General features: G+C 64.6%; 49 protein-coding genes and 1 tRNA gene. 27 read left to right on the top strand and 23 right to left on the bottom strand.

The annotated features are described in order from the left end of the window. The 6 genes from ACEQXE_RS08070 to ACEQXE_RS08095 all read left to right on the top strand — a co-directional run. On the top strand, nucleotides 1-304 hold a 304-nt coding region (locus ACEQXE_RS08070; RefSeq protein WP_370178375.1), incomplete at its 5' end, for a heparinase II/III family protein. A 12-nt stretch (nucleotides 305-316) separates the two neighbouring features. Continuing rightward, a complete protein-coding gene (gene purH, locus ACEQXE_RS08075; protein WP_370178422.1) occupies nucleotides 317-1,897 on the top strand; it encodes a bifunctional phosphoribosylaminoimidazolecarboxamide formyltransferase/IMP cyclohydrolase in 1,581 nt (526 codons plus the stop codon). Between the two features lie 244 nt (nucleotides 1,898-2,141). Next, nucleotides 2,142-2,828 carry a peptide-methionine (S)-S-oxide reductase MsrA gene (msrA, locus tag ACEQXE_RS08080; protein WP_370178376.1) on the top strand — a complete coding sequence of 229 codons (687 nt, stop codon included), beginning with the start codon at nucleotides 2,142-2,144 and terminating at the stop codon, nucleotides 2,826-2,828. An 85-nt stretch (nucleotides 2,829-2,913) separates the two neighbouring features. Further along, the gene (locus ACEQXE_RS08085) at nucleotides 2,914-3,384 is read left to right on the top strand and encodes a Fur family transcriptional regulator (RefSeq protein WP_370178377.1); all 471 of its coding nucleotides are present in this window, start codon (nucleotides 2,914-2,916) and stop codon (nucleotides 3,382-3,384) included. Nucleotides 3,385-3,439: 55 nt separating this feature from the next. Then, nucleotides 3,440-5,362 carry a 1-deoxy-D-xylulose-5-phosphate synthase gene (gene dxs, locus ACEQXE_RS08090; RefSeq protein WP_370178378.1) on the top strand — a complete coding sequence of 641 codons (1,923 nt, stop codon included), beginning with the start codon at nucleotides 3,440-3,442 and terminating at the stop codon, nucleotides 5,360-5,362. A 53-nt stretch (nucleotides 5,363-5,415) separates the two neighbouring features. Further along, a complete protein-coding gene (locus ACEQXE_RS08095; protein ID WP_372524235.1) occupies nucleotides 5,416-5,868 on the top strand; it encodes a hypothetical protein in 453 nt (150 codons plus the stop codon). A 204-nt stretch (nucleotides 5,869-6,072) separates the two neighbouring features. Here the strand turns inward: ACEQXE_RS08095 and ACEQXE_RS08100 are convergent, their stop codons facing one another. The 5 genes from ACEQXE_RS08100 to ACEQXE_RS08120 are packed head-to-tail and all read right to left on the bottom strand — an operon-like array spanning nucleotide 6,073 to nucleotide 11,512. Beyond that, nucleotides 6,073-6,741, bottom strand: coding sequence for an NnrU family protein (locus ACEQXE_RS08100; RefSeq protein ID WP_370178380.1), 669 nt, complete (start codon nucleotides 6,739-6,741; stop codon nucleotides 6,073-6,075). Between the two features lie 25 nt (nucleotides 6,742-6,766). Beyond that, nucleotides 6,767-7,246 (bottom strand): FKBP-type peptidyl-prolyl cis-trans isomerase, encoded by a 480-nt coding sequence (locus tag ACEQXE_RS08105; RefSeq protein ID WP_370178381.1) that lies wholly within the window; start codon nucleotides 7,244-7,246, stop codon nucleotides 6,767-6,769. After that, complete coding sequence (locus ACEQXE_RS08110; protein ID WP_370178382.1) at nucleotides 7,243-8,538, bottom strand: amidohydrolase family protein; 1,296 nt, start codon at nucleotides 8,536-8,538, stop codon at nucleotides 7,243-7,245. The genes ACEQXE_RS08105 and ACEQXE_RS08110 overlap by 4 nt, the downstream gene beginning before the upstream one ends. Further along, the gene (locus ACEQXE_RS08115) at nucleotides 8,535-9,914 is read right to left on the bottom strand and encodes an amidohydrolase (protein ID WP_370178383.1); all 1,380 of its coding nucleotides are present in this window, start codon (nucleotides 9,912-9,914) and stop codon (nucleotides 8,535-8,537) included. The genes ACEQXE_RS08110 and ACEQXE_RS08115 overlap by 4 nt, the downstream gene beginning before the upstream one ends. A 23-nt stretch (nucleotides 9,915-9,937) precedes the next feature. Next, on the bottom strand, nucleotides 9,938-11,512 hold the full coding sequence (locus ACEQXE_RS08120) for a peptide MFS transporter (protein WP_370178384.1): 1,575 nt from the start codon (nucleotides 11,510-11,512) through the stop codon (nucleotides 9,938-9,940). Nucleotides 11,513-11,710: 198 nt separating this feature from the next. Here ACEQXE_RS08120 and ACEQXE_RS08125 point away from each other — a divergent pair, with 198 nt between their 5' ends. The 8 genes from ACEQXE_RS08125 (at nucleotide 11,711) to ACEQXE_RS08160 (ending at nucleotide 20,412) form a co-directional block, all read left to right on the top strand. Beyond that, nucleotides 11,711-12,091 (top strand): GntR family transcriptional regulator, encoded by a 381-nt coding sequence (locus ACEQXE_RS08125; protein WP_370178385.1) that lies wholly within the window; start codon nucleotides 11,711-11,713, stop codon nucleotides 12,089-12,091. 136 nt (nucleotides 12,092-12,227) lie between these two features. Continuing rightward, complete coding sequence (locus ACEQXE_RS08130) at nucleotides 12,228-12,509, top strand: integration host factor subunit beta (protein WP_370178386.1); 282 nt, start codon at nucleotides 12,228-12,230, stop codon at nucleotides 12,507-12,509. Nucleotides 12,510-12,590: 81 nt separating this feature from the next. Next, nucleotides 12,591-12,675 (top strand) — tRNA-Leu (locus tag ACEQXE_RS08135). 160 nt (nucleotides 12,676-12,835) lie between these two features. Further along, complete coding sequence (locus ACEQXE_RS08140; protein ID WP_370178387.1) at nucleotides 12,836-14,854, top strand: hypothetical protein; 2,019 nt, start codon at nucleotides 12,836-12,838, stop codon at nucleotides 14,852-14,854. Between the two features lie 247 nt (nucleotides 14,855-15,101). Then, entirely contained in the window at nucleotides 15,102-16,409 is a 1,308-nt protein-coding gene (locus ACEQXE_RS08145; protein ID WP_370178388.1) for a hypothetical protein, read from the top strand. Between the two features lie 167 nt (nucleotides 16,410-16,576). Continuing rightward, nucleotides 16,577-18,193, top strand: a complete 1,617-nt coding sequence (locus ACEQXE_RS08150; protein WP_370178389.1) for an NAD(P)/FAD-dependent oxidoreductase — start codon at nucleotides 16,577-16,579, stop codon at nucleotides 18,191-18,193. A gap of 22 nt (nucleotides 18,194-18,215) precedes the next feature. Next, complete coding sequence (locus tag ACEQXE_RS08155) at nucleotides 18,216-18,626, top strand: GtrA family protein (protein WP_370178390.1); 411 nt, start codon at nucleotides 18,216-18,218, stop codon at nucleotides 18,624-18,626. A gap of 61 nt (nucleotides 18,627-18,687) precedes the next feature. Continuing rightward, a complete protein-coding gene (locus tag ACEQXE_RS08160; RefSeq protein ID WP_370184255.1) occupies nucleotides 18,688-20,412 on the top strand; it encodes a hypothetical protein in 1,725 nt (574 codons plus the stop codon). Here ACEQXE_RS08160 and msrB read toward each other — a convergent pair. The 4 genes from msrB to ACEQXE_RS08180 form a co-directional block, all read right to left on the bottom strand. Then, entirely contained in the window at nucleotides 20,409-20,903 is a 495-nt protein-coding gene (gene msrB, locus ACEQXE_RS08165) for a peptide-methionine (R)-S-oxide reductase MsrB (RefSeq protein ID WP_370178392.1), read from the bottom strand. The two genes, ACEQXE_RS08160 and msrB, sit on opposite strands and share 4 nt — an antisense overlap. A 182-nt stretch (nucleotides 20,904-21,085) precedes the next feature. Next, nucleotides 21,086-22,438 (bottom strand): cytochrome P450, encoded by a 1,353-nt coding sequence (locus ACEQXE_RS08170; protein ID WP_370178393.1) that lies wholly within the window; start codon nucleotides 22,436-22,438, stop codon nucleotides 21,086-21,088. A gap of 97 nt (nucleotides 22,439-22,535) precedes the next feature. Further along, nucleotides 22,536-23,783, bottom strand: coding sequence for an ABC transporter permease (locus ACEQXE_RS08175; protein ID WP_370178394.1), 1,248 nt, complete (start codon nucleotides 23,781-23,783; stop codon nucleotides 22,536-22,538). Next, on the bottom strand, nucleotides 23,783-24,778 hold the full coding sequence (locus ACEQXE_RS08180) for an ABC transporter ATP-binding protein (RefSeq protein ID WP_370178395.1): 996 nt from the start codon (nucleotides 24,776-24,778) through the stop codon (nucleotides 23,783-23,785). The genes ACEQXE_RS08175 and ACEQXE_RS08180 overlap by 1 nt, the downstream gene beginning before the upstream one ends. Before the next feature lie 46 nt (nucleotides 24,779-24,824). Here ACEQXE_RS08180 and queG point away from each other — a divergent pair, with 46 nt between their 5' ends. After that, on the top strand, nucleotides 24,825-25,892 hold the full coding sequence (gene queG, locus ACEQXE_RS08185) for a tRNA epoxyqueuosine(34) reductase QueG (protein ID WP_370178396.1): 1,068 nt from the start codon (nucleotides 24,825-24,827) through the stop codon (nucleotides 25,890-25,892). A gap of 76 nt (nucleotides 25,893-25,968) precedes the next feature. Here queG and ACEQXE_RS08190 read toward each other — a convergent pair whose 3' ends face one another. The 3 genes from ACEQXE_RS08190 to ACEQXE_RS08200 all read right to left on the bottom strand — a co-directional run bounded on the left by ACEQXE_RS08190 (nucleotide 25,969) and on the right by ACEQXE_RS08200 (nucleotide 32,754). Continuing rightward, on the bottom strand, nucleotides 25,969-27,198 hold the full coding sequence (locus ACEQXE_RS08190; protein WP_370178397.1) for an NAD(P)/FAD-dependent oxidoreductase: 1,230 nt from the start codon (nucleotides 27,196-27,198) through the stop codon (nucleotides 25,969-25,971). A gap of 24 nt (nucleotides 27,199-27,222) precedes the next feature. Then, nucleotides 27,223-31,917, bottom strand: a complete 4,695-nt coding sequence (locus tag ACEQXE_RS08195; RefSeq protein ID WP_370178398.1) for an NAD-glutamate dehydrogenase — start codon at nucleotides 31,915-31,917, stop codon at nucleotides 27,223-27,225. A 96-nt stretch (nucleotides 31,918-32,013) separates the two neighbouring features. Beyond that, nucleotides 32,014-32,754: an alpha/beta hydrolase gene (locus ACEQXE_RS08200; RefSeq protein WP_370178399.1), complete on the bottom strand. Its 741-nt coding sequence runs from the start codon at nucleotides 32,752-32,754 to the stop codon at nucleotides 32,014-32,016. 244 nt (nucleotides 32,755-32,998) lie between these two features. On the opposite strand from ACEQXE_RS08200, the gene ACEQXE_RS08205 reads away from it, so the two are divergent. Beyond that, nucleotides 32,999-34,678, top strand: a complete 1,680-nt coding sequence (locus ACEQXE_RS08205) for an alkaline phosphatase (protein WP_370178400.1) — start codon at nucleotides 32,999-33,001, stop codon at nucleotides 34,676-34,678. A 3-nt stretch (nucleotides 34,679-34,681) separates the two neighbouring features. Here ACEQXE_RS08205 and ACEQXE_RS08210 read toward each other — a convergent pair whose 3' ends face one another. The 4 genes from ACEQXE_RS08210 to ACEQXE_RS08225 are packed head-to-tail and all read right to left on the bottom strand — an operon-like array spanning nucleotide 34,682 to nucleotide 36,566. Further along, nucleotides 34,682-35,602 carry an alpha/beta fold hydrolase gene (locus tag ACEQXE_RS08210; RefSeq protein WP_370178401.1) on the bottom strand — a complete coding sequence of 307 codons (921 nt, stop codon included), beginning with the start codon at nucleotides 35,600-35,602 and terminating at the stop codon, nucleotides 34,682-34,684. 4 nt (nucleotides 35,603-35,606) lie between these two features. Beyond that, nucleotides 35,607-35,804 (bottom strand): helix-turn-helix transcriptional regulator, encoded by a 198-nt coding sequence (locus tag ACEQXE_RS08215; protein ID WP_370178402.1) that lies wholly within the window; start codon nucleotides 35,802-35,804, stop codon nucleotides 35,607-35,609. Further along, complete coding sequence (locus tag ACEQXE_RS08220) at nucleotides 35,794-36,408, bottom strand: hypothetical protein (RefSeq protein WP_370178403.1); 615 nt, start codon at nucleotides 36,406-36,408, stop codon at nucleotides 35,794-35,796. The genes ACEQXE_RS08215 and ACEQXE_RS08220 overlap by 11 nt, the downstream gene beginning before the upstream one ends. Beyond that, nucleotides 36,405-36,566 carry a hypothetical protein gene (locus ACEQXE_RS08225; protein ID WP_370178404.1) on the bottom strand — a complete coding sequence of 54 codons (162 nt, stop codon included), beginning with the start codon at nucleotides 36,564-36,566 and terminating at the stop codon, nucleotides 36,405-36,407. The genes ACEQXE_RS08220 and ACEQXE_RS08225 overlap by 4 nt, the downstream gene beginning before the upstream one ends. Before the next feature lie 297 nt (nucleotides 36,567-36,863). Here ACEQXE_RS08225 and ACEQXE_RS08230 point away from each other — a divergent pair, with 297 nt between their 5' ends. The 4 genes from ACEQXE_RS08230 to ACEQXE_RS08245 are packed head-to-tail and all read left to right on the top strand — an operon-like array spanning nucleotide 36,864 to nucleotide 40,621. Then, the gene (locus tag ACEQXE_RS08230) at nucleotides 36,864-37,370 is read left to right on the top strand and encodes a hypothetical protein (protein ID WP_370178405.1); all 507 of its coding nucleotides are present in this window, start codon (nucleotides 36,864-36,866) and stop codon (nucleotides 37,368-37,370) included. 57 nt (nucleotides 37,371-37,427) lie between these two features. Continuing rightward, nucleotides 37,428-39,437: a threonine--tRNA ligase gene (thrS, locus tag ACEQXE_RS08235; RefSeq protein ID WP_370178406.1), complete on the top strand. Its 2,010-nt coding sequence runs from the start codon at nucleotides 37,428-37,430 to the stop codon at nucleotides 39,435-39,437. Then, nucleotides 39,434-39,871 (top strand): acetyltransferase, encoded by a 438-nt coding sequence (locus ACEQXE_RS08240; RefSeq protein ID WP_370178407.1) that lies wholly within the window; start codon nucleotides 39,434-39,436, stop codon nucleotides 39,869-39,871. Before thrS ends, ACEQXE_RS08240 begins: the two co-directional genes overlap by 4 nt. A gap of 6 nt (nucleotides 39,872-39,877) precedes the next feature. Further along, the gene (locus ACEQXE_RS08245) at nucleotides 39,878-40,621 is read left to right on the top strand and encodes a sulfite exporter TauE/SafE family protein (RefSeq protein ID WP_370178408.1); all 744 of its coding nucleotides are present in this window, start codon (nucleotides 39,878-39,880) and stop codon (nucleotides 40,619-40,621) included. Between the two features lie 160 nt (nucleotides 40,622-40,781). Here ACEQXE_RS08245 and ACEQXE_RS08250 read toward each other — a convergent pair whose 3' ends face one another. Together ACEQXE_RS08250 and ACEQXE_RS08255 are read right to left on the bottom strand one after the other, a co-directional pair. Next, nucleotides 40,782-41,771 (bottom strand): agmatine deiminase family protein, encoded by a 990-nt coding sequence (locus ACEQXE_RS08250; protein WP_370178409.1) that lies wholly within the window; start codon nucleotides 41,769-41,771, stop codon nucleotides 40,782-40,784. A gap of 23 nt (nucleotides 41,772-41,794) precedes the next feature. Further along, nucleotides 41,795-43,492 (bottom strand): M28 family metallopeptidase, encoded by a 1,698-nt coding sequence (locus ACEQXE_RS08255; protein ID WP_370178410.1) that lies wholly within the window; start codon nucleotides 43,490-43,492, stop codon nucleotides 41,795-41,797. 107 nt (nucleotides 43,493-43,599) lie between these two features. Here ACEQXE_RS08255 and ACEQXE_RS08260 point away from each other — a divergent pair, with 107 nt between their 5' ends. The 5 genes from ACEQXE_RS08260 to ACEQXE_RS08280 all read left to right on the top strand — a co-directional run bounded on the left by ACEQXE_RS08260 (nucleotide 43,600) and on the right by ACEQXE_RS08280 (nucleotide 50,049). Continuing rightward, entirely contained in the window at nucleotides 43,600-46,284 is a 2,685-nt protein-coding gene (locus ACEQXE_RS08260) for a bifunctional [glutamine synthetase] adenylyltransferase/[glutamine synthetase]-adenylyl-L-tyrosine phosphorylase (protein ID WP_370178411.1), read from the top strand. Continuing rightward, nucleotides 46,281-46,748, top strand: coding sequence for a peroxiredoxin (locus ACEQXE_RS08265; RefSeq protein WP_370178412.1), 468 nt, complete (start codon nucleotides 46,281-46,283; stop codon nucleotides 46,746-46,748). The genes ACEQXE_RS08260 and ACEQXE_RS08265 overlap by 4 nt, the downstream gene beginning before the upstream one ends. Then, entirely contained in the window at nucleotides 46,745-47,557 is an 813-nt protein-coding gene (locus tag ACEQXE_RS08270; RefSeq protein ID WP_370178413.1) for a ferritin-like domain-containing protein, read from the top strand. Before ACEQXE_RS08265 ends, ACEQXE_RS08270 begins: the two co-directional genes overlap by 4 nt. Before the next feature lie 142 nt (nucleotides 47,558-47,699). Further along, entirely contained in the window at nucleotides 47,700-48,410 is a 711-nt protein-coding gene (locus ACEQXE_RS08275; protein ID WP_370178414.1) for a M23 family metallopeptidase, read from the top strand. A 106-nt stretch (nucleotides 48,411-48,516) separates the two neighbouring features. Then, nucleotides 48,517-50,049, top strand: a complete 1,533-nt coding sequence (locus ACEQXE_RS08280) for an acyl-CoA synthetase (RefSeq protein ID WP_370178415.1) — start codon at nucleotides 48,517-48,519, stop codon at nucleotides 50,047-50,049. A gap of 5 nt (nucleotides 50,050-50,054) precedes the next feature. Here the strand turns inward: ACEQXE_RS08280 and galU are convergent, their stop codons facing one another. After that, the gene (gene galU, locus ACEQXE_RS08285) at nucleotides 50,055-50,951 is read right to left on the bottom strand and encodes a UTP--glucose-1-phosphate uridylyltransferase GalU (RefSeq protein WP_370178416.1); all 897 of its coding nucleotides are present in this window, start codon (nucleotides 50,949-50,951) and stop codon (nucleotides 50,055-50,057) included. A 109-nt stretch (nucleotides 50,952-51,060) separates the two neighbouring features. Here galU and murA point away from each other — a divergent pair, with 109 nt between their 5' ends. Together murA and ACEQXE_RS08295 are read left to right on the top strand one after the other, a co-directional pair. Next, nucleotides 51,061-52,344 (top strand): UDP-N-acetylglucosamine 1-carboxyvinyltransferase, encoded by a 1,284-nt coding sequence (gene murA, locus ACEQXE_RS08290; protein ID WP_370178417.1) that lies wholly within the window; start codon nucleotides 51,061-51,063, stop codon nucleotides 52,342-52,344. Between the two features lie 86 nt (nucleotides 52,345-52,430). After that, entirely contained in the window at nucleotides 52,431-52,658 is a 228-nt protein-coding gene (locus tag ACEQXE_RS08295; RefSeq protein WP_370178418.1) for a hypothetical protein, read from the top strand. A gap of 3 nt (nucleotides 52,659-52,661) precedes the next feature. On the opposite strand, the gene ACEQXE_RS08300 is transcribed toward ACEQXE_RS08295, so the two are convergent. The 4 genes from ACEQXE_RS08300 to ACEQXE_RS08315 all read right to left on the bottom strand — a co-directional run. Further along, nucleotides 52,662-52,928 carry a ribbon-helix-helix domain-containing protein gene (locus tag ACEQXE_RS08300; RefSeq protein ID WP_370178419.1) on the bottom strand — a complete coding sequence of 89 codons (267 nt, stop codon included), beginning with the start codon at nucleotides 52,926-52,928 and terminating at the stop codon, nucleotides 52,662-52,664. Between the two features lie 12 nt (nucleotides 52,929-52,940). After that, a complete protein-coding gene (locus tag ACEQXE_RS08305) occupies nucleotides 52,941-53,762 on the bottom strand; it encodes an alpha/beta hydrolase (RefSeq protein ID WP_370178420.1) in 822 nt (273 codons plus the stop codon). A gap of 158 nt (nucleotides 53,763-53,920) precedes the next feature. Further along, on the bottom strand, nucleotides 53,921-54,643 hold the full coding sequence (gene phbB, locus ACEQXE_RS08310) for an acetoacetyl-CoA reductase (RefSeq protein WP_370178423.1): 723 nt from the start codon (nucleotides 54,641-54,643) through the stop codon (nucleotides 53,921-53,923). 143 nt (nucleotides 54,644-54,786) lie between these two features. Then, nucleotides 54,787-55,500, bottom strand: a 714-nt coding sequence (locus ACEQXE_RS08315) for a hypothetical protein (RefSeq protein ID WP_370178421.1), incomplete at its 5' end; no start/stop codon positions are given.

The following is a 55,500-nucleotide window of genomic DNA, read 5'->3' on the forward strand; positions in this document are numbered from 1 at the left end:
CGTACTGCTGCCTGCCAGCAAGCGCGGCAAACGCGGCAAGGTGGGCTATGCGATCCGTTTCCACCTCGGGCAGGGGATCTCGGCGCGTCTGTCCGAAGACCGGAAGGGCGCAGGGCTGGCACTGCCCGACGGTTCGCACTGGCAATTCCGCGTCGCCGGTGAATATACGGGCACGCTCTCGATCGAAGACAGCCTCTTCGTCGATGGGCAGGGGCGGCCGCAGCCGATCCAGCAGCTCGTATTGCAGGGCATGGCACCGCGCAGTGGCGGCAGCTTTGCCTGGCTATTCAAGAAGATGGGATAGATTTTGACTGACATGCCGATCCGCAGGGCCCTCCTTTCGGTTTCCGACAAGGAGGGATTGGCGCAGCTTGGCCAGGCGCTGGCGAATCGCGGCGTGGAACTGGTATCGACCGGGGGGACCGCGAAGGCGCTGCGCGAAGCGGGGCTGGAAGTGCGCGACGTTTCCGACCTGACAGGTTTCCCGGAAATGATGGACGGGCGGGTCAAGACGCTCCATCCCAAGGTCCATGGCGGGCTGCTCGCGCTGCGTGACAAGGACGATCACGTCGCCTCGATGGAAGAGCACGGGATCGGTGCAATCGATCTGGTTGTGGTCAACCTCTACCCCTTCGAAGCGACCGTAGCGAAGGGGGCAGACCGGCCCGAGATCATCGAGAATATCGATATTGGCGGGCCGTCGATGGTCCGCTCGGCTGCGAAGAACCACCAGTTCGTGACCATCGTGACCGATCCGGCCGACTACCCCGCGCTGATCGAGCAGCTGGAGCAGGGCGAGGGCGGCACCAGCCTGGATTTCCGGCGCAAATGCGCGGCCAAGGCTTTCGCCGCCACCGCCGCCTACGACGCGATGATCAGCCAGTGGTTCGCCTTTGCCGACCAGCAGCAGCAATTCCCCGAATACCTCTCCGTCGGGGGCAAGGCACCCACCGTACTGCGTTATGGCGAGAACCCGCACCAGCAGGCCGCGCTCTATACTCCGGCGGGCCCGCACGCGCGCGGCATTGCGCAGGCCGAGCAGCTGCAGGGCAAGGAACTGAGCTACAACAACTACAACGATGCCGACGCCGCGCTCGAATTGTGCGCCGAATTTGCAGGGGGCGACCCGGCGGTCGTGATCGTCAAGCACGCGAACCCTTGCGGGGTGGCGCAGGCATCTTCGCTGGGTGACGCGTGGGAGGAAGCGCTGGCATGCGACAGCGTGTCCGCATTCGGTGGGATCGTGGCGGTCAATCGCGAGCTGGACGGGGAAACCGCGCGCGCCATCTGCGAGATTTTCACTGAGGTCGTGATCGCGCCGAGCGTGAGCGACGAAGCGCGCGAGGCTTTTGCGAAGAAGAAGAACCTGCGCCTGCTCACCGTAGGCGACCTGCCCGATCCGCGTCGCGGCGGGCTTAGCGTCAAGCCGATCACCGGCGGGCTGCTGGTGCAGGGCCGCGACAGCGCAACGATTTCTGCCGATGACCTGAAGCTTGTTACGAAACGCGAGCCGAGCGAGCAGGAACTGAAGGATTGCCTATTCGCATGGACCGTGGCGCGGCACGTCAAATCCAACGCTATCGTTTATGCAAAGGATGGCGCAACCGCCGGGATCGGCGCGGGCCAGATGAACCGGCGCGACTCCAGCCGCATTGCTGCGATGAAAGCTGCCGAGGCTGCCGAGAAGTACGGCTGGCAAGCGCCGCGTACTGTGGGCAGCGCCGTTGCCTCCGACGCATTCTTCCCCTTCGCCGACGGGCTGATGGCCGCAGCGGAGGCGGGCGCGACAGCGATTATCCAGCCGGGCGGTTCGATGCGCGACCAGGAAGTGATCGACGCTGCGGACGAGGCGGGGCTGGCGATGGTGTTCACCGGGATGCGCCATTTCCGTCACTGAACGGGCCGGGTCGATGTAGCCGGTCGATGACCATGCACGGGTCGTCGTGCTGCAGCAAGAAATTCACTCAACCGAAAGCGCGGCGCCCCCATGTAGGGGCAACACACAAGTATCCCCCGGACTCCCCAATGAAACTCCTCCGTTCAGATCTCTTTCGCAGTTTCGGTATCGGCTTCGGCATTGTCGCCGTCACGCTGGTGATGACCCGCTTCGACGGCGCAGAAGGCCTCGTCGCGATCCTTTCGTGACCCGGCGCCTCGCACCAGCCGTCTTCAGCCTGCTTGCTGCGGGCTCGCTGGCGCTTGCAGGCTGTGGTCAGGCAATTGCAGCAGAGAAACATGTCCGCGCGCCTGTCGCCCAGGTGAAATCGAAGGAAAGCGGGCTCAAGACTGCAGTCTTCGCGGGCGGCTGCTTCTGGGGCGTCGAAGCGGTTTTCAGCCATGTAAAGGGCGTGAAAAGCGCGGTATCCGGCTATCACGGCGGCACTAAGCGGCAGGCCGATTACAAGCTCGTCTCCAGCGGGGTGACCGACCATGTCGAGGCGGTGAAGATCACTTACGACCCCTCGCAGATTCGTTACGATCAATTGCTGCGCATCTTCTTCTCGGTCGTTGCCGACCCGACCTTGCGCAACCGCCAGGGCCCGGACAGGGGTGCGCACTATAATGCGGAGCTGGTCCCGCTCTCGGCGGACCAGCGCAAGGTTGCGCGTGCCTACCTGGCGCAGATGAAGCGATCTGGCGTGTGGGACAGGCCGATCGTGACCGGGATTAGCGCCGCAAAGACCTTCTACCCGGCGGAAGCCTATCACCAGAACTTCGCGCTCAAGAACCCGCGCCACAGCTATATCATGCGGTGGGACGCGCCCAAGGTTGCCGCGCTCAAGGAATTCTACCCCGGCGTCTACCGCGCCAGCTTCCTGCGCGATTAGACTTTCCGGGTTCGGACCTGCCGCCCCGCGACCAGGCAAAACACATAATCTGGCATCGAGGGCGCAAGGGCGCTATCTTGGCGCCATGGCTACTGCACAAAAGCACTCCCATGTCGAACATCGCGGCGAGGCCCTGATCGATGCGGCCCAGCGCTCGCTCGAATCGCAGGGTGACCGATGGACCGGAATGCGGAGCGAGGTCTTTGAAGAACTGGCGAGGCATTCGCGCCCCGTTTCGGCCTACGACATCGCCGAAAACCTTAGCAAGCAGCGCGGCAGCCGGGTCGCGCCCAACAGCGTGTATCGCATCCTCGACATTTTCGTGCGCAGCAATCTCGCGAACCGGATCGAGAGTGCCAATGCGTTTCTCGTCAATTCGCACCCCGGCTGCCGCCACGATTGCATTTTCCTGATCTGCGACGATTGCGGTGCGGCCGACCATATCGACGACGACAGCCTGACCGGGGCGCTGCGCGAAGCGGGGCGTGACGCAGGATATAGCGATGTCCGCCCGGTGATCGAACTGCGCGGCCTGTGCACCAATTGCAGCAAGTAACAGCAGCGATACACTTTATCGACAGGTCCGATCCGACGCTGTAGGACTATCCGCCATGGATCAACGCCCCGATACGCCGCTGCTCGACACGGTCACCTTGCCGTCGGACCTTCGCAAGCTCGAACGCGAAAAGCTGAGGCAGCTGGCAGACGAGCTACGCGCCGAAATGATCGATGCGGTGGGCACCACCGGCGGGCATCTGGGTTCGGGCCTCGGCGTGGTCGAGCTGACCGTGGCGATCCACTACATCTTCAACACGCCCAACGACCGGCTGATCTGGGACGTCGGGCACCAGTGCTACCCGCACAAGATCCTCACCGGTCGGCGCGACCGCATCCGCACCCTGCGGCAGGGCGGCGGCCTTTCGGGCTTCACCAAGCGCGCCGAGAGCGAATACGACCCCTTCGGCGCGGCGCACAGCTCGACTTCGATCAGCGCGGGTATCGGCTTTGCCATGGCCAACAAGCTGCAGGGCAAGCCGGGCCGCGCGATTGCCGTGATCGGCGATGGCGCGATGAGCGCAGGCATGGCCTACGAGGCGATGAACAATGCCGAGCAGGCGGGCAATCGCCTCGTGGTGATCCTGAATGACAACGACATGTCGATCGCACCGCCGGTGGGCGGGCTTTCCGCCTATCTCGCCCGCGTCGTGTCGAGCGGCGAATATCTCGGCCTGCGCAGCCTTGCCTCCAAGGTCGCCAAGAAGATGCACCGCCGCCTGCATTCCTCGCTCGGCAAGGCGGAGGAATTTACGCGCGGCATGGTGACCGGCGGGACTTTGTTCGAAGAGCTGGGCTTCTACTATGTCGGCCCCATCGACGGGCACAATCTCGATCACCTGATCCCTGTGCTGGAGAATGTGCGCGATTCCGAACAGGGCCCGGTCCTGATCCATGTCGTGACCGAGAAGGGTAAAGGGTACAAGTTCGCGGAGGAAAGCGCGGACAAGTATCACGGCGTTTCCAAGTTCAACGTCGTCACGGGTGAGCAGAAGAAGAGCAAGGGCGGGCCGCCCAACTACCAAAACGTATTCGGCGAAACGCTCGCCAAGCTGGCCGAGACCGACAAGCGGATCGTCGCGATAACCGCCGCCATGCCGAGCGGCACGGGGGTCGACAAGTTTGCCAAGGCGCATCCCGAACGCAGCTTCGATGTCGGCATTGCCGAACAGCACGGGGTAACCTTTGCTGCCGGGTTGGCTGCGCAGGGGATGCGGCCCTTCGCCGCGATTTATTCGACCTTCCTCCAGCGCGCCTACGACCAGGTGGTGCACGATGTTGCGATCCAGAACCTGCCGGTGCGCTTTGCGATCGACCGCGCGGGGCTGGTCGGTGCGGATGGCTGCACCCATGCAGGATCGTTCGATGTGACGTATCTGGCGACGCTCCCCAACATGGTCGTGATGGCCGCTGCCGACGAGGCGGAGCTGGCGCACATGACCTACACCGCCGCCGAGTACGACGACGGACCCATTGCCTTCCGTTACCCCCGTGGTGCGGGCACGGGTGTTGAGATCCCCGAAAAGCTCGAAAAGCTGGAGATCGGCAAGGGCCGCATCGTCAAACAGGGCAGCAAGGTCGCGATCCTTTCGCTCGGCACGCGGCTGGGCGAGGCGCTGGAGGCGGCCGAGCAGTTGGAGGCGCGCGGGCTATCGACCACGGTGGCCGACATGCGCTTCGCCAAGCCGCTCGACACCGCACTGATCGAGAAGGCCATGCGCGAGCACGAGGTCGTGCTGACGATAGAGGAAGCCGCCATCGGCGGGCTCGGCGCGCATGTGCTGACCTTCGCCAGCGACAGCGGGTTGCTGGACGAAGGACTGAAGGTGCGCACGATGCGCCTGCCCGACACCTTCCAGGATCAGGACGATCCCAAGAAGCAGTACGACGAGGCGGGGCTCAACGCGCCGCATATCCTCGACACGGTGCTCGCCGCGCTGCGCCACAACTCGGCGGGGGTCGAAGAGGCGCGGGCGTGACCTGCACAAACTGAAAGGGCAAAGGCATGCACCCCCTAATCAAGCTCGCTGCAATGGCATCGCTTGGGGGGAGTGCGTTGCTAGTGGCCGGGGAGCTCTATCCATCGATCACCGCCTACAACGGCAAATATGCGTATGAGGAGGTCAACGGATGGCGCTTCTTCGACGATCCAAGCCGGGTGGCCCTGATCGAAGCCGCATCATCCGACAGGGGGCTCGTTGCACTGGTCCAGTCAGACGATGTGGTAACGGCACCGATCGAGGTCGATGAATCGCAATTGCGGGCCATCTACTGGGCGTGCGAACCTCATAATTGCGGTTCGCACAACTGGGCGCTCGTAATCGACCGTATGGCCCAGAAAGCTGCGATCTGCCAGTTCGATGAAAACGCGGGCAAGTTTGCCGTATGGCATGTCGGAGGGCAGCCCGTTCTGGAGAGTGACCTTCAGTGTCCGTTCGAGCTTTCCCAGATGCCAGAGGAAATCGACCAGGCGCTGGATCCTTAGATTCAGGGGCCATAGCCGCCGCCCGCGCTGCGTTCCACCGCGCTGGCGAAGGGAATTTCCGCTCATGCCTAGGCTGTTTGGTCCAACTACGCAGCACATTGCCGACCACGCGGCATGCGTCGCCGCACTGATTGAGAAGCGCGCGCCTGGCATCAAAGGAGAATAGAGCCTTTTCTGCCCTCCCGCGTTGCTGCTTGAGGGCGGTCAGACCCACCGCCATACGCCGGCATCCATTGCGTGGAGCCAGCTTGCGCCCAACCAGACCGCAAGGCCGCCGACCCACGCAATAGGGCCTGCGGAGACCACCTTGCCGAACCGTGGCCAGTAGCTCGTCTTCGCTTCCCACCGCTGCCACGCATCGCCCATCAGCGCTTCCTTCTTGCGATCCTGCAGATGCGCGCCGACTAGGGCGAGCAATCCGATCGCCAGCGCGATCACCACAGTTCGCGCAGTGGGTGCCGCGATGAGGTGCGCGAGCGCCCACAGGGCAAAGCCCCACATCATCGGGTGTCGCGTCACCCTGAACACGCCCGATGGTTCACGCAGCGCTGCCTTTTCCGCGCCCGGTGCCGGGAGGGCCGGGTTGCCGACAAATGATCCGGCGAACAGAACCATCGCCACCAGTGTAATGATGCTCGCCACCATCCACACGGCATCGCCGTAATCGCCCCAAAGCGGCGCGCCCGCAGGAGTGGCGACGAAGGCGAAGTACATCCACGCCACGCATGCAGCGCTGACCAGCGAATAAGCGATCATGAAACCGCCCGCGCCCAGCACTTTTACCAGCGGCGCCCTGAGCGGATGCGACATGGCGAAATGCGTGCCGACAAAGGCAACACTTGCTGCGATCAATGAGGCCAGCGAATCCACCATCTTCGAATACCCCCTTCAAAGTCGCCTATTCGATGCCGAGCAGCTCCACCTTGAAAATCAGCGTGGCATTGCCCGGGATCGGGCCGCGCCCGATCGGGCCGTAGGCGAGGTCGGCAGGCGCGTAGAGTTCGATCGTGTCACCCACGCCCATCTCGGGAATGGCGAGCTGCCACGCCTTCACCAGCCGACCGAGAGGGAAGGTTGCAGGCTCGCCGCGATCATAGGAACTGTCGAACTGCGTCCCGTCGATCAGGCGTCCGGCGTAATGCACAGTGACTGTGTCCTCGACAGTCGGCTGTGCGCCCGAGCCGTCACCCGCGATGCGGCGATACTTCAACCCGCCCGGCAGGACCTGCCAGCCGTCCTCGTACCGTAGTTCCGCAACTGCCAGCTGCTGGTTGTTATGCCACGCTAGGTCGTAGACAGGCTGTTCCGCTTCGGCTGGAGCCTGCGCGGCCAGCGCGACCGGAGTGGCGAGAGCCATCAAGCCGACAAGCGCCCTCACCAGTCGTACGCCTTGGGCAGGTCGCTTTCGTCGAGATCGCGATACCGATCGCGCAGGCGGCTCTGGTGGTTATCAACCGGCTGGCGAACACCGTCGATAAAGACCGCCTCAGCAGCCGAACCGACTTCCAGCGGATCGCTGTCCCAGATCACGATGTCCGCTCGCGCGCCAGCGCTGAGCGTGCCGAGCTGGCCGCCAAACCCGGCAATCTGCGCAGGAACGGAGGTGATCGTGGCGAGGGCCTGTCCCCAACTCAAACCGTTTGCGCCCGGGATGCGGGTCAGCGCCACGAGGTTGCCCGCATATTGCCGCGCATTGCGTGGCTGTTCGCCGGTGCCGCCTGCCATCCGGCCGATCGCCACGGTCACTCCGGCATCGCGCATCCGACCGATATTGCTTTGCGTCGAGGCAAGCTGGTCGAAACCGGAGGGCAAGTCGTCGAGCGGATCGGCAATCACTGGCACACCAGCCGCGGCAATGTCGCTAGCGACCAGCCAGCCTTCGCTGACGCCCAGCAGCACCAGATCAAGGCGCGGGAAGTCGCGCGTGAGCTTGAGTACCTGCAGGATGTCGGAAGCACGCTCGACCTCCACGTAAAGCGCCTGCTCGCCGCTCACCACCGGGCCCAGCGCCTTGGCATCGGCGCGGGTCAGCATGGCGTCTTCGCCCTGCCAGCGCCCGGCGGCATAGGCGATCGCTTCGCGCAGCGCATTGTCGAGCCACGCATAGGTCCCTGTGCGGCCGCCCCCGGCCAGACGCGCACCATATTCGCCCAGTGCGACCACCTGGAAGGCGCGTGCGCGGGTGATCGGCTCGGGATCTGCGCCCAGGTCGATCACTGCGCCTTGTCCGCCGAAAATGCCGGAGGCCGGACGCGGCGCAATGCTCGCCCGGGTGATGCCATCGGCGCGCGCGACGATCAGCGGCTGCGAGGTAGGGTTGATTGCGGGTGCGACATCCAGCGCGGCGCTGAACGGCGATCCGCTGGCCGCCTCGTCATTGCTGTCGCTGACAGCGGCCACATCCGACAGGCCGAGATTGGTGACCGCGGAGAAGATGCCCGGGGTGACCCATTTTCCGGCCCCGTCGATAACCTGCATGCCCGCAGGGGCGCTCGCCCCGGCACTCGCCGCGACGATCCTGCCATTGCGGACGACGACGGTCGCGTTCTCCATCGGTTCGGACCCGTCACCGGTCGCTACGGTTGCGTTGGTAATGGCGAAGTCCTGCGCCGCAGCAGGAGCGGCAAGGGCGAGTGCGGTCGCCGCACAGAGAAGGAATTGCCTGATCATTTGACGTCTCCCTCGCCGGGCTGGCCGAGCTCGAAATCGCTCACCGGGCGACGCTTGGGATCGAGCGCGTCGAACATCAGGGCCCCGTCGATCCAGACCTTCTCGGGTCGCGAATAAACGCTCAGCGGGTCGCCGTTCCATAGCACGACGTCGGCCATCTTGCCCGGTTCCAGGCTGCCGGTCATTGCGTCGATGCCCATCGCCTTGGCCGCATTAAGCGTGAACCAGCCGACGACTTCGGCATCGGGAATCTCCAGGCCCATGCGCAGGCCCGCAGCCTGGGCCTGGGCAGCTTCCTGGTTGAGCCGCTGGATCCCGTTTGCATCGTCGGAATGGATGATGACGCAGGCACCGGCCTTCCACAGCAGCGCGGCATTTTCGTTGATGCCGTCGTAGCTTTCCATCTTGAAGCCGAACCAGTCCGCCCAGATCGCGCTGCATACGTCGTTTTCGCGCAGCAGGTCGCCGATCTTGTAGGCTTCCACGGCGTGATGGAATGCCGTGACCCGGTATCCCATCTCCTTGGCCATATCCATCACCAGCGCCATCTCGTCGGCGCGATAGCAGTGGTTGTGGACGAGGATGTCGCCGTCGAGCACGCCCGCGAGCGTTTCCTTGCCGAGGTCGCGGCGGCTACGATCGCCTTCGGCATAGGCCTTCGCGTCGAGCCACATCTGCCGGTTGACCGCGAAATTGCCCATCCGCGTGGACGGCATCCGGCCCCGATTGCCATAGACACGCTTGGGGTTCTCGCCGCAGGCCATCTTCATGCCGTAGGGCGCGCCAGGGAACTTCATTCCCTGCACGGTCCGCGCAGCCACGTTCTTGAGAGTGACCGAACGACCGCCGGTAAGGTTGGCCGAACCGGGCAGGATCTGCAGTGCGGTAACGCCGCCGTTGGCGAGCGCGCGGGTAAAGCCGGGGTCCTGCGGCCAGACCGAATGTTCGGCCCAGACCTCGGGTGTCATCGGGCTGGTTGCCTCGTTCCCGTCCGAATGCGCATCGACCGATGGGGTCGGGTAGTCGCCGAGGTGAGAGTGGATGTCGATCACGCCCGGCGTCACGAATTTGCCGGTGCCATCTATGATATCATAGCCCTCGGTGCCGAGGCCGCTGCCTACTTCCACCACCTCGCCATCGCGGAACAGCACGGTGCCGTTGTCGATCCGGTTCCCCGCGCCATCATAAACCGTGGCACCGACAAGTGCGGTCGGGTGCCCCGGATAGCGCTGGTACGTCGAAGCGAATGGCTCCGCGCTTTCGGAGGCCTGGGGGGAAGAGGCTGACGCGGATGGCGACTGCCCGCCGCCATCCATTGTGGAACAGGCTGCCAGCGCGCTTGCGCAGGCGAAGGCTGCCAGTGTTCGTGCCAGCATTGTTCTTCCCCCCTGTGTGGCCCCTAGTTGGATGGCTTGGTGGTCGGATGGACGCCCGCACCCTGCGGCTCGCCCGGACCTTCGGCCTGGCCTTCCAGATCGTCGTCGTCACGCAGCGTGTCGAGATGCATCAGCTTCTTCACGAAGGGGCTGATGACCATCACCACCACACCGATGCCGATGGCATACCAGCCGACGGTGGAATAGACCGACAGGACCAGTTCCTTGCCTGCTTCCTCTCCTTCGAGCCCAGCGCCGCCTGCGGCAGCGGAGATCAGGCCCGCGGCGAAGTTGCCGGTTGCCGAAGCGAAGAACCACGTGCCCATGATCAGCGATGCCATGTGCGCCGGTGCCAGCCGGTTCATGGCCGAAAGGCCGACCGGCGACAGGCACAGCTCGCCGGTAGTGTGCAGCAGGTAGATCAGGAAGATGAAGATCACCGGCACGGCGGCCTCCATCCCGACGCTCTGCGCGCCCCACACCAGTACCAAGAAGCCGAGACCGACCTGGATCACGCCCAGCCCGAACTTGAACGGGGCGGAGGGTTCGGCATTCTTCTTGCCCAAAGTCGTCCACAGCCATGCGAACAGCGGTGCAAGCAGGAAGATATAGGCCGCGTTGAGCGACTGGAAGACCGAGGCCGGGACGCCCGAGCGGTCAACGTGACGGTCGGTGAACAGGTTGAGCGAGTTGCCCGCCTGTTCGAACAGTGCCCAGAACACGATCGAGACGAAAATCAGGAACATTGCCGCGAAGATCCGGTCGCGGTCCTCGGCAGGCAGTTTGATGACCGAATAGCCGATCACGTAGATCACGAGGATCGCGCCGAAGACGCCCAGCAGGGTCCCGACAATGCTCTGGTTCTGGACCATCCACCAGCAGGCGACGACAGCCAGCAGCCCGACCACATAGAGGCCCCATTCCAGCGCCTTGCTCAATGCGATCGGCGGCTCGCCACGGCCCAGCAGCAGCGGCTTGCCAAAGCCGAACACGATCAGGCCGAGAAGCATGCCGAAGCCGGCGAGACCGAAGCCGTAGGACCAGCCATAGGTTTCCCCGATATAGCCGCACAGCAGCGAGCCGAGGAATGCGCCCAGGTTAATCCCCATGTAGAAGATCGTGTAGGCCGGGTCGCGGCGCGCATCGGTGCGCGGATAGAGCTGCCCGACGATCACGGAGATGTTCGCTTTCAGGAAGCCCGAGCCGACGATGATGAAGGCCAGCGCCAGCCAGAAGACATTGAGCGACGCCGCATCCTGCCCGCCGGTTCCTTCGAAGCCCATCAGGAAGTGCCCGAAGGTCAGCAGCACGGCCCCGTACAAGACCGCCTTTCTCTGCCCGAGATATTTGTCGGCAAGGTAGCCGCCCAGCACCGGCGTAATGTAGACCAGCGCGGTATAGGCCCCGTAGATGAGCCCCGCCTCGCCATCGGAAAACAGCCAGTGCTTGGTCAGGTACAGGATGAGAAGTGCGCGCATCCCGTAATAGGAAAAGCGCTCCCACATCTCGGCGAAGAACAGGATATACAGGCCCTTGGGATGACCGAGGAAAGTCCCCTTCGAATCCCCGTGAGGCAATGCTGCGGTATCGTTTGCCATGATCGGCTACTTCCTCTCCAAAACCGTGTGCGGCTGGCCACTCCCTGGCGCGCGCCGCAAAGCGCGCACACTAGCGGCGAAATGGCTCATGTGAAGCCCATGTGACACGCATCATGCTGATTCTCCGACGGAGTAACGCTTCGTGCCGCCTATCCCGGAACCTTGACCCGCCCCGGTGTATTATGACACTGACGCACCATGACCGATCCTTCATCTTCCTCCGGCGCGCGCCCTGTCTATCTGCGTCTGCGCGACCTGATCGCCGCCGCGATCCTCGACGGGGAGTTCGCCGAAGGGGAAATGCTGCCCTCGGTGCGGGCATTTGCCGCGCAGCAGGGGGCCAATCCGCTCACCGTAGCGAAGGCATTCCAGCAATTTCAGGACGATCGCCTGATCGCGGTGCGCCGCGGCGTGGGCATGTATGTTCTTGAAGGCGCGGCAGAGCGCCTTCGCAATGCCGAGCGGGCGAGTTTCCTCGAGCATGAATGGCCGGAGGTCCGGGCGAAACTGGCCCGCCTCGGTCTTTCGGCGGAAGACTTGCTAGCACGCGAAGAGGGGAGCGGCGTTCCCGCGACTTAACATTTCTTGCATGTCCGCATTGCGCGGATTGGCGGATTCTGGCACGCAGGATTCCATATCGGGTCGCACCGATGGTAAGAGCCGGGATCCAACCGAGGTTAACCGGTCCAAAGCGCTTGAACGGGAGGCGCAAGACATGATCAGGTCCGAACTGCTGCAAAAGCTGGCACACGACAATCCAGAGTTGCGCGCACAGGAAATCGAGCAGGTGGTGGATATCTTCTTCGAAGAGATCGCGCAGCGCCTCGCCGAGGGCGGACGTGTCGAGCTGCGCGGGTTCGGGGCCTTCTCTACCCGCGAGCGCGAGGCGCGCACCGGGCGCAACCCCCGGACGGGCGAACCGGTCGATGTGCCCGCCAAGCGGGTGCCCTATTTCAAGCCGGGCAAGGAAATGCGCAACGCGCTCAATCCGGACTGAGCGCACCCGCGCTCCCAAGGCCTCGCCAAAACCAGTCAGGACAGCTATTCGCCCCGGCCTTGGCGCATCGCTGCGGTGTGCGCGGGTGTGGCGGAATGGTAGACGCCGGGGACTTAAAATCCCCTGTCCTTTGGACGTGTGGGTTCGAGTCCCACCACCCGCACCAATTGCGTGCAAAGGCTCGCAGTCTGCTATCCCGCTCTAGCGGCGCCTTCCCCTTGTTGCGGGGCATCCAAATTGTCTTCTGCCCGGATCGGCATATGATCCTCGATTGCGACTGCGCGTGGAGGGTTGGCATGCGCGGCGACCATACAGGGGGAAGAACTATGCGCGTACTTCGCTACTATGCTGCGGGGCTTTTGGCCGCGACCGCCACGATTGCACTCACCGAACCTGCACAGGCCGACGGGACCGCGCCATGCAATGCGACCGATGGACCGGACGTTACCGCCGATACAGAGGACGATGGTCTCGAATGCGGGGTCGATGCGTCGGCCACCGGAAGCGAGGCGACAGCGGTGGGCAATGATTCCTCCGCGACCGGGGAGGATTCGACTGCTGTCGGCGATCGGGCCAGCGCGACCGCCGCCGATGCCACTGCGCTCGGCACCGATGCGGCAGCGTCCGGCACCGACGCGACAGCGGTTGGAAGCGGGGCACAGGCCGCCGGGTTCGGTGTTGCACTTGGCCGACTGGCGATTGCCAGCGCCAGCGAAGCCGTGGCTCTGGGCCAGAACAGCGACGCGACGGGCCAGGCAGCGATTGCCATCGGCACCGATGCCCAGGCGAGCTCCACGGCGGCAATATCGCTGGGGCGCCAGGCCAATGCGTCGGGCGGCGATGCGCTGGCAGTGGGGCGTTCAACGTCCGCATCGGCGTCTAGCGCGCTCGGCATCGGAGCTTTTGCCAATGCGCAGGGGGTGAGCAGCATTTCATTCGGTGTGCGCAGCGAAGCTTCGGCCGCGGGTGGCGTGGCGATTGGCGGAGACGGCGAAGACGGGGATAGCAATGGCGCGCTAGCTGGAGGCGCCTACTCGATCGCTCTGGGGCCCGATGCCACGACCAACGGGATTGCCGCCATCGCCCAGGGGCATGGAGCCTTGGCCGACGATGATGGCGCCATTGCCGTCGGTTACAATGCCAGCGCCAGCGAGTGGGATACGATTGCCATTGGCACCGACGCCAGCGCCTCCACCGTAGACAGCATTGCTATCGGTTATGGCACCATCGCGGATTCGGGTGACTTCGCGGTTGCTGTCGGCAGCGAGGCCTGGGCGCAGGGCGAAGATGCAATCGCTATTGGTACCGACGCCTGGGCGAACGCCGACGATGCGATTGCGATTGGCGAAAGCGCCAGCGTATCCGGCGACAACGGCATCGCCATTGGCGACGATGCAGAAGTCCTCGCCAGTGATGGGTTTGCGGTGGGCGAGAGCGCCACTGTGTCCGGTGTAGAGGGCATCGCTTTCGGCAAGCGGGCCTCGGTCTCGGGCCAGCAGGGCGTGGCGCTTGGCACGGATGCTATGGCCGCAGGCATAAGAAGCACTGCGGTGGGCTTTGGCGCCAATGCAAACGTGGTCCAGGCCACGGCCTTTGGCACGGGTGCGGAGGCCAGCGGACTCGGTTCGCTCGCCTTCGGGTCGTTCTCTGCCGCCCGCGGCGCCTATGCCACCGCGCTCGGCTATAATGCTTTCGCGCCGGCCGATCGCGCGACAGCGGTCGGCTATCAGGCGCAGGCCCGCGCGACCAATGCGACTGCGCTCGGCTATCTGGCCAATGCATCCTACGCCAACTCGACCGCCATCGGGACGGGCGCGACCACGACGGCTGCAAACCAGGTTGCCATCGGCACATCGTCGGACACGGTCGAAGTCGCCAGCCTCGCCAATGGCACCACGCAGCAGAGTGGCACGATCTACCTCGTCACTGCGGATGAGAGCGGCACGCTCGGGCGCACGGCCTATACTGCGAGCGCCAGTGCGGGCGGTTTCCAGAGCGGTTTCGCATTGCCGGTTGCTGCGGTGACCGATGCGCAGTTCGCAGCGCTCTCGGGCAGGGTGGACGCACTGGAAGGCAGCATCGATGTGCTGTTCGACCTCAACGACACGCTGGAGAAGGATGTTCGCCAGAGCATTGCGGCGACCACAGCGCTCGCCCAGCCGCATTTCCCGAGCGAGGATGGCGCGACCAGCTACGCCAGTAACGTGGCCTACTTCCGCGGCGAAATCGGCTTTTCCGCCGGGTTCGCGCACCGGGTGAACCGCAGCTTCGCGCTGACCAGCGGGGTCAGCTACGGCGGCGGCGACAATGTTGCCTTGAAGGCCGGTGTCGCCGGCGAGTTCTAGCCCCAAGGATCGGTCTCATGGGGCCCGGTGCAGATCGTATTGCACCGCGGCCCCATCGGGCGATCGCAAGGCATTGCTCCCTCAACACGGGCCATTTCGGACGTAACTCTCTCCAAAACCGAAGTTTTTTCCGGTCGGCTAGGTATCTATCCGAGTTCCTCGGCAAGCGGACTCCCCCGTAGCTTGCTGCAAGGGAGGCAGCCGTGTTGTAGAGGTTTTGCTGTCTCCCGCATGGGAGATAGAAAAAATGCACTACCGGATACTTCTGGCCAGCTCGGCTACCGCTATTGCACTGGTTATGGGCGGGCAGCATGCCCCCGCACAGGCCGACGACTGCCTGCTCGATACGAACAACAATACCATCGCCGACATTATCGTGGATACGGACGGGGGCGCAATTTCGCAGGGCGCCGACGATCGGCTTGTCTGCGGAGTCGATGCCGAAGCGACAGGCGACGGTTCGACTGCCGTGGGATCGGACAGTCAGGCCACCCAGGATGGTGCCAGTGCGTTCGGCAATGGCGCTCAGGCGACGGGCGTCGATGCGACAGCGCTCGGTAATGGTGCGGTGGCCGGGTTCGCCCGCGGTGTGGCTGTCGGGTCGTCGTCCGTTGTTACCGGCGATTCGGGAACCGCGGTCGGCATCAATTCCAGTGCGGGCCAGCTCGGCACGGTTGTCGGTGCGAATGCCGTGGCAACGGGCCTGAACACCACGGCCCTGGGTTCCGGGGCAAGCGCCGCCGGCGTGCAATCGACAGCAGTGGGCGCGGGAAGCGGGGCGAGCGGTGTGGGGGCGCTGAGTTTCGGCGCGTTCAGTCAGGCGCAGGGCAACGGGACGATCGCGTTGGGATATTCAAGCGGAGCAACGGCACAGCGCGCTACGGCCATCGGGAATGACACCGAAGCAACCGGTATCAATGCAACTGCCATCGGGTATGCAGCTCTGGCCCGCGCCAGCAACAGCACGGCCATCGGTGCGAACGCTGTTGCGGATTTCGCCAACTCTACCGCAATCGGTACCGGGGCGGCGACCACCGCTGCAAACCAGATTGCCATCGGCACGTCGACCAACACGGTCGAGATTGCGAGCCTGCAAAACGGTACCGCGCAGCAGAGTGGCACAATCTATCTCGTCACCGCCGACGACAGCGGCACGCTGGGCCGCACGGCGTTTAATCCGAGTTCGATCAGCGGGGGATTCCAGGGTGCTTTCGCACTGCCGATCTCCGCGGTGACCGATGCGCAATTCGCGGCCCTTTCGACCAGGGTCGATGGCTTGGAGGGGAGCATCGACGTGCTGTTCGATCTCAACGACACGCTCGAAAAGGACGTTCGCCAAGGGATCGCGGCAACCACTGCGCTCGCCCAGCCGCACTTCCCGAGCGAGGATGGCGCGACCAGCTACGCCAGCAATGTCGCCTATTTCCGCGGTGAGATCGGCTTTTCCGCCGGGTTCGCGCACCGGGTCAGTCGCAGTTTCGCGCTGACCAGCGGGGTCAGCTATGGCGGCGGCGACAATGTTGCCGTGAAGGCAGGCGTGGCAGGCGAGTTCTGACCGGCAACTGTCGAACCGGACCGGGCTCGCCTCGCATCTCGTGGGGCGGGCCCGGCAAGGTTGTGGCTGGCAAAGGCGCGTACGAGCGCCGATTTGCCGTCCGCATTTACCTCTCCCTAACCAAATTCCTTCATTCCCCGGTCAAGCGATCAAAACCGGGGGGTCTGATGACCGAAACGAAGCGAGAAGCACTGGACGTCGATGTTGCGATCATCGGCGCGGGGCCTGCGGGCCTGACTGCGGGCTACCTCCTTACGAAGGCTGGCAAGTCTGTCGCAATCATCGAAAAGGACGAGACCTACGTCGGCGGCATCAGCCGCACGGTCGAGCACGAAGGCTATCGCTTCGACATTGGCGGCCACCGCTTTTTCTCGAAAAGCCAGCAGGTGGTGGACCTCTGGAACGAGATCCTGCCGGATGACTTCATCCAGCGCCCGCGGATGAGCCGCATCTATTACGAGGGCAAGTTCTACTCCTACCCGCTGCGCGCGTTCGAGGCGCTGCGCAATCTCGGCATCCTGCGCTCGACCGTGTGCATGGCGAGCTACCTGTGGGCGCGCGCCTTCCCGGTGCGCGAGGTGAAGAGCTTCGAGGACTGGACGAGCAACCAGTTCGGCAAGAAGCTCTATTCGATCTTCTTCAAGACCTACACCGAGAAGGTGTGGGGCATGCCCTGCGACGAGATGAGCGCCGACTGGGCGGCGCAGCGGATCAAGGGCCTCTCGCTGATGGGCGCGGTGGTCGACGGGCTCAAGCGCAGCCTCGGCCTCAACAAGAAACCCAATGACGGGATGCAGGCCAAGACGCTGCTCGAGAGTTTCCGCTATCCCCGCCAGGGCCCCGGCATGATGTGGGAGGCCGCACGCGACAAGATCGTCGCCAGCGGCAAGGGCCAGGTCATCATGGGCCATGCGCTCGACCAGCTCGCCAGTGACGGGCGCGGTGGCTGGCGGATGACCGCCAAGGGCACGTCGGGCGTGGTGACGATAGAGGCACGGCACGCGATAAGTTCTGCGCCGATGCGCGAACTCGCGAAGCGGATGCACCCGCTGCCGCAGTCGACCTTCCATGCGAACGAGCTGAAATATCGCGACTTCCTCACCGTCGCGCTGATGGTGGAGGGCGAGGATCTGTTCCCCGACAACTGGATCTACATCCACGACAGCAAGGTGAAGGTCGGCCGCGTGCAGAACTTCCGCAGCTGGTCGCCCGAAATGATCCCCGACGAGAAGATGGCCTGCGTCGGCCTCGAATATTTCTGTTTCGAGGGCGATGGATTGTGGTCGATGGACGACGACGATCTGATCGATCTCGCCACGCGCGAGATGGAAATGCTCGGCCTGCTGGACCCTGCCAAGGTAAAGGGCGGCGCGGTCGTGCGGCAGGAAAAGGCCTATCCTGTCTATGACGAGGATTACGCCGCCAATGTCGCCGCGATGCGCGGGGAGCTGGAAGAGCAATATCCCACGCTGCACATGGTCGGGCGTAACGGCATGCACCGCTACAACAACCAGGATCACGCGATGATGACCGCCATGCTGACGGTGGAGAACATCGTTGCAGGCAAGCGGGTCTACGATATCTGGTGCGTCAACGAGGATGCCGAATACCACGAGGCGGGCGACGAGGGGGCCGAGAAGGCAATCCCGGCCAGAGAGAACGGGCGCGAAGTCTCGGAGGACCAGGCCGCAGCACTCAATTCCATGCGTAATGTGCCGACCCGGATCGCCGAACCGGCGGACGACGACAGCGAAGGCACCGGCGACACCCGCCGCGCTGCCTGACCTGCAAGAAGGATAGAGCTCCATGCAGTTGGTGCTGCAACGCCTGATCGATCTCGTGTTCCTGCGCTACCTGCTGGCGAGCGTGGGTGCACTGGCGGTCGATGTCGGCTGCTTCCTTGGCCTGATGGCTGTGGGGATCGCCGCCGCACCGGCCTCGGCGCTCGGTTACACCATGGGCATACTCGCACACTGGCTGCTTTCGAGCCGGGCGGTCTTTACCGGGCGCGTTGCGGGCAAGGGGCTTGCGCGCACACGCCAGAAGGCGTTGTTTGTGGTCTCTGCGCTGGCCGGTTTGGCCCTCACCACAGCAATCGTCGCCGGGAGCGATATCGCGGGTGCCGATCCGCGCATCGGCAAGCTGGCCGCCATCGCGCTGAGCTTCGCGCTGACCTGGTGGCTGCGGAACATGGTGGTGTTTCGTGTCACTGGCTGATCCGTCTGCATCCCGGGCCGATCATTTCCGGTCGGCACATGCACTGCCCCATATCCTGCGGATGTGGGGCCTGCTCGTCATGCTGGTGCTGCTCGCGTCTGCGAGCCGCCTGATCGAATGGCGTTTTCCCGATCCCGATGACATTCTCCGGCTGGTGCAGGTACGCGATCTGCTGGCCGGGCAAGGCTGGTTCGATCTCGACCAGCATCGGATAGACCCCTTGCGCGACGTGCCGATGCACTGGTCGCGGCTGGTCGACCTGCCGCTGGCACTGGTTATCGGCGGGCTGACCCCGATCGCCGGGCAGGGCGCTGCAGAAGCCTTTGCGGTGGTCGCCGTGCCGCTGCTGACCCTGCTGGTCGCGATGACCTTTACCGGGCTGGTCGCGATGCGAATTTTCGGCCGCGAAACGGGCGGCTGGGCCGTGCTCGTCGCGGGAATGATGCCGCTGCTGATGCACCAGTTCCAACCGCTGCGGATCGACCATCACGGGTGGCAGATCGCGTGCTTTGCTGCTGCGCTGTGGGGCCTCTCGCAAGGCGCGGCGCGGCGCGGACCGATTATCGCCGGGATCGCGATGGCGTGGGGCATGATGATCTCGATCGAGATGCTGCCTCTGGCTGGACTGGTCGCCGCCATCCTTGCGCTGCGCTGGCTGCGCGACACGCATGCGCGCTTTGCACTGACCAATTACATGCAGGCGCTCGCCGGGGGGCTGATCGTGCTCTACCTCGCAACACGCGGCTGGCCGGGGGTGTCCGCCTTCTGCGATGCGATCACACCCGCGCATCTCGGCTTCTTCCTGGTCACCGCGCTCGGCGTGACGAGCCTGCGCTACACGCGCCCATTGCCCGCTCTGGCGATGGTCGGCGCTTTCGCGGTGATTGGAGCGGGCGGCATCGCCATGTTCGCTTTTGCCTCGCCCGGCTGTGTCGGGACCCCGTTTGGCGCACTAGACCCGGTGGTGCGGGACTTCTGGTACGTCAATGTCAGCGAGGGGCGCCCGATCTGGGAGCAGGACCTGACGCTGCTGATCCCCTTTGCCCAGATCGTCTTCGGATTCGGCGTTACCGTGCTGTTGTGGGCGCGCACGCCACGCGTGACGCGCGGCTGGTGGCTGGAATTTGCTCTGTTGTTCGCAGGCACACTCGCGCTCGGCATCATGGTGACACGCTCGCTCGCCTTCGCTTCGCTGCTCGCGACGATACCCTTTGCATGGTTGCTGGCGGTTGCCTTGCACCGGCTGCGCACGAGCGGTGCAATGCTGACGAGGGTCGCGGTGGTCGTGGCGACGCTGGCCATCATGCTGCCGACTGCGCCGGTCGCCATCGCGCAGAATATTGCACCCGCGCTGGAGAATAGCGGCGGCGACGCGCGCGAGCCGGGCGGGATCGGGATCAGCTCGTGCGATCTCGAGGCGAGCGCGCGGCGGATCGCGATGCTCCCGCGCGGCACCGTGTTCGCCCCGCTCGATATCGGGCCGAGCATCCTGCTGCAGACCGATCACGATGTCATCGCCACCGGGCACCACCGGGCGGACAAGGCCATGCGCGATGTGATCGCGACTTTCGTGTCTCCGCCCGAGGTCTCGCGGCAGGTCGTCGATGCCTATGGAGCGACCTATGTGGTGCTGTGCACGGACCTGGTCGAACCGTCGATCTATGCGAGCCGTGGAGGCGAGCGCAGCCTCGCAGCCCGGCTGAGCGCAGGCGACGCGCCTGCATGGCTCGACCCTGTCACGACCGGCGGGCCCGAGACATTCAAGGTCTGGCGCGTCATCCGCTAGGCGGGTTTGAAATCCATCGCGACGCCGTTGATGCAGTGGCGCTTGCCCGTCGGACGCGGGCCATCATTGAAGATATGGCCCAGGTGCCCGCCGCAACGCGCGCAATGCACTTCCTTGCGTGGATAGCCGAGCTTGTAATCGGTGGAGGTGCCGACCGCGCCTGACCTGATCGGCTGCCAGAAGCTGGGCCAGCCCGTGCCGCTGTCGAACTTGTGCCGCGAGGAATAGACGGGGTTGGCGCAGCCCGCGCACACGAAGGTGCCGGCACGCTTTTCCTTGTCGAGCGGAGAGCTGTAGGCTCGCTCGGTTGCTTCCTCGCGCAGCACGCGAAATTCGGCGTTGGTCAGCCGCGCGCGCCATTGCGCTTCGGTGCGGCTGACGGGGAAATTCTTGGCCTCCACGCTGCGCCCGCAGGAAATGAGGGCGAGGCTGGCGGCCCCGCCGCCGAGTAGCGCAAGTGTGGAGCGGCGATTGGTTATTGGTGGGGGCATGGCTCGTCCTCTTGCATGCCTCCCATGTCGGGAAGCTGAAGAAGAGTTCGATCAGTTGCGCCCGCTATTTATATGGTGGCCATTTGTGTCGAGCGTGTCGAGACACGCGGGCGCGTATGCCTCCGGTATCTCGACTACGCGCTCCGCTCGATACGAACGGAAGCCCAACATATCGCACGTCACTAAAACTGCGTGATTTCGACCTCGAGCTTGCGGAAGCCTTCGACGAAGTTCGCGCGCACGCGTTGCACATCGCCCGCGACATGCACGCGCAACCGGCGCTTGTGCATCTCTTCCATCAGCACGCGCAGCTGCAACTCGGCGAGGCGTGCGCCCACGCAGCGGTGGATGCCGTAGCCGAAGGCGAGGTGACGCCGTGCGTTCTCGCGCGTGATGTCGAGCTTCTCGGCATTCTCGAACACGCTCTCGTCGCGGTTCGCCGAGTTGTACCACAGGATGACCTTGTCGCCTTCCGCGATCTGCTGTCCGAACAGTTCGGTATCCTGCGTGCAGGTGCGGCGCATGTGCTTGAGCGGGGTCTGGTACCGGATGCATTCCTGCACCGCGTTGGGGATGAGCGAGGCATCCTCCTCGAACAGCTTACGCTGGTCGGGGAAGCGATCGAGCGCGTGGACAATCCCGCTCATGGTGTTACGCGTGGTGTCGTTGCCGCCGACGATCAGCAGCACCAGGTTGCCCATGAATTCCTGCGGTTCCATCTGGTTCATCGCAGGCGAGTGGATCATCCGGCTGATGAGGTCGGGCGCCTCGCCCCTTTGCGCGCGCTCCGCCCACAACAGCTGGAAATAGGCCGCCATCTCGTGGAGCATCCCGCGCCGTACATCGTCCAGTCCGCGCACCGTGGCCAGTTCGGTATCACCCGACCAGTCCGACCAGTGGGTCAGCAGGTCGCGATCTTCCCACGGGAAATCGAACAGGATCGCGAGCATGCCCGTGGTCAGCGGGATCGAAACGGTATTCACCCAGTCGAAGGTTTCGCCGCGCGGCAGCGCATCGAGCGTTTCGCCTGTACGCTGGCGGATATCGCCTTCCAGCCGGTTCATCTCGGCAGGCGTGAACGCGGGTGCCACCGTCTTTCGCTGGCCGGTATGCTTGGGCCGGTCCATCGCGATGAACATCGGCAGTTCGAGACGCTCTTCGGGCGGGATATCGTCCAGCCGGTCGAGGATCGTGATGCCACCATATTCCCAGCTTGAGGAGAAAATCTCCGGCAGGGCTTCGGTATGCTGGATGGCCTTGTGCCCGACGACCGACCAGTAAGGGCCGAAAGGGCTTTCGGGAATGTGGTGGACCGGCCCTGCGGCGCGCATCTCCTTGAAGATCGGCTCCCAGGTGTTGGGGTAATAGATATCGCTGCGGCTGGTATCCCATTTGTGCGGATGGTGGGGGCGGGTGTCCGGGTTGGCGGAATAATGCGCTTCCAGCGCCTCGTGCGCGCTGGGGGAACGCTTCCACGGGTGGGCGCGCGCGGCCTCGGGCGGGAGCGTTTGCGTGTGGGCGGCGGCAGTGGCCATGGCGGTTCTCTCCTTACCGGGCGCGCCTGTGTTCGGCACATCTCCGATTGGGTGCCATCCTGCCGGTTGGGCCCATCAAGTCAAGATAGGTTCGCAATCAGGACCGATTGGACAGTATGCCGAGCTTTGCCAGACCGAGCATGGCAAGCAGGCCCTTGCGCTCCGTATCTCTCACCCGACCCGCACCACCCGATTTGAGCACCGTGCGGCGGAACAGCGTTGCGCCGACCTTCACGAAGATCGCCACCCACAGCACCTGCCATGCCAGCGCGGCGAGATGCCACCAGAGCACCCCGTCCTGCGCTGCACGCGCCAGCATCATATAGGGGCTCGACAGCGGGAAGATGGCCGCTGCCACTTCCAGCGGCGAACCGGGTTTGGACAGCGCGTACATCGCCAGGAAAAAGATGCCCAGGTTCAGGATGGTGGCGGGCAGGCTGATCGTCTGCACTTCGCGCACGGTGGGGGCCATGGACCCGATGGTGATGAACACCGATCCGATCAACAGGTAGGACATCGAGAAATAGGTCACGAACAGCGCGAAGAACATCGGCCAGCCGACCGCAGGTGGCGGGATCGGTGGCAGCGCGCTCGCGCCAAAGTACAGGATCGCGCCTGCGGCCGTGCCCCACACGGTCAGCCCGACCAGGCTGACGCCGAGCATCGCGAACAGCTTGCCTACGAACACCGCATCCATCGGGATCGCGGCGGCGAGGATTTCGATGATCTTGTTGCCCTTCTCCTCCACGAGGTTGGAGAGGATCATGCCTGCGAGAAACATGGTCAGCATGAACAATACGAGGATGCCGGCACGCGCCGTCGCATCGCGGGCGGTCTGCCGGTTGATGATGCCACCGTCTGTGATGCTCGTCCGAATGCCAGCCTGCGGGATCGCTTCGCCCCGGGCGGCGCCGACCATCATGGCGATCTCGCCTTCCCACCGCTCGACATCCTCTTTCGGGCCGGTCAGCAACGGATTGTCGAGCGTGCCGGTGAGGACGGCGAACAGGTTGCGGTCTTCGTCGTCGAGCAGGGCAGCCGGATCGTCGCGGGAGGCTTCTTCGATCAGCAGAATATCGGGCATGCCGACCAAGGGATCCAGCGCTTCGTTCGCCTGCTTCACGGCGGCATTGTCCTGCGCGGACATGGCAATGCCCAGCGCGGGGTTGTTGATGCCGCTGGCAGCCATTCCCCCGATCATCCCTCCCCCGGCCGAGATCGCGAGGAAGAACAGCGGGCCGATCAGGAACAGCAGGAAGACCTTGCTGAACACGATGGCGGTGAAATCGCGCCGCGCGATGACGAAGGCGGCATTCCAGAGCGAAAGACGTGCGGACCGGCTCATTAGGCGATCTCCCCTTCATCGCTTTCCATCGCTTTGGCTGCTGCCTCGCCCGCGATCTGGACGAAGGCATCGTGCAGCCCCGCGCGCTCGATCGAGAGCGAGCGGATGCCGGCATGGCCTTCGATCAGAGAGCGCAGAAGCGGCTCGATTCCCGTATCGGGCACTTCGAACACCCACGCCGCGCCATCCCGGTGCGCGCTAACGGGCAGCGCATCGCGCCACGGGCCGTCCTCGTTCTCCGTCTCCAGCCGCACCTGCGGCGGCAGCCGGTCGCGTGCGACCTCCACCGATCCGGCATAGGGCACCTGCCCGCCCGCAATGATCGCGACATCGCTGCACAGGCGTTCTGCATGGTGGATCACGTGGGTGGAGAAGATCACTGTCGTGCCCTCCGCCGCCAGCTGCCGGATAAGGCCTTCCAACTTGCCCTGGTTGATCGCGTCGAGGCCCGAAAAGGGCTCGTCCAGGATCACCAGGTCGGGCTTGTGCACCAGCGTGCCGAGCAGCTGCACGGTCTGCGCCATGCCCTTGGAGAGTTCCTTGATCTTCTTGTCGACCGCGTGGCCCAGCCCGTATTCTTCCATCAGCTGTGCGCCGCGCATGCGCCCTTCCGCCTGCGACAATCCGCGCAAGCTGCCCATGAAGGCAATCGCGTCGGTCGCCTTCATCGCCGGGTACAGCCCGCGCTCTTCGGGCAGGTAGCCGATCCGCCGCGCGATCCGTTGCGGGCGATCTTCGCCGAAGATGCGGCGCACGCCCTCGTCCGGGTCGATAATGCCCAGAATCATGCGCAAGGTCGTGGTCTTGCCCGCGCCATTGGGGCCTAGGATACCGTAGATCGCGCCGCGCGGAACGGAGAGGTCGACCCCGTTCACCGCCAGCGTATCGCCGAAGCGTTTCACGAGGCCGCGCGCCTCGATTGCCAGTTCGGTGGAAGCGACTGAAGTGTCGCCCGATTTGTCGCCATGCGGCGCTTGGTCTAGCAGGTCGGTCATCGGTGCACGAGGGTGCCGTGGCCCGCGCGAAGGAGCAAGCCCGAGCATGAGCGTTGCGGGTGAAATCGACCAACTGCAAAGCGATCTCGTCGAGCGGGCACGCGAACTCGGTTTTGCCAGCGTGGGCTTTGCCGATGCTGCCGACGATCCGCGCATGGCCGAGCGGCTGACCGCATGGCTGGAGGCGGGATACCATGGCACGATGGGGTGGATAGAGCGCGATCCTGCGGTGCGCAGCGGCCCACAGTCCATGTGGCCCGAGGCGCGCAGCGTGATCGCGCTGGGGGCGAGTTATGCTCCCGCGCACGATCCGCTGGACGCGGCCGAGCCTGCCGATCGCGCGCGCATATCGGTTTACGCGCAGGGCGAGGATTATCACGACAAGCTGAAAAAGGCGCTCAAGGCTCTCGCCCGCTGGTTGGTGGCTGAGGCGGAAAAGCGCGGGCTGGGCGAGACGCGGTTGAAGCTGTTCGTCGACACTGCGCCGGTCATGGAAAAGCCTCTGGCGGAGCGCGCAGGCCTCGGCTGGCAGGGCAAGCACACCAACCTCGTGAGCATGGAGCATGGCAGCTGGCTGTTCCTCGGCGCGGTGTACACCACGTTGCCCTTCGTGCCCGACGGCCCGCACGAAGACCGCTGCGGATCGTGCCGCGCGTGCCAGGATGCGTGCCCCACCAATGCCTTCCCGCAGGCCTACCGCCTCGATGCGCGGCGCTGCATCTCCTATCTCACGATCGAGCATGACGGGCCGATCCCGGAAGAATTCCGCGAGGCCATCGGCAACCGGATTTACGGGTGCGACGATTGCCTTGCCGTGTGCCCGTGGAACAAGTTTGCCGCCAGTGCAGCGGCAAACCGCGCCTTCCTGCCACGTGCCGAGCTGGCGCGGCCGCGGCTGGCCGATTTCCTGCAGCTCGACGATGCGAGCTTTCGTGCATTGTTCAGCAAGTCCCCGATCAAGCGGATCGGACGCAACAGGTTCGTCCGCAATTGCCTGATCGCGGCGGGCAATAGCGGCGAGGCGGGGTTGCTGGCGCGGGTCGAGCCCTTGCTTGCCGACCCCGATCCGGTGGTAGCCGAGGCTGCTGCATGGGCGCGCTCAAGACTTATCTAGGACCGTTCGCATCGAGCGAAGTCGAGATGCGTCGCGCCAACGTGTCTCGACTTCGCTCGACACGAACGGAGCGGGGTCACAGCAAACTCTTCAGCGCCACTTCCGGATCGGCAAGCGCGTCGCGGTCGGGCTCGCTGCGCGCCTCGATCAGCCGCCGTCCCTGCGCATAGTCGCGGGTCATGTTGACGCAGTCGAGCGCCGCCACGCGTCCTTCGCGCAGGTATACGATGGAGAAGCTGCGGCTGTCCGGATCGCCTCTAACGACAACCTCGTCATCCTCGGTCGAGAAGCCGACCGTTTGCAGGCGCAGGTCGTACTGGTTCGACCAGAACCAGGGGATCGTATTGTAGGGCTCGCGCTCACCGGTGATGTGCTTGGCGACCGTGTTGGCCATGTCGGTTGCGTTCTGCACCGATTCCAGCCGAATCACGGCATTGTCGGCATAAGGGTTGGCATGCGCCGCGCAGTCGCCGATCGCATAGGTATCGTCGAGGCTGGTGCGGCACAGCTCGTCCACGTCGACCCCGTTGGTGCCCGCCGCGCCTGCTGCCAGCAGCGGGCCGACCGCCGGCACGATGCCGATGCCCACGATCACCAGATCGGCCTCGATCTCGCCGCCATCGGCGAGCGATACGGCGCGAACCTGCCCGTCTTCATCGCCCAGCAGCGCGTCGACCTCATGGCCCAGCAACAGATCGACACCCTGCCTGCGATGTTCCGCTTCGTAAAAGCCGGACAGGGCCTCTCCTGTGACCCTGCTCAAGACCCGGTCGAGCCGTTCGATGACGGTAACCGGCAGGCCGAGTGAGCGGAACACGGCCGCGGCCTCCAGCCCGATATATCCGCCGCCGATCACCGCGACCCGCTTCACCCCGCCGTCCAGCTGCGCGCGTATGCGGTCGACATCGCCCAGCGTGCGGATCGAGTGGACACCGTTCAGGTCCGCCCCGGAACAGGGGAGCCTGCGCGGGTCGCCGCCTGCCGCCCAGATCAGCGAGTGGTAATCGATCCGGCTGCCATCGCTCAGCTCGGCGCTGCGCAGTTGCGGCGCGATCGCCACCACCGGGGTGCGGGTGCGAATTTCGACCTTGCGATCCGACCAGAAGCTTTCGGGCCGGATGTACATTTTCTCCAGCGGCCGCGCTCCGGCGAGGTAATCCTTGGAAAGCGGCGGGCGCTCGTAAGGCTGGTATCCCTCGCGCGTGGCGATCACGATCCGGCCTTCGAAGCCGCGTTGCCTCAGCGCCAGCGCAGCCTGCGCGCCGCCGTGGCCACCCCCCACGATCAGGACATCAGCAAAACTCATTGGCCAGGCCTCATCGCGATTTCCCTATCGCGCAAGCAGGTTGCGCGCCTGGCTGGCGATCTGCGCCAGCGTGGCGGGTGAGACGGGGTTCTGCGCCTGCGCCCGGCGGACCATTGCGCGGAACTGCTTCACAGCCGGTTCGTGCGCCGCAACCCACTCGCCGACCTTGGCGCAAGGCTCGCACGATCCGCCGCCCTGCTCGCATACACGGCGCAGGAATACGAGCCGCATCTGCTGGAAATCGCGGGCGAGCCCGGCGACCAGCAGGCGATCCCAGACATCGGAGGGGGACATCAGCGCTGCCGTGCCCTGCGCCCAGTCGAGCCCCAGCTTGCTGCCCAAGTCGGTGAATGCCTTTGCCATGCTGCGCGGTTCGATCGCGAGATCGCTGGAGAGGCTGGCAATGCCGATCCCGCCATCCAGATCGAACAGGTGCGCGACCTGTGCGGCGATGTCTGCCGGGGCGCCTGCCTTGGCGAACTCGGCACGCATGCGGGCGGAACGCTGCCGCGTTTCGGAGCCCAGCAGATCGACCGTGCTCTCTTTCAGGGCGTCGAGCGCGGGACGCAGTTCGGCGACGATTTCGCTCGGCGGCGTGCTGCCGCAAACGCGGATCGCATCGGCCATCTGGATGCGCATCGCGGTGGCCACCCGGTCGAACAGTTTCAGCCTGATCTTCTCGGGCATCTCGCTGGCATCCAGCTCGTTCCAGATATTCTGGATGTCGAGCAGGCGGTCTGCCGCGACAAAGGCACTGGCCACTTCGTGTAGGCCCACGCCTTCCTCTTCGGCCAGTTCGAACGGGTGGACCATGCCCATCCGGTTGACGATCCGGTTGGCCAGATCGGTCGCGATGATCTCGTTGCGAAGGCGGTGCTGCTCGATCTGTTCGGCATATTTCTCGCGCAGCGGAGCCGGGAAATAGTGGAACAGCGTGCTTTCCAGCGTCGGGTCGCGCGTCAGCCCGCTTGCCTCGATGGCATCCTGCAAGGTCAGCTTGCTGCTCGAAAGCAGCACGGCCAGTTCGGGCCGGGTCAGCCCGATGCCTTCGCCCGCGCGGCGCGTGAAGGTCTCGTTGTCGCCGATCCCTTCGGTTCGCCGATCGAGCATGCCTGCTTCTTCCAGCGTCTCGATCAGGCGGACGGTCGATGCGGTGGCCGCATCGCCGCCCTGCTCGGCAATGGAGATGGCGAGCGCCTGCAGCCGGTTATCTTCCAGCACGATCTCGGCGACTTCGTCCGTCATCGAGGCGAGGAGCGTGTTGCGCTCTTCCTCGGTCAGCAGGTCGCCTCGCCGGGCTGCGGCCAGCGCGATCTTGATATTGACCTCGTTGTCCGAGCAGTCGACACCTGCCGAGTTGTCGATGAAATCGGTGTTGAGCCGCCCGCCATTAAGGGCGAACTCGATCCGTCCGGCCTGTGTCAGGCCCAGATTGGCGCCTTCGCCGATTACCTTGACGCGCAAGTCCTCGCCATTGACGCGCAGCGCGTCGTTAGCGGGATCGCCGACCTGGATATTATTCTCCCGCTCGGCCTTCACATAGGTGCCGATACCGCCGAACCACAGCAGGTCGGCCGGGGCCTTGAGCACGGCCGAGATGAGCGTTTCGGGATCGACGGTGTCCTGGTCAAAGCCCAGCGCATTGCGCGCTTCCTTGGACAGCGAGATGGATTTTTCGGTGCGCGGGAAAACCCCGCCACCCTTCGAAATGAGCTTCTTGTCGTAATCGTCCCAGCTCGAACGCGGCAGGTCGAACAGGCGCTTGCGCTCCTCCCAGCTTTTCGCCGGATCGGGATCGGGATCGATGAAGATGTGCCGGTGGTCGAACGCGGCGACCAGCCTGATCGCCTTGGACAGCAGCATGCCGTTGCCGAACACGTCGCCCGACATGTCGCCGCAGCCCACCACCTTGGTCGGCTGGGTCTGCACGTCCACGCCCATTTCGCGGAAGTGCCGCTGGACGGACACCCACGCGCCGCGCGCGGTGATGCCCATGGCCTTGTGGTCGTAGCCATTGCTGCCGCCGCTGGCGAAGGCATCGTCGAGCCAGAAGTCCTCGCTCTCGGCAATGGCGTTGGCCACGTCGGAGAAGCTGGCCGTGCCCTTGTCCGCGGCAACCACGAAATAGGGATCCGGGTTGTCGAGGATGCGCACGCCTTCGGGGTGGACCACGTTGTCGTCCACGATGTTGTCGGTGATCGACAGCAGGCTGCGGATGAAGACCTGGTAGCTCGCCTTGCCTTCGGCAAACCATGCATCGCGGTCCAGCGCGGGATCGGGCAACTGCTTGGGATAGAAGCCGCCCTTGGCGCCGGTCGGCACGATGACGGCGTTCTTGACGCGCTGCGCCTTCATCAGGCCGAGCACTTCGGTGCGAAAGTCGTCGCGCCGGTCGGACCAGCGCAGGCCGCCGCGCGCGACCGGGCCGGAGCGCAGGTGGATGCCTTCCACCCGCCGCGAATAGACGAAGATCTCGCGGAACGGGATCGGCTTGGGCAGGCCGGGAACCAGCGAGGACTCGAACTTGTACGACAGCGCAATGTCGGGATTCAGGGCGAAGGCGTTGGTGCGCAACATCGCCTCGATGACGCTGCGATAGAGCCGCAGCAGCCGGTCGTCGTTGATCGCGGCGACCTGCTGCAGCCCGTTCTTGATCGCATCCTGCGCGTCTTGCTCTGCCCGGTCCCGGTCGCCCTCGAAGGCGGGATCGTGCCGCGCCACGAACAGGTCGATCAACCCGCGGGTCACCTGCGGCGCGCGGGCCAGCGCATCGACCACGGTGTAGATGGTGAAGCCCATCCCGGTCTGGCGCAGGTAGCGATAGATCGAGCGCAGCCACTCCGCCTCGCGCGCGTCGAGCCCCACCTGCAGCACCAGCCGGTTGAAACTGTCATCCTCGGCATGCCCGTTCAGCACGCCTGCAATCGCGCTCTCGATCTCGGGCGCGCGTTCCAGCAGGTCCTCCGGTTCCACCCCTGGGCCAAGGTCGCAATGGAAATCGTGGATCGTGCCGAGCGTGCCCTCGGCCAGCGGCGCGGGGATTTCACTGATCGTCTTGAGACCGAAATTCTCCAGCGCGGGCACCGCTTCGGACAGTGCGAGGTTGCCCTCGTGCTGGTAGATCTTCAGCCGCAGGTTGCCGCCATGCTCGGACTCGGTATGCCGCAGGCGTACATCCCGCTGAGCGCGCTCCGCATCCCCGTCGTGCGAATGGCTGGCGAGTTCGCGCATCCGCAGGATGTCGAGCGATGCCTCGCCCGCACCGTTCGATGCGCGGTAAAAGGCCGGGAAATTGTCGGCATAGCGACGCGCCAGCGTGGAGGCGAGGTCCGCATCGACCTGCTTGCCAAGCTCTGTCTCGACCGCCTCGTGCCACACGCGCAGCATTTCCTGCACGCGGGTTTCCAGGTCTTCCTCGCTATAGCGGGTGCGGCTTTCGCGAAAATCCAGCACGAAGCGCAGCAGGGCGAGCGCCCCGCCTTCGATCTCGAGGCTCCAGTCGAGCAGGGTCGAGCCGGTGCTTTCTTCCAGCAGCCCCTGGATCTGGCGGCGCACTTCGGTCGACATGGTATCGCGCGGCAGCCAGACGAAGGCGAACAGGTGCCGCGCTAGCGGCGCTTCGACCAGCGCAAGGCGCGGGCGCGGCCGGTCGGTCAGGCTCATCGTTGTGGTCGCGACCCGACGCACGTCTTCGTCGCGGAAACCGATCACCAGATCGTGCGGCAGCGCGGTGAGCGCGTGGACCAGCGCCTTGCCCGCGTGCCCGTTGGGATCGAAATCCAGTTCGTCCATCAGTTCGGTCAGCTGGCGCCGCAGGCGCGGCACGGCATAAGGATCGGTGGCGAGCGCGGCACTGGTCCAGATGCCTGCGTGGACCGAGATGGCCACGGTGTTCCCCGCCTCGTCCTTGCGGGGGACGAGGAACAGGTCGAGCGGGACGCGCCGGTGGACGTTGGAAACGCGGTTGGCCTTGACGATCAGGGGCATGCGCGCGTGCGCGTTTTCGGGATTGTCGAACCACGCAAAGGCGCGATCGTAGGATTGCTCGGCCAGAATCTGGCGCGCGCTCGACCGGCAGATGCCCAGCGCGTTCTCTTCGGTGCCATCGCGGTGACGCACGAGATGGCCCAGCTGCGTCAGCATGCCGCCGCTCAGCCATTCGAGCAGGGCTGCCCCTTCCTTGTCGGCCAGCGCATGGCCATCGGCCTGCATCGCCCTGCGCATCGCAGGCCAGTCGGTCACCGCCATGCGCACGTCGGCCAAGGTCGTGCGCAGTTCCTGCTCCAGCTCATCGCGAGCAGCGGGTTCTGCATGCTCGGTTTCGAGATAGATCATCGACTCGCGGGCCGCGTCGCTGTCTTTCCCCGGCAGGCCCTTCAACTGGCCCTCGTCGTCGCGCACGACGCGCACGACCGGGTGGACGAGGCGATCGATAGCAAGTCCGAAATCGGCGATCTGGGCCGACACCGAATCGACCAGGAACGGCATGTCCTCGTTGATCAGTGCGATCCGCAGCTTGCGGCGGCCAGTATCGCTTTCCCGGATCGCGATCCTCGGCTCGCCATCGGGCCGGTGACTGGCGGTATCGAGGACCAGCGAGGCAGCGTCTTCCAGTTCGCCCTTGTCGAAGGGCTGGTCGACCGGAAGCAGCGACTCGCGGATGCGCGTGGTCAGCTGTGCGAGCAATTCGGCTTCGGACTGATTTTGGCCGCCTGCCATATAGATCCTGTCTCCCTTCGGCGCCGTTACGGCAACGCCTCGTTACCCCGCGCCGTTAGAAGGTCGCGCAGGCCGCTGCAAGGATGACGGCACCGATCATGAGACGGGTTGCAGCGCCACCACGGCGGCGAGCAGCCGTTCGATGTCTTCCGGGCGCGAAAGACGGTGATCGCCGTCTTTCGTCAACTGGATCAGCACGTTCGGCGAGACGAGGCTTTCGCCCAGCCGCATGCTGATGTTCCACGGCACGTCCGCATCCGCCTGCCCGTGCAGCAGGGTGACCGGGCAGCCTATGGCGATGGGGGAGCCGAGCAGCCGGTTTTCCTGCGCATCGGCCCAGAAAGCGGCGTGCGTCGGCGTGGGCTCCGGCCCGTAGGGATTGTCTTCGAACAGCGTTTCCCCGCGCCCGAGCACGGCCTTTTGCTCAGGCGTATAGCCCCAGTCCGTAAAATCGGGAGCGCTGGCGATGCCGATCATCCCGGCCAGCCTGCTCCCCAGCTCCAGCGCGACCAGCAGCATCAGCCAGCCGCCCATCGACGATCCGATCAGAAGCACGGGACCATCGACCTTCGCTTCGATCAGCGCGAGCACTTCGTCCCGCCAGCGCGACAGCGTGCCATCGGCGAACTCGCCATCGGATTCTCCGCAGCCCGAATAGTCGAGTAGCAGGCAGGCGCGCCCGTTATCCTGCGCCCAGTCGAACAGCGCGGTCGCTTTCGATCCGGCCATGTCGGACATGTAACCGGGCAGGAACACGATTGTCGTCGCTCCGTCGGCCTTCGCAGCGTGGCGAAAGGCGATCCGGCGTCCGTCGGGCATTGCGAAATAATCGGTCATCGCGAGAAGGGTTAGGTTGCGCGGCAAGCCAAGTCCACGGGCGTGCGATTTTCCTACTTCTCGCCCACACGCTATGCCATGCGGGATGATCGCCATGACCTCTTCGCGCGCCTGCACTTCTGCCGTTTTCGGTGGGTTTTGCGGGAGGTCGCTTTTTCGCTCCATAATACTGTGTCAGGTGTGTCAGGGATCGTGTGATTTGCAGCGTCGCAGTTCTTTCACGGACACGGTATAGGCATTGGCTATGTCGAACCTCCTCGCGCCGCCGCCCGCCACCGAAACCCGCAACCGCTCTGCGCTCAGTCTCGATCGGCGAACGCTGCTGGCCGGGGGCGCATTGGGGGCAGGGCTTGCGGCCATGCCCCTGTCGGCGCAAATCGGCGCGAAGGGCTTCACCCACGGCGTCGCGAGCGGCGAACCGAGCCATGACGGCATTTTGCTGTGGACGCGCTATGTCGCCGCCAGCGAGGCGAAGCTGGCTTGGCAGATGAGCGACAGCGCCGAATTCACCCGCGTGGTGGCAGAAGGCGAGACGATCGCCTCGCCCGAACGGGACTGGTGCGTGAAGGCCGAGGTCGCCGGGCTCGAACCCCATACCTGGTACTATTACCGGTTCATGGCTCCCGATGGCACGAACTCCGTCATTGGCCGTACGCGCACGCTGCCGCAGGGGCCGACCAGCCGGTTTCGGATGGGCGTGTTCTCATGCTCGAACTACAATTGGGGCTATTTCAACGCCTATGCGCACGCGGCGGAGGCGAACGATCTCGACCTGTTGCTGCACTTGGGCGACTATTACTACGAGCATGGTGTCGGTACCTATCCCGATATCGACGGCATCGCACCGGGCCGGGTGCTGCATCCGCAAAGCGAAATCGTGCAATTGGCCGATTATCGGGCGCGCCATGCCACCTACCGGTCGGACCCGGACCTGCAGCGCCTGACCCAGCTCTATCCCATGATCCTCATTCCCGACGATCACGAGACTGCGAATGACAGCTGGCAGGGCGGCGCGGAGAACCACCAGCCCGAAACAGAAGGCACGTGGGATGCACGCACACGGGCCTCGCTGCGCGCTTACCGCGAATGGCTGCCGGTGTCGGACGACCCGTGGAAGGCGTACCAGGTGGGTGACCTCGCCACGCTGTTCCGGCTCGAAACACGGCTGACCGCGCGATCGGAGCAGCTCGATATTGCGACAGTGCTGGCGGGCAAATCCACTCCGGACGAGATGATGGCCGCGCTCGCTGCCTTCCGTGATGGCGCTTGGGCCGATCCCTCGCGCCAGCTGATGGGCGCGGCGCAGGAAGCATGGCTTGCCGATGGGCTCAAGGCTTCGACGCGCGGCGGAACGCGCTGGCAGGTGCTGGTCCAGCAGGTGCTGATGGGTAACCTCAACACGCCCACCGCGCTGGCGGGTGCCTTGCCCGCGAACACGCCGGAGGCACTGCGCCAGCGACTGACGGCAAGCGCCATGGCCTCGTCGGTCGGCATTCCGTTCAACATGGATGCGTGGGACGGCTATCCTGCCGCGCGTAAGCGGGTGTTCGATGCCGCGCTTGCCGCCAATGCCAACCTGATCGCGCTCGCAGGCGATACGCATAATGGCTGGGCATTCGACCTTGCGCAGGATGGCGCAAATGTGGGTGTCGAGTTCGGCGTGTGCTCGGTCACCTCGCCGGGTTTCGAAAGCTACCTCTCGCAGGTGCCGCCAGCCCTGCTGGAGCGCGCACTGGTCGATGCCAATCCGCAGCTGCAATGGGCGGATACCTCGCAGCGAGGCTACATGGCGCTCGAACTCACGCCCTCGGCCGCAAGCTGCGAGTGGCGTTTCGTTTCGGGGATTCGTCAGCGCAGCCCAGCGCTGGCCGGGACTCACACGATGGCGAGCGCGCTGGGTTCGGGCGCGCTCGCCACGGGGTAGGTCCTAGTCGGTCAGGAAGGCGCCAAGCGCGGCGTTCATCGCGTCCGGCTGGTCGAGCATGATGAAGTGCCGCGCGCCCTGGACGGGCACGAAGGTGACATCGGGCGCGTCGGCATACTGGACCGGGTAGATGCCCTTCGCCATCTGTGCGGTAACGGCAGGCGGATCGACCGGGTAAAGCATCGTCACCGGCACCTTGAGATCGCCCAGGCGCGGGCGCAGGTCGGTCGTCATGATGTCGTACATCAGGTTGCCGCCCACTCTCAGGTCGGCACTGGCGCTGTACTGGTCGACCTTGCACTGCGCTTCCGGGGTCTTGGCCATGCCCTGCGCCTGCATGGAGGGCGCGTCGCAATCGGGCGGCGGCAGGTCCATCGCGGCCTGCGCAACCATCATGGAGCGCATCTGGGCCGCCTGGGGCCTGGCCGCTTCGATCGTCTCCATTCCCATCAGGACGGAGAAGAAGGGCAGCGAATCGACGATCATGATCTCGTCGACGAGTTCGGGCCGGTCGAGCGCGAGGTTGAGTGCGGTGAACCCGCCCATCGAGTGGCCGATCACCTTTGCATCGGTCAGCCCGTTGGCCTCGATATAGGCTGCGATCCCGTGCACGAGGTGGGGCAGCACCGGGCCTTCGCTGTTCGCGCCAGCGTCAGTGCCGCCGAAGCCGTTCACCTGCACCAGGTGGACCCGGTAGCCTGCCCTGGTCAGCGTCTCGATCTGACCGTCCCACACGCTGCGCGGAGAGAGCAGGCCGGGGATCAGGATCGCATCGTGCGAGCCCTCGCCCACCATCTCGACGCTGAAGCGTGCAGGTGCCTGGGTATGGGCAACGGCAGCAGGTTGGGCTTCGTTGAGGGCGAGAGCGGCAATGGGAGTGGTTATGGCGGCGAGCGCTGCGGCAGTGACAAGCAGGGTTTTCATGGGATCAATCCTGTTCGCGAGAGAAGATGTCCTCGATCGCGAGGCCGAAGACCTCGGCGATCTGGAAGGCGAGGGGGAGCGAGGGGTCGTAGCGGCCGGTCTCGATCGCATTGACGCTCTGGCGGCTGACGCCCAGTTCGTCGGCAAGGGCCTGCTGGCTCCAGTTGCGCTCGGCGCGCAGGACCTTGAGCCTATTCTTCATCGGACTGTCCGCCGCGCAGACCCATGCTCTGCATGGCCTGCCCCACGCCCATGCCAACCGCCCAGATGGGCACCGACCACCAGCCAGGGACATGCGGCACCAGTTCGAAAGTCTCCAGGAATCCCCAGAAGCTGCCGATGGCGAGCACGAAGCCCAGCCCGACCAGCGATGCCATGATCGCACGGTGGCGCTGGTACTCGTCCTGCTCTTCGACGATGTAGCGGCCCATGACGTAGATCATTCCGAAGATCGGGACGATCGGCAGCATCGCGAGGAACCACGTCAGGCCGACCGACGGATCGAGATTGCGCCACGTCCAGATCGCGATCCCAAGGCCCAGCATGTAGGCGATCGAGGTCGCCAGGATGCCGAGCGTGTAGCGTTTTGCCGCCCGGCTTGCGTTGGACGAACACGTACCGGAGCGCGCGCGCATGGAAGAGCGCACGAAGACGAACATCAGCGCGAGCGGGACCAGTGCCAGCAGCAGCGAGGTGGTCGAGTTGATCGCCCCGGCCGATTTCAGGCCAAGGATCGCCGCCGCCGTACCGATCATCAGACCGCCCCACAGGCCGGGGCGGCCGGATTGCGTAGCCGCGCGGTTCACGACTTGGCCCTCCGGCAGCGTGCGCCATTGCTGGCCGCCATGAAGGGCAGGGTGAGGATCGCGGCGAATGTCGCCCAGTCGGGCAGCATATCGACGATGTTGAGCAGGGCGACCGAGATGACCACCGAGCCCCAGATGTAGGGAGAGATTTTGGGCATGTGACAAGCTTCCTTTCTTCTATGGAAAGCACACTTGTCACATCCTTGGGACGTTGTCAACTACCCTTTCCATAAGTGAAAGCGCCCTTGTCACATATCTCACTGGACCTTGCGGGTTTGGGGCCTATATTCGCCGCATGGCTCACAGCATCGCCACGACTACGTCCACCACGACCTCGGGAAACCGGGGGCGGATGGTCGTGTCCTGACACGCGATCGTCGCCACCCGGGTTCGGGTGGCGATGCGCCGGCTTCCCCGAACCTGCACCAGTCTGGCGGCGCAACGGGAAAGCAGGAATGCGCTACTACATAGACACCGAATTCAACGGCACCGGCGGGCAGCTGCTCAGCATGGCGCTGGTGCGCGAGGATGGAGCGTCCTTCTACGAGGTGCTCCACGCGCACGAGTTGATCGTGCCATGGGTGAGCGAGCACGTTGTGCCGCACTTCGATCAGGAGCCGGTCGACCGCATGCGCGCGGTCAAGAAGCTGCAGAAGTTCCTGCGCAAGGATTCCGGTCCGCATGTCCTCATTGCCGACTGGCCCGAGGATCTGGTGCATTTCAACACCATGCTGCTGCGCGGACACGGCAAGCGGAACGACCCTTTCCAGTATGCCTGCCTGCTGTTGCACCTGCCCGGCTTCGACACTGCGAGCGCCAGCGAGGTACCTCACAACGCCCTTGCCGATGCCCGCGCGCTGGCCGAATTTGTCGAAGCCAACCTGGCCGGGAAGGCAGATAGCATGGTCGAAGAAGACCTCGCGCTGGTCAGAAACGCTTGCGGCCTCGGCCCACTTGCCTAGGGAAGCGCCCCGAAGGCATAGCCCCTGTCAGATTTACGCTTACGGAATTTCGAGCCCATGACCGAATTGCTCAAGATCAGCCTGCCCGATGGATCGGTGCGCGAGATGGAACCGGGATCGAGCCCGGCCGATGTCGCCGCCGCGATCGGCCCCGGCCTCGCCAAGGCCGCGCTCGCCGCGCGCGTGAACGGAGAGCTGCGCGATATAAACCGCCCCTTCGAATGCGACAGCGAACTGGCGCTGGTCACCTCGCGCGACGAGGAAGATGCGCTGGAACTCGCGCGCCACGATTTCGCGCATGTGCTGGCGGAAGCGGTGCAGAGCCTGTGGCCCGGCACGCAGATCACCTTCGGTCCGGCGACCGACGACGGCTTTTACTACGATGTGAAGGCGCCCGACAGCCGCGACCCCTTCAGCATGGACGACCTGCCCGCAATCGAGGAAGAGATGCGGCGGATAATCAGGGCGGACAAACCGCTCAAGCGCGAGGTCTGGAGCCGCCAGCAGCTGATCGACAAGTGGGAAGCCGAGGGCGAGACCTTCAAGGCCGAATGGGCGCGCGAACTGCCCGAGAATGAAGAGCTGACGGTCTACTGGAGCGGTGAGGACTGGCTCGACATGTGTCGCGGACCGCACCTTGCCTCCACCGGCAAGCTCGACCCGCAGGCGTTCAAGCTCATGCGCGTGGCGGGTGCTTACTGGCGCGGCGACCAGAAGAATGCGCAGCTGACGCGTATCTACGGCACCGGCTGGCTCAACAAGAAGCAGCTCAACGCGCACCTGTTGCGGCTGGAAGAGGCGGCCAAGCGCGATCACCGCAAGCTGGGCCGCGAGATGGACCTGTTCCACTTGCAGGAAGAGGCGCACGGTTCGGTCTTCTGGCACCCCAAGGGCTATCGCATCTGGCGCGAGTTGGAAGCCTATATGCGCCGCAAGATGGACGGTGCGGGTTATCGCGAGATCAAGACACCGCAGCTGATGGACGTGCGCCAGTGGGCGCAGTCCGGCCACTGGGGCAAGTACGCGGAGAACATGTTCGCGGTGCCCGACATCGTGCCAGATGTCGAAGCGGAAGAAGGCGTGGCGGCACCCAAGGTCGCCCCCGATGCCGACTGGATGGCAATGAAGCCGATGAACTGCCCGGCGCACGTGCTCGTCTTCAAGCAGGGCATCACCTCCTATCGCGACCTGCCAATCCGGCTGGGCGAGATGGGTTGCTGCCACCGCAACGAGCCGCACGGCGCGCTCCACGGGCTGATGCGCGTGCGCCAGTTCACGCAGGACGATGCGCACATCTTCTGCACCGAGGCGCAGGTGGTCGAGGAGGTCCGCGCCTTCTGCAAGCTGGCGGACAGCGTCTACAAGGACTTCGGCTTTACCTACGAGATCAAGCTGGCGCTGCGGCCAGAAAAGCGGCTCGGCTCGGATGCCGACTGGGATCGCGCCGAGCAGGAACTGCGCGATGCGGTCGACGAAGCCGGCATGATGAACGAGGAGTTCGGCTGGGAGGAACTGCCCGGCGAAGGCGCGTTCTACGCGCCCAAGCTGGAATGGCATCTGACCGATGCCATCGGACGCACCTGGCAGGTCGGTACGATCCAGGGCGACCGCGTGCTGCCCGAGCGGCTCGATGCGAGTTATATCGGCGAAGATGGCGAGAAGCACCGCCCGGTGATGCTCCACCGCGCGATCTTCGGTTCCTATGAGCGCTTCATCGGTATCCTGATCGAACATTTCGCGGGCCGCTTGCCCGTATGGCTCGCTCCGGTGCAGGCCGTCGTCGCCACAATCGTTTCCGAAGCGGACGATTATGCGAAGGAAGCAGTCGCGAAGCTGGAGGCAGCGGGCATCCGCGTGACCAGCGATCTGCGGAACGAGAAGATCAACTACAAGGTGCGCGAGCACTCGCTGGCCAAGGTCCCGCACCTGCTTGTGGTGGGCAAGCGCGAGGCCGAGGAAGGCACGGTCGCAGTGCGAACGCTGGGCGAGAAGGACCAGCGCGTGATGAGCCTCGATGAGGCGATTATGATGCTCACCGGCGCCGCCACCCCGCCTGATCTGCGATGATCGTTCGCAAAGGTCGCCCTGAGGATGGCTCACGTGTGGTTGCCATCTGGCGTGCCGCCGTTGACGCGACGCATGGCTTCCTTGCGCCGGAAGATCGATCAGCAATCGACGCGCAAGTAAGGGAGTTCCTGCCGCAATCTCCCATGTGGATTGCCGAGTGCGAAGGAACGGCTACCGGCTTCATGGTGATGGATGGCGAGATGATCGAAGCGCTGTTCGTCGATCCTGATCGCCATGGGGAAGGCATCGGCACGATGCTTGTACGGCACGCCCTTGCGATCGAGCTCAATGCGCGCGCCGACGCCAACGAGCAGGCAGACAATGCTGCACCATTCTATCGTGCTCTCGGCTTCGAACAGATAGGACGCTCGCCTTTGGATCGGGAAGGTCGTCCATACCCATTGTTACACTTCCGCCATCCAGGTTCGAACTGAGATAAAATGGAACTGTTCGCCGGTTTCACCCTTCTCCAGCTAGCCGTCGCGCTGGCGACGGGGCTGGTTGCCAGCTTCGTGCGCGGGCTGGCGGGGTTCGGCTTGGCCATCATCCTCGTCCCCGTGCTCGCGCTCGCGCTCAGCCCGGTGGAAGCGGTGCTGACCACCAACGTCGTCGCGCTGCTGATCGGCGGAACCGAGTTGCCGCGCCTGCTGCGCGAGGCAGAGAAAAGCGCGTGGACGATCATCGGCCTGGTGTTCCTGACTACCTTGCCCGGCCTGATGCTGCTCGCGGCAACACCGCCCGACCTCGCCCGCCTGCTGATCGCGCTGGTGGCACTCTCCGCCTTTGCGGCCATGCTGTTTCCCGTACGCGAGCCAGAGCAGCCCGGCCTGGTGACAACAGGCCTCACCGGCGCTGCCAGCGGCCTCCTGACCGGCTTTGCGGGCATGCCCGGGCCACCGGTCGTGCCCTACTATGTCGGGCGGGCGATCCCGCGGCAGATGGCCAAGAGCTCGATGATCCTGATCTTCACCTTCGCCGCGATGATCGGGATCGGTTCGGGGATTGCGATAGGCGAAATGCACTGGCGGCTTGCGCTGCTCGGCGCGATGCTGCTGCCGGTGGTCATCTTCGGGACATGGCTAGGGCGCAAGGCGGACGGTCGCGTATCCGACCGCACGTGGCGGATCTTCGTCGGGCTGGTGCTGGGTGCGGCCGCGTTGGCGGCGCTGGTCAAGCTGCTCTGAGCGGGCTCACGCGAAGGGCAGGAAGCGCTCGGCCACGATCAGGGCGATAGCGCAGCTGCTCACGATGATCGTGCGCGCAACGGTGAGCGAATCGGTCTGGCGGGCACGGGCTAGCGCTTTGGACATGGCGGCAGTTTCCGCCGCGCAGGTAAAGAAATCCCTACCGGAAGACTGGCATCTGCATGCTGGCGCAGTGGAAACCGCCGCCGCCCGCCAGCACGCTCATCATCGGCAGGCCCACTGCGCTGCGCGTAGGGAACAGCGCATCGATAGCAGCCACCGCGTCCGCGTCCTGCGGCACGCCGAAGGTCGGCACCGCGACAATGGAGTTGGCGATCAGGAAATTGGCGTAGCTCGCGGGCTCCACCCAGTCGCGGCGCGTAACGAGGCCGGGTGAGGGGATCGGCGCGACGGAGAGGCCTGCGGCTTCCAGTCGTGCCCTCGCATCGACATAGACCGCCGCGTTGGGATCGCTTGCTCCGGCTGGCTCAGCCAGCGCGACAGTATCCTTCGAAACGAACCGCGCAAGATTGTCGATATGACCATCGGTATGATCGTTGAGCAATCCGTCACCCAGCCAAACCACACGGGTCAGGCCGAGATCACCGGCAAGCCGTGCTTCTATGTCCGCCCGGCTCAAGCCGGGATTGCGGTTAGGGTTTAGCAGGCATTGCTCGGTCGTGAGCACCATGCCTTGGCCATTGGTGTCGATGGCGCCGCCTTCGAGCACCCAGTCGGGCCGGTCGAGTGGGACTCCCGCCTCGCGCGCCAGTTGGGGGCCGATAGTCTTGTCCCCCGGCATGACATACTTGCCGCCCCAACCGTTGAAGCCGGGACGACAGGCGGCTCGCGCGCCATTGCGTTCGACCATGATCGGGCCGGTGTCGCGCAGCCAGATATCGCCGTATGCGCGCCGTTCGAGGGTGACTGCGGCTGAAACCAGCGCCTTCGCCCGCTTCTCGTTTGCCGCATCGCGTACCAGCAGCCGCACTTCCTGCCCGCTTTCCGCGACAGCATTCGCAAACCCGGCGATTTCCTCTTGGGCTTGCGGCAATGCCGCGCCCCACTCGGCGGGATCGTGCGGAAAGCCGATCCACAGCCACTCCTGCGGCGCCCATTCGGGCGGCAGCCGCACCATTGCCTCGCTCATAGCGCGCCTGCCTTACCTTGCGATCAGCAACCCTTGTTGGTTGCCGCGCAGCTTTCGTCGCGAATGCCGCGGAATTCGTCGCCATCGACCCAGTTGGGCCAGCTGGAGGACATCGCCATCATCCGCCCGAGACGGTAGTAGAGCTGCAGGTCGGCCATCACGCCGGACCAGTCCCACTCCTCGTCGAATTCGTCCTTCGGCCCGTGATAGCGGTTCTCGCGATAATCGGCGGACACGGCCTCGCCCGCTTCGCGGCCGCCCTCGATCAGGTCTTCGCCGCCATCGATATAGAGCATCGGCACGCCCTGCTTGGCGAAGGCAAAGTGATCCGAACGGTAGTAATAGCCTGCTTCGGGTGTGGGGTTAGGGGTAGCAACCCGACCATCGGCATCCAGCGCCGCAGCAAGGAATTCGTCGAGCTGCGATTTGCCGGGCCCTACAACCGTCACATCGCGCGCGGGCCCTGCGATCAGGAAAGCATCCATGTTCACCCCGCCAACCGTCTGCGCGAGCGGGAAGACGGGGTTGGAGGCATAATAGTAAGAGCCGAGCAGACCCTGCTCTTCGGCAGTGACCGCCAGGAAGACCAGGCTGCGATCCGCCGCGCCCGCCTTTGCGTGGGCTTCGGCCAGCGCGACCAGCGCGGCAGTGCCCGTCGCGTTGTCGACCGCGCCGTTGCAGATGTCGTCGCCATCATCGGCGGGGGTGCAACGGCCAAGGTGGTCCCAGTGCGCGGTGTGGATCACGTATTCGTCGGGCCGCTTGGCACCCGGCAGGATACCGATGACGTTCTGCGAAACGTACTCGCGGCTTTCATTGGTGAAGCTGGTGGAGGTCTTCAGGCCCAGCGAGACGGGTTTGAACCCTTCCTTCTTCGCCGCGTCCTTCAGCTCTGCAAGATCCTGCCCCGCAGCTTCGAAAATCTGCTCGGCCACCGAATCCTGGATCCAGCCGTTCATCTTCGTCGGTGTGGGCGCGTCATCGCCGCGCTGGGCATAGGCTTGCGGGCCCGACCAGCTGCTCTCGACCACATTCCACCCATAGGAAGCAGGCTCGGTCTCGTGGATGATGAGCGCGGCGGCGGCGCCCTGTCGGGCCGCTTCCTCATATTTGTAGGTCCACCGGCCATAATATGTCATCGCCTTGCCGCCGAACGGCCCTTCGAGCGATTCCGTACCGAAATCGGGATCATTGACGAGGATGACCGCGGTCTTCCCCTTCATGTCCACGCCTTCGTAGTCGTTCCAGTCCTTCTCCGGCGCATTGATACCGTAGCCCACGAAAACGAGTTCGCTGTTGGTGAGTTTAGTCTGCGCATCTTCGCGATAGCTCACGCCAACCCAGTCGTCGCCGTAATCGAACGCCATTCCGTTGGACTTGCCGCCGGTGATCGACAGCGGGGCGAAATCGCTCCCGGTGATCTCGACCAGCGGGACATCCTGCGTCCACGAACCGTTATTGCCCGGTTCGAGCCCGGCTTCTTCGAACCGCTTCTTGAGCAGCTCGACCGTCATCTCGCCGCCTTCGGTGCCCGGCATGCGACCGTCGTATTCGTCGCTCGACAATTCGCGCGTCAGGTCGACCATCGTGTCTTGCGAGATATCGCCATCGGCGACCTCGGGTATATCGAGCTCTGCTTCGTCACCACTGCCCGAAAGCACGGCGGCGTCGCAGGCGGCAAGGCTGAAGGCAAGGGCGGCCACGGCAAGAATGCGTTTCATGGCTTGGAAATCTCCCGGATTTTCGATTGGTTCCGCTTCTTGCAAACCAGAAACAGGAGAGCAAGCGAGCGCTTGCCCGCAGGCTGCCGGACGGGCAGGGCGCTGTCATGGCAGGCGATTGGCACAATGCAATGGTGCGCGCGCGAGAGAACGCGCCGTTCCTGGCGCGCGGGCTCGATCGGCTGCCCGAACTCGCCGAATTGCTGGCTGCGGGCGATGCCGAGGCTGCTTTCGCCTATTGTGCTGCGGCGGGCGAGGGTGCGGGCCCGGCGGTTGCCATGCGGCGGGAGCGTTTGGCGCTGGCGCTGACGCTGGCGATCGGCGATCTGGCCGACGTATTCACGCTCGACGAGGTCATGGAGCGGCTGTCTGCCTTTGCCGATCGCTCGCTGGATCGCGCAATCCACGAGGCTGCCCGTGCGCGTACCGATGCCGACACGGTCGATGGGTTCTTCGCGCTCGCATTGGGGAAGCACGGAGCGAGTGAGCTCAACTACAGTTCGGATATCGACCCGATCCTGCTGTTCGACCCGCAGGTTCTCGCGTCGACGGAACGTCACAGTGCGGCGGAGACCGCGCAGCGAATGGCACGTGATATCCTGCGCCTGCTGGCGGACCATACGGAGGAAGGATACGTCTTCCGCGTCGACCTGCGCCTGCGTCCGGCGGCAGAGGTCGCTCCGCTGGCCGTATCGATAAATGCTGCGGCATCGCATTACGAAAGCGCCGCCCTGGCGTGGGAGCGGGCAGCCTTCATCCGGGCGCGATCGGCTGCGGGCGATGTCGAACGCGGAGAGCGCTTCCTCGCCAGCATTCGCCCATTCGTGTGGCGCCGGAGCGTCGATTTCGGGGCGATCGACGAGATCGCCCAGCTGCGCGTGCGGATTCGCGAGGCCTATAGCGGCACTCCGCAACTCGGCCCCGGATTCGACCTGAAGCGTGGTCGTGGCGGCATTCGCGAGATCGAGTTCTTCGCACAGACGCACCAGCTGATTCATGGGGGGCGCGATTTGCGCCTGCGCACAAGCGATACGCGCGCGGCGTTGATGGCGCTTGCCCGCGCGGGGCTGGTGGAAGAGGAAACCGCGACACAGCTTGCAACCGCTTATACCCGGCTGCGCACGGTCGAACACCGTATCCAGATGCTGGAAGACCGGCAAACGCACGCCATCCCCGATGGCGACGCGCTGGAACGGCTGGCGCGGCTGGACGGCATCGAAGACGGCACCTCATTGCTGGCCGATCTGGAGCCGCACCTCTCAGTAGTAGCCGAAGCGTTCGATCGCTTGCTCCAATCGACTGAAACCGGCGCGGCGGATGCGCGTCCGGTGGGCGAGCTGGTCGCTGCGAGTGCTCTGGCGGATGAAGCCGATCTGGCGGAACGATTCGCGGGGTGGTTCGACGGTCGCTACCGGTCGCTCCGCAGCACCGATGCGCAAGGTGCGTTCCGCCGCATCCTGCCCGCGCTGCTCGATGCACTTTCTCAGTCTGCGGAACCTTCGCGGGCGGTCGTTCGCCTGGAACGACTGCTGGAAGCCCTGCCGAGCGGGATTAACCTGTTCCGCTTGCTGGAGGCGCGGCCCGGCCTACTGGAGCAGTTGCTTGCGATCATCACGCTTGCCCCGCCGCTGGCTGCCGATCTTGCCCGCCGTCCAGCGCTGTTCGATGCCCTGATCGACCGTTCGGCCCACGACCTCCCCGAAGGCGTGCCCGAATTGCAGCGCGCCATGATGCGCGCAGAACCGCTGGGCAATTACGAGGCGCTGCTCGATCGCATCCGGGTGGTGACGGGCGAGCAGCGCTTTGCCCTTGGCGTGCAGCTGATCAGCGGAACGCACGATCCGCTCGATATTGCCCGCGGGTTCGCGACCGTGGCCGAAGCCGCCTTGCAAGCGGCATTGGCGGGGACGGTGGCCGAGTTCGAGAAGGCGCATGGCCGGATCGAGGGCAGCGAGATGGTCATCCTTGGCCTCGGGCGGCTGGGCGGGGAGGCGCTGACCCATGCGTCCGACCTCGATATCATCTACCTCTTCACCGGCGATCACGGGGCGGAGAGCGACGGGGAGCGGCCGCTGAGCGCTACCCGATACTATAATCGCCTCGCCCAGCGGGTGGGCGCGGCGCTCAGCGTGCCGACCGCCGAAGGGCCGCTCTACGATGTCGACACGAGGCTGCGGCCGCAGGGCGCGCAGGGCCCGCTCGCGGTGAGCGTGGAGAGTTTCGCGCGCTACCAGCGCGAATCGGCATGGACGTGGGAACATATGGCGTTGGCGCGCGCACGTGTGGTCGCGGGTTCCTATGCGGCGCGCGCCGATGTGGACGACATCATCCGCGAGGTGCTGTGCATTGCGCGCGATCCTGCCACCCTGCGCGAAGACGTGCTGAAGATGCGCGCCGAGATGGCGAGCCATAAACCCGCCAAGGGCCCGCTGGACGTGAAGCTGATGCGTGGCGGGCTGGTGGATATCGAGTTCATCCTCCACTTCATCCAGCTGCGCGACAATGTCGCGCTCGATCCGCGCCTCTCAAGAGTGTGCGAGACGCTCGTGCATACCGGTACGCTGCCGGAGGAATTCGCCCGGGCGCATGATTTCCTGACGCGGCTGATCGTCGGCGCGCGGTTATTGGCACCCGATCTCACAGTGCCTTCGGGCGCTGCGGGTGAAGCGCTGGCACGGGCGTGCGGCTGCGAGGATATGGACGCACTCTTGCGACATGTCATGAAGGCACGCCAAGAGGTCGCGCGAGTATGGCGGGAATTGTTCGAACAGGAACTGGAGTTGGAAGAATGAGCGTGAGCGAAGGGGACACGATGCCCGATATCGCGATGGTGCGGCACGATTGCGAAGAGGTGAAGCCATCCGACTACCGCGGGCAAAAGCTGGTGCTGTTCTTCTATCCGAAGGACAATACACCGGGCTGCACCACCGAAGCGAAGGACTTTTCGGCGCTCAAACCGGAATTCGAGAAGGCCGGTTGCGCGCTGCTCGGCATCAGCAAGGATTCTTCCAAGAAGCACCAGAACTTCATCGCCAAGCACGATCTGACCGTCGATCTGGCCACCGACGCGGAAGAGGGCGGCTTATCCGATACGCTCGGCGTGTGGGCCGAGAAGACGATGTACGGCAAGACCTTCATGGGGATGGTGCGCTCCACCTACTTGCTGGACGCCGAAGGCAAGATCGCGCGTATCTGGCCCAAGGTGAAGGTGAACGGTCACGCTGAAGAGGTGCTCGCAGCCGCCAGGGACCTGTGAGCACTTCCCACCAGCAAACGCTTGGGCGGGCGATTCGCGATGCCCTGCTGATCGGGCCCGCGCGGGCGAAGGTTTTCGCGGCGCGCCAGGTCGCCCGCGACTGGAGGCTCGGCCGGCTGGCGCATGAATTCGACGTAGCCATGCCCGATGCACCGGCCCGCCCTGCGCGGCCCGAACTGTTGCCCCCGGCCAAGATGCCCAAGCGCGGCAAGGGTGGCACGCTGAAGGGACGGATCGCGCTATGGCATTCGCTGGCCCATATCGAATTCGTCGCGATCGACCTGGCGCTCGACATGGTTGGCCGCTTCGGGGCGCAGATGCCGCGTACCTTCGCCGACGATTTCCTGAGCGTCGCAGCGGACGAGGCGATGCATTTCGCGCTGCTGGAGCGGAAACTGGCCGCCTACGGCATGCGCTACGGGTCGCTTCCCGCGCACGCGGGCCTGTGGCAGTCGGCCCATGCTACACGTCACGACGTCGCTGCGCGGCTGGCCGTCGTGCCGATGGTGCTGGAGGCACGCGGTCTCGATGTGACGCCTGCCATGCTGGAGAGGGTGCGCGCACAGGGGGATGAAACGGGCGCGCGCATCCTGTCGCGTATCCTGGAGGACGAGATTCGCCATGTCGCGCTGGGCACGAAGCACTTCGTCGCATGCTGTGAATCGGACGGAATCGACCCGCCAGAACGCTGGCAGACCCTTGTTAACCAACATTTTCGAGGAACAATTAAGCCGCCATTCAACGACTCAGCGCGTTACGCAGCCGGTTTATCGCGAGACTACTACGGCGCTCTTGCCGGATTAACCTGAGCCCGGATAACCCCACAACACACGAAGACGGGAAGGGTTCCCGTCGTGATCGAGGGGTCTCGGCGTTTCATTCGGATCGATGAAGCGCGAGGGATCGGAACAGCGGAGCAGGACGCTCCGCCGCCGACAGAGGACGGACACTTTGCTGACCACTGATCGACTTTTCAGCCGTGCAGCCATCCTTGTGGGTGCGGCCATTTCTATCGCCGCAGTACCCGCACATGCCAATACGACCGCCGCCGCAGCTGTCGACGTGTCGGACGCTGTCGAAGAGGTCCAGAGCCCGCTTGGCAATGGCGATGCGCAATTCCGGCAGCTTTTCGCCAGCTGGCAAACCATCGAGATCGAGCGTGAACCCGCGGTGGCACTGCCGACCGTTGCAGTTCCTTCGCGCATGCCGGTGGACAATGCCACGTTGACCAGCGGCTACGGCATGCGCAGGCACCCGGTTCTCCGCAAGCGCGCGAACCATAATGGTGTAGACCTTGCTGCGCCGACCGGTACGCCGGTCTATGCCACTGCCGACGGCATCGTCGAACGTGCCAACTGGTTCGGCAGCTATGGCAACTACATCCAGATCGGGCATGGCAACGCGATCGAAACGCGTTACGCGCACCTTTCGCGGATCATCGTCAGCGATGGCCAGGAAATCCGCAAGGGCGACCTGATCGGTTTTGTCGGCTCCACCGGCCGCTCCACCGGCCCGCACCTGCATTACGAAGTCCGCATCGCGAACAAGCCGGTCGATCCGCGACCCTTCATGGTCGAGACCGAGGCGCAGGAAGCCTTCCGTCTGGCGATGGGCCCCGGCGGCATGGGTGGCGGCGACGAAGAGACGGACGCAGCCGAATAGGCCCAGCGACCTCACCAGATCGAATCCAGAAAGGCGGTGCTGCGGCGCCGCCTTTTTTGTTGCGTGATGCCAGCACTTTCCCGACACTGGTTGCCGGGAGAGACAGATGCATCCGATTACACACGCGGCCTCGCGGCCAGACCACGCGGCTATCATCGACGCGGCGAGCGGGAAGACGGTTACCTATGGCGAGATGGACGCCTTTGCCAACCGCATGGCCCGCTGGTTGCGCGCGCGAGGGGTAACGAAGGGCACACGGGTCGCCCTGCTGCTGGAAAATCGCCCGCTTTACCTCCAGCTGTTGTGGTCGACGCAAAGGATCGGGGCGATGCTGGTGCCGATCTCGACCCGGCTCACCGCGCCGGAGATTGGCTATATCCTCGAAGATGCCGAATGCGCCCTGCTGCTGACGTCTGCCGCCTTTGCCGATACCGCTAAGGTGTTGGCAGACATCGCGCCTGCGCTCGAGATGGTCGATGTCGACGATGCCGCGTTCCAGGGCGAGATCGCGTCACAATCGGCGGAGACGATCGAAGACCCCTCTCCGGGGCAGTACATGCTCTATTCCTCGGGCACGACGGGCCAGCCCAAGGGGATCGTGCCGCCACCACCGCCTAGCGAGGATATTACTGCGCCCAACCCGCTGGTCGGGCTGGCGACGATGGGGGTGGGCATGCCTGCCGATGGCAGCATGGTCTATCTCTCTCCCGCGCCGCTCTACCACGCTGCCCCGCTCGGTTGGTGCAGCACCGCGCACCGCCTTGGCGGAACGGTGGTGATCATGGACAAGTTCACTCCCGAAGGCGCGCTCGCCGCAATCGAGCAATATGGCGTAACCGATAGCCAGTGGGTGCCGACGCATTTCGTGCGGATGCTCAAACTGCCCGTCGAAGAACGCACGCGTTACGACCTCTCCAGCCACCAGCGCGCAATCCACGCCGCCGCGCCGTGCCCGGTCCCGATCAAGCAGGCGATGATCGAATGGTGGGGGCCGATCATCCAGGAATACTACGCGGGCTCCGAAGGCATCGGCATGTCGCTGGTCAAGAGCGAGGACTGGCTAGCGAAACCGGGCACCGTGGGGCGGATGCTTTATGGCAAGGCGCATGTCTGCGGCCCCGATGGTAGCGAACTACCGCCGGGCGAGACCGGGCTGCTGTTCTTCGAGAACGACAAGCTGCCGACCTATCACAACGACCCGGGCAAAACCGCCGAGGCGATGAACGAGTGCGGCTGGATGACGCTGGGCGATATCGGCCATATCGACGAGGACGGGTTCCTCTTCCTGACCGACCGCAAAAGCCACATGATCATATCGGGCGGGGTGAATATCTATCCGCAGGAGATCGAAAACCTGCTGGTCGCGCATCCGCAAGTGCTCGATGCGGCGGTGATCGGCGCACCCGATCCCGATCTGGGCGAGCGGGTGGTTGCGGTGGTCCAGCCAATGGAGATGGAACAGGCGGGCGAAGCGCTGGAGCAGGTGCTCCGCGAATACCTCGAACCCCAGCTCAGCCGGGTGAAAATGCCCAAAGCGTTCGATTTCCGGCCCGAACTGCCTCGCGAAGCCAATGGCAAGCTCTACAAGCGCGAACTGCGCGACGAATATGCAAAGCTAGCCGAAACCGAACGCGCGTAACGCGCCTATTGCGTGAGCAGCCGCTGTGCCATGGCGCGCACTTCTGCGCCCATGTCCTCGCGCTGCAGGGCCAGAGCCAGCGTGGCCTCCACGAAGCCGACCTTGCTGCCGCAATCGTAGCGCGCACCGTCGAAGGTCACCGCGTGGAACGGCTGCTGGCCGATCATCTTGGCCATAGCATCGGTCAGCTGGATCTCTCCGCCCGCGCCCTTGCCCTGATTCTCCAGGACCCGCATCACCTCAGGCTGCAGGATATAACGACCAGAGATGATCTTGTTCGACGGGGCCTCTGCCACGGGGGGCTTTTCGACCAGCCCCTTCACTTCGGTCAGAGCGCCATCTTCCTTGCCCGGATCGATAACGCCGTAACTCGAAACGGTCTCCTGCGGGACTTCGAGCACGCTGATAAGATTGCCGCCGACCTTTTCGTAGGCGTCGACCATCTGTTTCATGCAGCCTGTCTTGCCTTGGCCGGAAATCATCAGCTCATCCGGCAGGAAGATCGCAAAGGGATCGTCGCCCACGATGGCCCGTGCGCACCAGATCGCATGGCCGAGGCCCAGCGGGACCTGCTGCCTGACGGTGATGATATCGCCGGGTGTCGCGCGCGTGGGATCGAGGATGGCGAGGTCTTTCCCGCGCTCTTCCATCGTTTGTTCCAGCTCGTAGGCGATGTCGAAATGCTCGACGATGGCCGTTTTCCCGCGTCCGGTGACGAAGATCATCTGCTCGATCCCTGCCTCGCGCGCTTCGTCCACCGCGTACTGGATCAGCGGACGATCCACGATCGCGAGCATCTCTTTCGGGATTGCCTTGGTCGCGGGGAGGAAACGGGTGCCGAGCCCGGCGACCGGGAAAACGGCTTTTCTGATCTTCTTGGGGGAGGTCGGTGTGTCAGACATGCGCCAAGGCTATGAGCGTGGCACCCGTGTGCGTCAACGGCAGCCCGGTCGCGGGGCGAACCGCGCAGCGCGGCTTGTTTTGCCGCGCATGCCCGCTAAACGCCGCAGGATGGATAAATTACGCATTGTTGGCGGCAAAAGGCTGTCCGGGACGATTCCGATCTCCGGCGCCAAGAACTCCGCACTCACCCTGATCCCTTGCGCGCTGCTGACCGACGAGCCGCTGACGTTGCGCAACCTGCCGCGGCTTGCCGATATCGACGGCTTCCAGCACCTGATGACGCAGTTCGGCGTGGCGGTGAACATTGCCGGCACGCGACCGGAGGATTTCGGCCGGGTGGTGACGTTCGAAGCGACGCGCCTCACCTCCACCACCGCTCCCTATGATCTTGTGCGCAAGATGCGGGCATCGATCCTGGTGCTGGGGCCGATGCTGGCCCGCGCGGGCGTGGCTACCGTCTCTCAGCCGGGTGGCTGTGCGATCGGCAACCGCCCGATCGACCTGCATCTTTCGGCGCTGGAAGCGCTGGGCGCGGAGATCGAGCTGGCGCAGGGCTATGTCCGTGCGCATGCGCCCGATGGCGGACTGCCGGGCGGCGAATTCGATTTTCCCGTGGTGTCCGTGGGCGCGACCGAGAATGCACTGATGGCTGCCGTGCTGGCCAACGGCACTTCCACCCTGCGCAATGCGGCTCGCGAGCCGGAAATTGTCGATCTGTGCAAGCTGCTCGTCGCGATGGGCGCCGAAATCGAGAATATCGGCCAGTCGGAGATCGTGATTCACGGGGTCAAGCGACTGAACGGTGCGACCTACAAGGTGATGGCGGACCGGATCGAGGCGGGCTCCTACGCCTGCGCTGCCGCGATCACCGGCGGCGAAGCGCGGCTTGAAGGTGCTGACGCAGAGGAAATGTCCGCCACGCTCCACGCGCTGCGCAATATCGGCGTCGAGGTAGAGAGCGATGCCAAGGGCGTCCATATCGCCGCCAACGGCAAGCTGAAGGCCGCTAACCTGTCGACCGCCCCCTACCCGGGCCTCGCAACCGATATGCAGGCGCAGCTGATGGCGCTGCTGACGGTGGCCGAAGGCGCCAGCGTGCTGACCGAGACGATCTTCGAAAACCGCTACATGCACGTGCCCGAACTGAACCGCATGGGCGCCAATATCGAGGTTTCGGGACGTACTGCCATCGTCCACGGCCAACCCGGGCTGACGGGTGCCGAGGTCATGGCAACCGACCTGCGCGCTTCGATGAGCCTCGTCATCGCTGCGCTGGCTGCCGAGGGCGAATCGCAAATCCGGCGTATCTATCACCTCGACCGCGGGTACGAGCGGCTTGAGGAAAAGCTGCAGGCCATCGGGGCCGAGATCGAGCGGGTCGGCGACGAATAATTCTCAGCGGTTTGTATCGATAAACACCGGACCCAAAACGCGTCTGCCTCGTTCGCGAGATAACGACACTTTTCTGGAGACGTGACATGGGTCTGATTCGTACCGCTATCCTCGGTGGCCTCGGTTATCTGGGCTATAAGGCTTACAAGAACCGCAAGGACGAGAACGGCGTCGCCTTTGCCGATGGCCAGCCATCCGGCGGCGTGCGCGATGCCGGCGCTGCCGCTACCGCGACCAAGGGCGACAAGATGAGCGCAACCGACGAGGCGCTCGACGAGACGTTCCCCGCAAGCGACGCAACCGCCAAATACTGAGCTTTACTGCGAAGGGGGTGGAGCGTCCGCTTTGCCCCCTTCGATCAGTTCGGCGACTAGATACTGGCGGATAGCGCTCGCCAGACCGGTGGGCGCATCCGCTTCGATCCGTGAGGCATCGATCCGCGCAACCAGCGCATTGATCGGTATGCCGAGAATGCGCGCCCGATCGCGCAACAAGTCCCAGAACACCGGCTCCAGCGTAATGCTGGTCTTGTGTCCGGCGATTTCGACTGAACGCTTGACGGGAGGATGATAGGGGCTGGTCAAGGCGAGGGCTGACTAATCCATGGTCGGCGGCAGCCATTCCTGCCTGCCACCATTGCTTGGGTTTTCCCACGCCGCCCACAGACGACCTGCGAGCAGGCGCATATCCACGGTGTGGCCTGCCCCGGGCAGGACGATAAAGGTGGCGCGCGGGTTGGCCTGCGCCAGCCGCTCGCCATTGACGAACCCGACAACTTCGTCTTCCGTACCGTGCAGCAGCAGGATCGGTTCGCTCACGCGCTTGATCGCCGCGATATTGTCGAACCGGTCGGGCAAGATGCCACGCGCATACGAAGGAGCGGCGGCGGAGAGGCGTGAAAACGTGCCCAGCGTGGTAACCCCGGCGGTGTCGTGCCGTACCGCCATTTCCAGCGCCACGGCGCCGCCAAGCGAATGGCCGAACACGAACAGTTTGCTTTCGGGCGCGAGCCGCCGTGCTTCTGCCATCCAGGCGTCTGCATCGGCGAATAGCCCTTCTTCGGTCGGCGATCCCGGGTTGTCGCCATACCCGCGATAGGAAGCGACCAGTACGCCGTGCCCGCCTTCCGTCAGCGGTTCGGCGCGCGCGGCTGCTTCTAGATGGTTGCCGCTATTGCCGTGAAAATAGACCACCAGCGTGTCGTTGCCCGCTACCGGGGCCCAGTAATAGCCATCGAGGGTCAGGCCATCGGCGGCGGTCACCTGAACGGCTGAGGGTGCGACACCGCTATAGGCTATCTCCGATTCGGCGAGCGTGCGCGGTTGGTAGATCCGGTCGCGGATAATCCCCGCACAGCCCGAAAGCCCGAGCGCGGCGGCAAGCAGCAGCGTAGGTGTCGATCGAAAGGCCCAGCCCATTAGCGGTTCCCCCTAAGCCCGAAATCTCGCCAATCCGGGACTGCCGGAGTATATCACCGGGTGTGAGCAGACCAAGCGCGAACAGGGATGCCTGAGCCGGCCCCCCGAACACGCAATCATTTCGCAGCAGGGTAATCGCAGCTAGGCCCCTCTGCCGATCAATACATGTGCTGGCCGCCGTTGATGCTCATCGTCGACCCGGTGATGAACTCGCCGTGGTCAGCGGTGAGGAAGGCCACGCCGCGCGCGATCTCGCTCGCGTGGCCAAGCCGGCCGACAGGGATCTTGGCGACGATCTTGGCCAGTACCTCGTCCGGGACGGCGGCAACCATGTCGGTGTCGATATAGCCCGGCGCGATTGCGTTTACGGTGATGCCGTAGCGCGCGCCTTCCTGCGCCAGCGCCTTGGTGAAGCCGTGGATGCCAGACTTGGCTGCGGCGTAATTGACCTGGCCATACTGGCCTGCCTGTCCGTTGATCGAGCCGATATTGACGATCCGCCCCCAATTGCCTTCGCGCATTCCGGGGAAGCAGGCCTTGGCCATGTTGAAGCAGCCGCCGAGGTTCACGCGCATCACTTCGTTCCAGTCGTCGAAGCTCATCTTGTGCAAGGTGCCATCGCGAGTGATGCCTGCATTATTGACGACGATTTCGACCCGGCCGAATTCCTTGGCAATCCGTGCGCATCCGTCGAGGCACGCCTGATGGTCGCCCACATCCCACTTCATCACGTCGATACCGGTGCGGTCGGAAAACTCGCGGGCACGATCGTCATTGCCTGCGTAATTGGCGATGACCTTGCGGCCCTGCTCCTTGAGCGCGAGACTGATCGCCTCGCCAATACCGCGTGTTCCACCCGTCACCACCGCGACACGTGCCATCATCACTCTCCCCATGAATTCATTCTTTTATATGCCGAAAGACGTAGCGTCGTGCGCACGCGTGGGCAAAGCAAAAGAAGCTCAGGGATACGAATGTAGCGGGATCTGGCAGGGCGCACTCGCCCAAGCGATCGGACCAGTGATTAGAAGCGCAGCTGCGTTCCGATATAGACCGACTGGCTGTCGTCCGCGCCATCGGTCAGCGGCGTCAGGCGATCCTGCTCTTCGGACAGGCGCACACCGGCGGTCACATCCAGATTGCGCGAAACGCGATAGGCACCGCCCAGATCGAGCTGACGGTCGCCACGCCCTTCGAGCGTGCGCGGAGCGCGGCCCGGCGTGCGTTCCTGGTCCACGCTGATGCGTGGCTGGAAGCGGCTTGGTTCGTCCTTCGCGCCCTGCGAGGGACGGAACTCGGATAGATCGGGCATCGCGACTCGCGACACCGACTTGGGCAGTTCGGCTGCAGGCTTGGTGAAGCTCTGGTATCCGCGCGCAACGCCAAGGTCGAAGGCCGATTGCGCAACAGCGACGTCGCGACGGCCGGATTCGGACCGGACCGAATCGATGACGGAGCGAATCGAAATCGCGCGTGCAGCCTTGTCGTCCACCCGCACCGCAACAGTCACCGTGCGGTCTGCGATGGACTTGCCGGTCGCAGGTGTGAAGGGCAGGGCTTCGCGCCGTGCGGCGTAACGTTCGAGCACGCGGCGAGCGAGCGCAGGGTCGACCGTAGCCGGTGTAAAGCGCGCACTGCTGGCGGATGCGCTGGAAATCAGCGAAGGCGTGGTTGCTTCGGCCAGCGCAACACCGGCCGCCGGAATCGCGACAAGCGCCAGAGCACCGCCCACAACGGG

This window comes from Alteriqipengyuania sp. (genome assembly GCF_964222115.1).
Lineage (GTDB): Bacteria > Pseudomonadota > Alphaproteobacteria > Sphingomonadales > Sphingomonadaceae > Alteriqipengyuania.

What these genes read in the sequence shown, in the direction of transcription:
- purH (WP_370178422.1), top strand. Translation starts at nt 317, where the DNA reads ATGCCGATCCGCAGGGCCCTCCTTTCGGTTTCCGACAAGGAGGGATTG.
- ACEQXE_RS08085 (WP_370178377.1), top strand. Translation starts at nt 2,914, where the DNA reads ATGGCTACTGCACAAAAGCACTCCCATGTCGAACATCGCGGCGAGGCC.
- dxs (WP_370178378.1), top strand. Translation starts at nt 3,440, where the DNA reads ATGGATCAACGCCCCGATACGCCGCTGCTCGACACGGTCACCTTGCCG.
- ACEQXE_RS08095 (WP_372524235.1), top strand. Translation starts at nt 5,416, where the DNA reads ATGGCATCGCTTGGGGGGAGTGCGTTGCTAGTGGCCGGGGAGCTCTAT.
- ACEQXE_RS08100 (WP_370178380.1), bottom strand. Translation starts at nt 6,741, where the DNA reads ATGGTGGATTCGCTGGCCTCATTGATCGCAGCAAGTGTTGCCTTTGTC.
- ACEQXE_RS08110 (WP_370178382.1), bottom strand. Translation starts at nt 8,538, where the DNA reads ATGATCAGGCAATTCCTTCTCTGTGCGGCGACCGCACTCGCCCTTGCC.
- ACEQXE_RS08115 (WP_370178383.1), bottom strand. Translation starts at nt 9,914, where the DNA reads ATGCTGGCACGAACACTGGCAGCCTTCGCCTGCGCAAGCGCGCTGGCA.
- ACEQXE_RS08120 (WP_370178384.1), bottom strand. Translation starts at nt 11,512, where the DNA reads ATGGCAAACGATACCGCAGCATTGCCTCACGGGGATTCGAAGGGGACT.
- ACEQXE_RS08125 (WP_370178385.1), top strand. Translation starts at nt 11,711, where the DNA reads ATGACCGATCCTTCATCTTCCTCCGGCGCGCGCCCTGTCTATCTGCGT.
- ACEQXE_RS08130 (WP_370178386.1), top strand. Translation starts at nt 12,228, where the DNA reads ATGATCAGGTCCGAACTGCTGCAAAAGCTGGCACACGACAATCCAGAG.
- ACEQXE_RS08140 (WP_370178387.1), top strand. Translation starts at nt 12,836, where the DNA reads ATGCGCGTACTTCGCTACTATGCTGCGGGGCTTTTGGCCGCGACCGCC.
- ACEQXE_RS08145 (WP_370178388.1), top strand. Translation starts at nt 15,102, where the DNA reads ATGCACTACCGGATACTTCTGGCCAGCTCGGCTACCGCTATTGCACTG.
- ACEQXE_RS08150 (WP_370178389.1), top strand. Translation starts at nt 16,577, where the DNA reads ATGACCGAAACGAAGCGAGAAGCACTGGACGTCGATGTTGCGATCATC.
- ACEQXE_RS08155 (WP_370178390.1), top strand. Translation starts at nt 18,216, where the DNA reads ATGCAGTTGGTGCTGCAACGCCTGATCGATCTCGTGTTCCTGCGCTAC.
- ACEQXE_RS08160 (WP_370184255.1), top strand. Translation starts at nt 18,688, where the DNA reads ATGTGGGGCCTGCTCGTCATGCTGGTGCTGCTCGCGTCTGCGAGCCGC.
- msrB (WP_370178392.1), bottom strand. Translation starts at nt 20,903, where the DNA reads ATGCCCCCACCAATAACCAATCGCCGCTCCACACTTGCGCTACTCGGC.
- ACEQXE_RS08170 (WP_370178393.1), bottom strand. Translation starts at nt 22,438, where the DNA reads ATGGCCACTGCCGCCGCCCACACGCAAACGCTCCCGCCCGAGGCCGCG.
- ACEQXE_RS08175 (WP_370178394.1), bottom strand. Translation starts at nt 23,783, where the DNA reads ATGAGCCGGTCCGCACGTCTTTCGCTCTGGAATGCCGCCTTCGTCATC.
- ACEQXE_RS08180 (WP_370178395.1), bottom strand. Translation starts at nt 24,778, where the DNA reads ATGACCGACCTGCTAGACCAAGCGCCGCATGGCGACAAATCGGGCGAC.
- queG (WP_370178396.1), top strand. Translation starts at nt 24,825, where the DNA reads ATGAGCGTTGCGGGTGAAATCGACCAACTGCAAAGCGATCTCGTCGAG.
- ACEQXE_RS08190 (WP_370178397.1), bottom strand. Translation starts at nt 27,198, where the DNA reads ATGAGTTTTGCTGATGTCCTGATCGTGGGGGGTGGCCACGGCGGCGCG.
- ACEQXE_RS08195 (WP_370178398.1), bottom strand. Translation starts at nt 31,917, where the DNA reads ATGGCAGGCGGCCAAAATCAGTCCGAAGCCGAATTGCTCGCACAGCTG.
- ACEQXE_RS08200 (WP_370178399.1), bottom strand. Translation starts at nt 32,754, where the DNA reads ATGACCGATTATTTCGCAATGCCCGACGGACGCCGGATCGCCTTTCGC.
- ACEQXE_RS08205 (WP_370178400.1), top strand. Translation starts at nt 32,999, where the DNA reads ATGTCGAACCTCCTCGCGCCGCCGCCCGCCACCGAAACCCGCAACCGC.
- ACEQXE_RS08210 (WP_370178401.1), bottom strand. Translation starts at nt 35,602, where the DNA reads ATGAAAACCCTGCTTGTCACTGCCGCAGCGCTCGCCGCCATAACCACT.
- ACEQXE_RS08215 (WP_370178402.1), bottom strand. Translation starts at nt 35,804, where the DNA reads ATGAAGAATAGGCTCAAGGTCCTGCGCGCCGAGCGCAACTGGAGCCAG.
- ACEQXE_RS08225 (WP_370178404.1), bottom strand. Translation starts at nt 36,566, where the DNA reads ATGCCCAAAATCTCTCCCTACATCTGGGGCTCGGTGGTCATCTCGGTC.
- ACEQXE_RS08230 (WP_370178405.1), top strand. Translation starts at nt 36,864, where the DNA reads ATGCGCTACTACATAGACACCGAATTCAACGGCACCGGCGGGCAGCTG.
- thrS (WP_370178406.1), top strand. Translation starts at nt 37,428, where the DNA reads ATGACCGAATTGCTCAAGATCAGCCTGCCCGATGGATCGGTGCGCGAG.
- ACEQXE_RS08240 (WP_370178407.1), top strand. Translation starts at nt 39,434, where the DNA reads ATGATCGTTCGCAAAGGTCGCCCTGAGGATGGCTCACGTGTGGTTGCC.
- ACEQXE_RS08245 (WP_370178408.1), top strand. Translation starts at nt 39,878, where the DNA reads ATGGAACTGTTCGCCGGTTTCACCCTTCTCCAGCTAGCCGTCGCGCTG.
- ACEQXE_RS08250 (WP_370178409.1), bottom strand. Translation starts at nt 41,771, where the DNA reads ATGAGCGAGGCAATGGTGCGGCTGCCGCCCGAATGGGCGCCGCAGGAG.
- ACEQXE_RS08255 (WP_370178410.1), bottom strand. Translation starts at nt 43,492, where the DNA reads ATGAAACGCATTCTTGCCGTGGCCGCCCTTGCCTTCAGCCTTGCCGCC.
- ACEQXE_RS08260 (WP_370178411.1), top strand. Translation starts at nt 43,600, where the DNA reads ATGGCAGGCGATTGGCACAATGCAATGGTGCGCGCGCGAGAGAACGCG.
- ACEQXE_RS08265 (WP_370178412.1), top strand. Translation starts at nt 46,281, where the DNA reads ATGAGCGTGAGCGAAGGGGACACGATGCCCGATATCGCGATGGTGCGG.
- ACEQXE_RS08280 (WP_370178415.1), top strand. Translation starts at nt 48,517, where the DNA reads ATGCATCCGATTACACACGCGGCCTCGCGGCCAGACCACGCGGCTATC.
- galU (WP_370178416.1), bottom strand. Translation starts at nt 50,951, where the DNA reads ATGTCTGACACACCGACCTCCCCCAAGAAGATCAGAAAAGCCGTTTTC.
- murA (WP_370178417.1), top strand. Translation starts at nt 51,061, where the DNA reads ATGGATAAATTACGCATTGTTGGCGGCAAAAGGCTGTCCGGGACGATT.
- ACEQXE_RS08295 (WP_370178418.1), top strand. Translation starts at nt 52,431, where the DNA reads ATGGGTCTGATTCGTACCGCTATCCTCGGTGGCCTCGGTTATCTGGGC.
- ACEQXE_RS08305 (WP_370178420.1), bottom strand. Translation starts at nt 53,762, where the DNA reads ATGGGCTGGGCCTTTCGATCGACACCTACGCTGCTGCTTGCCGCCGCG.
- phbB (WP_370178423.1), bottom strand. Translation starts at nt 54,643, where the DNA reads ATGGCACGTGTCGCGGTGGTGACGGGTGGAACACGCGGTATTGGCGAG.